At 70.9% G+C, this 56,301-nt stretch carries 54 protein-coding genes (1 of these 54 only partly in view); 21 read left to right on the top strand and 33 right to left on the bottom strand.

All coding sequences use genetic code 11. The features are described from left to right. Together KGA66_RS01020 and KGA66_RS01015 are read left to right on the top strand one after the other, a co-directional pair. Positions 1-601, top strand: partial view of an aldo/keto reductase gene (locus tag KGA66_RS01020; RefSeq protein WP_211463443.1) — the 3' portion only. 374 nt of this gene lie to the left of the window's left edge; 601 of the gene's 975 nt are visible here — the last part of the coding sequence; its start codon lies beyond the left edge, outside the window; it ends in the stop codon at positions 599-601. A gap of 6 nt (positions 602-607) precedes the next feature. Next, complete coding sequence (locus KGA66_RS01015; RefSeq protein ID WP_211463440.1) at positions 608-2,566, top strand: helix-hairpin-helix domain-containing protein; 1,959 nt, start codon at positions 608-610, stop codon at positions 2,564-2,566. Positions 2,567-2,595: 29 nt separating this feature from the next. On the opposite strand, the gene KGA66_RS01010 is transcribed toward KGA66_RS01015, so the two are convergent. Next, the gene (locus tag KGA66_RS01010; RefSeq protein ID WP_211463438.1) at positions 2,596-3,330 is read right to left on the bottom strand and encodes an EF-hand domain-containing protein; all 735 of its coding nucleotides are present in this window, start codon (positions 3,328-3,330) and stop codon (positions 2,596-2,598) included. Between the two features lie 114 nt (positions 3,331-3,444). Next, positions 3,445-4,179, bottom strand: coding sequence for a hypothetical protein (locus tag KGA66_RS01005; protein ID WP_211463436.1), 735 nt, complete (start codon positions 4,177-4,179; stop codon positions 3,445-3,447). Positions 4,180-4,389: 210 nt separating this feature from the next. Between KGA66_RS01005 and KGA66_RS01000 the strand changes: the two genes are divergently transcribed. Then, complete coding sequence (locus KGA66_RS01000) at positions 4,390-4,767, top strand: DUF3817 domain-containing protein (RefSeq protein ID WP_211463434.1); 378 nt, start codon at positions 4,390-4,392, stop codon at positions 4,765-4,767. On the opposite strand, the gene KGA66_RS00995 is transcribed toward KGA66_RS01000, so the two are convergent. After that, entirely contained in the window at positions 4,737-5,681 is a 945-nt protein-coding gene (locus KGA66_RS00995; RefSeq protein WP_211463432.1) for an SURF1 family protein, read from the bottom strand. The genes KGA66_RS01000 and KGA66_RS00995 overlap by 31 nt on opposite strands. A gap of 182 nt (positions 5,682-5,863) precedes the next feature. Between KGA66_RS00995 and KGA66_RS00990 the strand changes: the two genes are divergently transcribed. Further along, positions 5,864-6,676: an ABC transporter permease gene (locus tag KGA66_RS00990; RefSeq protein ID WP_246506806.1), complete on the top strand. Its 813-nt coding sequence runs from the start codon at positions 5,864-5,866 to the stop codon at positions 6,674-6,676. Between the two features lie 93 nt (positions 6,677-6,769). Here the strand turns inward: KGA66_RS00990 and KGA66_RS00985 are convergent, their stop codons facing one another. The 3 genes from KGA66_RS00985 to KGA66_RS00975 all read right to left on the bottom strand — a co-directional run bounded on the left by KGA66_RS00985 (position 6,770) and on the right by KGA66_RS00975 (position 10,104). Next, on the bottom strand, positions 6,770-8,110 hold the full coding sequence (locus KGA66_RS00985) for an alpha-amylase family protein (protein ID WP_211463428.1): 1,341 nt from the start codon (positions 8,108-8,110) through the stop codon (positions 6,770-6,772). 163 nt (positions 8,111-8,273) lie between these two features. Further along, positions 8,274-9,107 (bottom strand): ABC transporter permease, encoded by an 834-nt coding sequence (locus KGA66_RS00980; RefSeq protein WP_211463427.1) that lies wholly within the window; start codon positions 9,105-9,107, stop codon positions 8,274-8,276. Positions 9,108-9,120: 13 nt separating this feature from the next. Next, a complete protein-coding gene (locus tag KGA66_RS00975; RefSeq protein WP_211463426.1) occupies positions 9,121-10,104 on the bottom strand; it encodes an ABC transporter ATP-binding protein in 984 nt (327 codons plus the stop codon). A gap of 194 nt (positions 10,105-10,298) precedes the next feature. Between KGA66_RS00975 and KGA66_RS00970 the strand changes: the two genes are divergently transcribed. Then, positions 10,299-11,231, top strand: coding sequence for an aldo/keto reductase (locus KGA66_RS00970; RefSeq protein ID WP_211463425.1), 933 nt, complete (start codon positions 10,299-10,301; stop codon positions 11,229-11,231). 94 nt (positions 11,232-11,325) lie between these two features. Here the strand turns inward: KGA66_RS00970 and mscL are convergent, their stop codons facing one another. Further along, a complete protein-coding gene (gene mscL / locus KGA66_RS00965; RefSeq protein ID WP_211463424.1) occupies positions 11,326-11,754 on the bottom strand; it encodes a large conductance mechanosensitive channel protein MscL in 429 nt (142 codons plus the stop codon). A 132-nt stretch (positions 11,755-11,886) separates the two neighbouring features. Between mscL and KGA66_RS00960 the strand changes: the two genes are divergently transcribed. Then, positions 11,887-12,912 (top strand): SURF1 family cytochrome oxidase biogenesis protein, encoded by a 1,026-nt coding sequence (locus tag KGA66_RS00960; RefSeq protein WP_211463423.1) that lies wholly within the window; start codon positions 11,887-11,889, stop codon positions 12,910-12,912. 1,055 nt (positions 12,913-13,967) lie between these two features. Continuing rightward, positions 13,968-14,582, top strand: a complete 615-nt coding sequence (locus KGA66_RS32410; RefSeq protein ID WP_211463422.1) for a transposase — start codon at positions 13,968-13,970, stop codon at positions 14,580-14,582. 41 nt (positions 14,583-14,623) lie between these two features. Here the strand turns inward: KGA66_RS32410 and KGA66_RS00950 are convergent, their stop codons facing one another. The 5 genes from KGA66_RS00950 to KGA66_RS00930 form a co-directional block, all read right to left on the bottom strand. After that, positions 14,624-16,552, bottom strand: a complete 1,929-nt coding sequence (locus KGA66_RS00950) for an ABC transporter ATP-binding protein (RefSeq protein WP_438822012.1) — start codon at positions 16,550-16,552, stop codon at positions 14,624-14,626. Positions 16,553-16,670: 118 nt separating this feature from the next. Continuing rightward, positions 16,671-17,894, bottom strand: a complete 1,224-nt coding sequence (locus KGA66_RS00945) for an ROK family transcriptional regulator (RefSeq protein WP_211463420.1) — start codon at positions 17,892-17,894, stop codon at positions 16,671-16,673. A 99-nt stretch (positions 17,895-17,993) separates the two neighbouring features. Continuing rightward, positions 17,994-18,878 (bottom strand): enoyl-CoA hydratase/isomerase family protein, encoded by an 885-nt coding sequence (locus KGA66_RS00940; RefSeq protein WP_211463418.1) that lies wholly within the window; start codon positions 18,876-18,878, stop codon positions 17,994-17,996. A 356-nt stretch (positions 18,879-19,234) separates the two neighbouring features. Beyond that, on the bottom strand, positions 19,235-19,453 hold the full coding sequence (locus KGA66_RS00935) for a helix-turn-helix domain-containing protein (RefSeq protein ID WP_211463416.1): 219 nt from the start codon (positions 19,451-19,453) through the stop codon (positions 19,235-19,237). Positions 19,454-19,787: 334 nt separating this feature from the next. After that, complete coding sequence (locus KGA66_RS00930) at positions 19,788-21,386, bottom strand: ABC-F family ATP-binding cassette domain-containing protein (protein WP_211463414.1); 1,599 nt, start codon at positions 21,384-21,386, stop codon at positions 19,788-19,790. A 121-nt stretch (positions 21,387-21,507) separates the two neighbouring features. On the opposite strand from KGA66_RS00930, the gene KGA66_RS00925 reads away from it, so the two are divergent. The 5 genes from KGA66_RS00925 (at position 21,508) to KGA66_RS00905 (ending at position 26,815) form a co-directional block, all read left to right on the top strand. Continuing rightward, positions 21,508-22,485 carry a terpene synthase family protein gene (locus KGA66_RS00925; RefSeq protein ID WP_211463412.1) on the top strand — a complete coding sequence of 326 codons (978 nt, stop codon included), beginning with the start codon at positions 21,508-21,510 and terminating at the stop codon, positions 22,483-22,485. A gap of 367 nt (positions 22,486-22,852) precedes the next feature. After that, the gene (locus KGA66_RS00920) at positions 22,853-24,550 is read left to right on the top strand and encodes a SpoIIE family protein phosphatase (RefSeq protein WP_211463410.1); all 1,698 of its coding nucleotides are present in this window, start codon (positions 22,853-22,855) and stop codon (positions 24,548-24,550) included. A gap of 215 nt (positions 24,551-24,765) precedes the next feature. Beyond that, on the top strand, positions 24,766-25,671 hold the full coding sequence (locus tag KGA66_RS00915; protein ID WP_211463408.1) for an MBL fold metallo-hydrolase: 906 nt from the start codon (positions 24,766-24,768) through the stop codon (positions 25,669-25,671). 9 nt (positions 25,672-25,680) lie between these two features. Continuing rightward, the gene (locus KGA66_RS00910) at positions 25,681-26,442 is read left to right on the top strand and encodes an MOSC domain-containing protein (RefSeq protein WP_211463406.1); all 762 of its coding nucleotides are present in this window, start codon (positions 25,681-25,683) and stop codon (positions 26,440-26,442) included. Between the two features lie 91 nt (positions 26,443-26,533). Then, on the top strand, positions 26,534-26,815 hold the full coding sequence (locus KGA66_RS00905; protein WP_211463405.1) for a hypothetical protein: 282 nt from the start codon (positions 26,534-26,536) through the stop codon (positions 26,813-26,815). Between the two features lie 30 nt (positions 26,816-26,845). Here KGA66_RS00905 and KGA66_RS00900 read toward each other — a convergent pair whose 3' ends face one another. The 3 genes from KGA66_RS00900 to KGA66_RS30735 are packed head-to-tail and all read right to left on the bottom strand — an operon-like array spanning position 26,846 to position 29,525. After that, on the bottom strand, positions 26,846-28,021 hold the full coding sequence (locus KGA66_RS00900) for a serine hydrolase domain-containing protein (protein WP_211463404.1): 1,176 nt from the start codon (positions 28,019-28,021) through the stop codon (positions 26,846-26,848). Between the two features lie 40 nt (positions 28,022-28,061). After that, positions 28,062-28,904: a diaminopimelate epimerase gene (gene dapF / locus KGA66_RS00895; protein WP_211463403.1), complete on the bottom strand. Its 843-nt coding sequence runs from the start codon at positions 28,902-28,904 to the stop codon at positions 28,062-28,064. Between the two features lie 9 nt (positions 28,905-28,913). After that, positions 28,914-29,525 carry a TetR/AcrR family transcriptional regulator gene (locus tag KGA66_RS30735; protein WP_211463402.1) on the bottom strand — a complete coding sequence of 204 codons (612 nt, stop codon included), beginning with the start codon at positions 29,523-29,525 and terminating at the stop codon, positions 28,914-28,916. Positions 29,526-29,684: 159 nt separating this feature from the next. Between KGA66_RS30735 and KGA66_RS00885 the strand changes: the two genes are divergently transcribed. Next, positions 29,685-30,431, top strand: a complete 747-nt coding sequence (locus KGA66_RS00885; protein WP_211463401.1) for an SDR family oxidoreductase — start codon at positions 29,685-29,687, stop codon at positions 30,429-30,431. Positions 30,432-30,629: 198 nt separating this feature from the next. Here KGA66_RS00885 and KGA66_RS00880 read toward each other — a convergent pair whose 3' ends face one another. The 8 genes from KGA66_RS00880 to KGA66_RS00845 are packed head-to-tail and all read right to left on the bottom strand — an operon-like array spanning position 30,630 to position 37,350. After that, the gene (locus KGA66_RS00880) at positions 30,630-30,947 is read right to left on the bottom strand and encodes a metal-sulfur cluster assembly factor (protein ID WP_211463400.1); all 318 of its coding nucleotides are present in this window, start codon (positions 30,945-30,947) and stop codon (positions 30,630-30,632) included. Then, positions 30,940-31,416 (bottom strand): Fe-S cluster assembly sulfur transfer protein SufU, encoded by a 477-nt coding sequence (gene sufU / locus KGA66_RS00875; protein WP_211463398.1) that lies wholly within the window; start codon positions 31,414-31,416, stop codon positions 30,940-30,942. Before sufU ends, KGA66_RS00880 begins: the two co-directional genes overlap by 8 nt. 5 nt (positions 31,417-31,421) lie before the next feature. Continuing rightward, the gene (locus KGA66_RS00870) at positions 31,422-32,708 is read right to left on the bottom strand and encodes a cysteine desulfurase (protein WP_211463396.1); all 1,287 of its coding nucleotides are present in this window, start codon (positions 32,706-32,708) and stop codon (positions 31,422-31,424) included. After that, positions 32,705-33,475: a Fe-S cluster assembly ATPase SufC gene (gene sufC / locus KGA66_RS00865; RefSeq protein WP_211463394.1), complete on the bottom strand. Its 771-nt coding sequence runs from the start codon at positions 33,473-33,475 to the stop codon at positions 32,705-32,707. The genes KGA66_RS00870 and sufC overlap by 4 nt, the downstream gene beginning before the upstream one ends. A 5-nt stretch (positions 33,476-33,480) precedes the next feature. Then, positions 33,481-33,816 (bottom strand): non-heme iron oxygenase ferredoxin subunit, encoded by a 336-nt coding sequence (locus KGA66_RS00860; protein WP_211463392.1) that lies wholly within the window; start codon positions 33,814-33,816, stop codon positions 33,481-33,483. Next, the gene (sufD, locus tag KGA66_RS00855; protein ID WP_211463390.1) at positions 33,813-35,108 is read right to left on the bottom strand and encodes a Fe-S cluster assembly protein SufD; all 1,296 of its coding nucleotides are present in this window, start codon (positions 35,106-35,108) and stop codon (positions 33,813-33,815) included. Before sufD ends, KGA66_RS00860 begins: the two co-directional genes overlap by 4 nt. Positions 35,109-35,161: 53 nt before the next feature. Continuing rightward, complete coding sequence (gene sufB, locus KGA66_RS00850) at positions 35,162-36,571, bottom strand: Fe-S cluster assembly protein SufB (RefSeq protein ID WP_211463388.1); 1,410 nt, start codon at positions 36,569-36,571, stop codon at positions 35,162-35,164. Next, entirely contained in the window at positions 36,568-37,350 is a 783-nt protein-coding gene (locus KGA66_RS00845; RefSeq protein ID WP_211463576.1) for a helix-turn-helix transcriptional regulator, read from the bottom strand. The genes sufB and KGA66_RS00845 overlap by 4 nt, the downstream gene beginning before the upstream one ends. 217 nt (positions 37,351-37,567) lie before the next feature. Between KGA66_RS00845 and KGA66_RS00840 the strand changes: the two genes are divergently transcribed. The 3 genes from KGA66_RS00840 (at position 37,568) to KGA66_RS00830 (ending at position 40,418) form a co-directional block, all read left to right on the top strand. Then, positions 37,568-38,515 carry an ABC transporter ATP-binding protein gene (locus KGA66_RS00840; protein ID WP_211463386.1) on the top strand — a complete coding sequence of 316 codons (948 nt, stop codon included), beginning with the start codon at positions 37,568-37,570 and terminating at the stop codon, positions 38,513-38,515. Positions 38,516-38,646: 131 nt separating this feature from the next. Continuing rightward, positions 38,647-39,363, top strand: coding sequence for an ABC transporter permease (locus KGA66_RS00835; protein ID WP_211463574.1), 717 nt, complete (start codon positions 38,647-38,649; stop codon positions 39,361-39,363). Between the two features lie 5 nt (positions 39,364-39,368). Then, positions 39,369-40,418: a COX15/CtaA family protein gene (locus KGA66_RS00830; protein ID WP_211463384.1), complete on the top strand. Its 1,050-nt coding sequence runs from the start codon at positions 39,369-39,371 to the stop codon at positions 40,416-40,418. Positions 40,419-40,484: 66 nt separating this feature from the next. On the opposite strand, the gene KGA66_RS00825 is transcribed toward KGA66_RS00830, so the two are convergent. From KGA66_RS00825 to KGA66_RS00815, 3 genes are all read right to left on the bottom strand, one after another. Further along, positions 40,485-40,892, bottom strand: a complete 408-nt coding sequence (locus tag KGA66_RS00825) for a DUF3224 domain-containing protein (RefSeq protein ID WP_211463382.1) — start codon at positions 40,890-40,892, stop codon at positions 40,485-40,487. A gap of 51 nt (positions 40,893-40,943) precedes the next feature. Continuing rightward, positions 40,944-42,155 (bottom strand): mannose-6-phosphate isomerase, class I, encoded by a 1,212-nt coding sequence (manA, locus tag KGA66_RS00820; protein ID WP_211463380.1) that lies wholly within the window; start codon positions 42,153-42,155, stop codon positions 40,944-40,946. 83 nt (positions 42,156-42,238) lie between these two features. Beyond that, positions 42,239-43,288, bottom strand: a complete 1,050-nt coding sequence (locus KGA66_RS00815; protein ID WP_211463378.1) for a heme o synthase — start codon at positions 43,286-43,288, stop codon at positions 42,239-42,241. Positions 43,289-43,606: 318 nt separating this feature from the next. Between KGA66_RS00815 and tkt the strand changes: the two genes are divergently transcribed. The 5 genes from tkt (at position 43,607) to pgl (ending at position 50,363) form a co-directional block, all read left to right on the top strand. Continuing rightward, positions 43,607-45,706: a transketolase gene (gene tkt, locus KGA66_RS00810; RefSeq protein ID WP_312886661.1), complete on the top strand. Its 2,100-nt coding sequence runs from the start codon at positions 43,607-43,609 to the stop codon at positions 45,704-45,706. Between the two features lie 22 nt (positions 45,707-45,728). Then, positions 45,729-46,892 carry a transaldolase gene (gene tal / locus KGA66_RS00805; RefSeq protein ID WP_211463374.1) on the top strand — a complete coding sequence of 388 codons (1,164 nt, stop codon included), beginning with the start codon at positions 45,729-45,731 and terminating at the stop codon, positions 46,890-46,892. A gap of 86 nt (positions 46,893-46,978) precedes the next feature. Further along, positions 46,979-48,526, top strand: a complete 1,548-nt coding sequence (zwf, locus tag KGA66_RS00800; protein WP_211463572.1) for a glucose-6-phosphate dehydrogenase — start codon at positions 46,979-46,981, stop codon at positions 48,524-48,526. Continuing rightward, entirely contained in the window at positions 48,523-49,566 is a 1,044-nt protein-coding gene (gene opcA / locus KGA66_RS00795; protein ID WP_211463372.1) for a glucose-6-phosphate dehydrogenase assembly protein OpcA, read from the top strand. The genes zwf and opcA overlap by 4 nt, the downstream gene beginning before the upstream one ends. A gap of 5 nt (positions 49,567-49,571) precedes the next feature. After that, complete coding sequence (pgl, locus tag KGA66_RS00790) at positions 49,572-50,363, top strand: 6-phosphogluconolactonase (RefSeq protein WP_211463571.1); 792 nt, start codon at positions 49,572-49,574, stop codon at positions 50,361-50,363. 153 nt (positions 50,364-50,516) lie between these two features. Here pgl and KGA66_RS00785 read toward each other — a convergent pair whose 3' ends face one another. The 7 genes from KGA66_RS00785 to whiA all read right to left on the bottom strand — a co-directional run. Continuing rightward, positions 50,517-51,656, bottom strand: coding sequence for a DUF2332 domain-containing protein (locus KGA66_RS00785; protein WP_211463370.1), 1,140 nt, complete (start codon positions 51,654-51,656; stop codon positions 50,517-50,519). A 65-nt stretch (positions 51,657-51,721) separates the two neighbouring features. Further along, complete coding sequence (locus KGA66_RS29585; RefSeq protein WP_312886660.1) at positions 51,722-52,057, bottom strand: RNA polymerase-binding protein RbpA; 336 nt, start codon at positions 52,055-52,057, stop codon at positions 51,722-51,724. A 252-nt stretch (positions 52,058-52,309) separates the two neighbouring features. Beyond that, entirely contained in the window at positions 52,310-52,540 is a 231-nt protein-coding gene (secG, locus tag KGA66_RS00775) for a preprotein translocase subunit SecG (RefSeq protein WP_211463366.1), read from the bottom strand. A 137-nt stretch (positions 52,541-52,677) separates the two neighbouring features. After that, positions 52,678-53,445, bottom strand: a complete 768-nt coding sequence (gene tpiA, locus KGA66_RS00770) for a triose-phosphate isomerase (RefSeq protein ID WP_211463570.1) — start codon at positions 53,443-53,445, stop codon at positions 52,678-52,680. A gap of 27 nt (positions 53,446-53,472) precedes the next feature. Then, positions 53,473-54,666: a phosphoglycerate kinase gene (locus KGA66_RS00765; RefSeq protein WP_211463364.1), complete on the bottom strand. Its 1,194-nt coding sequence runs from the start codon at positions 54,664-54,666 to the stop codon at positions 53,473-53,475. Between the two features lie 126 nt (positions 54,667-54,792). After that, on the bottom strand, positions 54,793-55,818 hold the full coding sequence (gap, locus tag KGA66_RS00760) for a type I glyceraldehyde-3-phosphate dehydrogenase (RefSeq protein WP_211463362.1): 1,026 nt from the start codon (positions 55,816-55,818) through the stop codon (positions 54,793-54,795). A 246-nt stretch (positions 55,819-56,064) separates the two neighbouring features. Beyond that, positions 56,065-56,301, bottom strand: a 237-nt coding sequence (gene whiA / locus KGA66_RS00755) for a DNA-binding protein WhiA (RefSeq protein WP_211463360.1), incomplete at its 5' end; no start/stop codon positions are given.

Here is a 56,301-nt window from a genome sequence, read left to right as displayed (position 1 = left end):
GATCGAGGAGACCCTCTCGGCTCTCGACGCCGCGGTCGCGTCGGGCAAGGCGAGGTATGTCGGAGTGTCCAACTACTCTGGTTGGCAGTTGGCGGCTGCGGCCTCGTGGCAGCGGGCCGTTCCCGGACGGGCGCAGGTCGCCTCGGCGCAGATGGAGTATTCGCTGCTGCAGCGCGGTGTGGAGCGGGAGGTCGCACCGGCGGCGCTGGCTCTGGGGATCGGCCTGCTGCCCTGGTCGCCGCTCGGGCGGGGCGTGCTGACCGGCAAGTACCGCACCGGGATCCCCTCGGATTCCCGCGGCGCCTCGGACCGCTACGGCGGGTTCGTCGAGCCGTACCTTGAGGGACCGGCCCGCCGGATCGCGGACGCGGTCGCCACGGCCTCGGACGGGCTCGGGGTCGCGCCGGTCGAGGTGGCGCTGGCCTGGGTGCGCGACCGGCCGGGGGTCACGGCGCCGATCGTCGGTGCGCGCACCGCGGCGCAATTGCGCGGCGCGCTCGCGGCTGAGGAACTGCTGCTGCCTCAGACGATCCGCGAGGCGTTGGACGACGTCTCGGCGCCACAGCTCGGTTATCCGGACCACGGTTGGAACAGAGGGTAGGACGCGATGCATGAGGGGGACCGACCGGCCGCCGCGGCGGGAGATTCCGCGGAGGGCTCGTTCGAGGTGACGCCGCCTGACGCAGGCAGCGAACCGATCGGCGGGCGGCCCGGTCGCGGCGAAGCCTCGCCGGCCTCCCGGGGGACCGAACCGGTCCGTCCGCCCGGCGACGCGGCCGCGAACGCTGAAACGACCTCGGGCACGGATCCCGAGCGGCTCGCGGCATGGCTGTCCGCCGCCGGAGCGCCGCCGGCGATGACCGCGCGGATCGAACAGACCCTCGGCGGGGGCGCCGCCGACCGGCTCGCCGCCGACCCCTGGTGTGTTCTGGAAGTGCCCGGGATCGCGCCCAAGGCCGCGGATGCCCTGGCCAGGGTGATCGTCGAGGGTGCCCAACCGGGCGATCCGCGGCGTACCCGAGCCCTGATCTCCTGGCTGCTGCGCCGTGCGGCCGCGCTGGGCGGGCACACGGTGCAGGGCGCCGACACGATCGCCGCGGCGCTGCGCACGCTCGGCGTGGCGGACGCGACCGGGGCGATCGCCGACGCCATCGAGCACGGCGCCGCGCTGGCGTTCGCCCAGCCGCTGACGCTGTCCGAGGATGCCGAAGAGGCCGAGATCGAGGACTTCGAGCGCGCGGACGCCGAGGACGACGACGATCCGGCGGCGATGCTGACCAGCGACCGCACGCTGCTGGCCGTCGAACGCTGGGCGTTCGCCGAGCAGTGCGCCGCGGAGGCGGCGCAGCGGCTGGCAGCCACTCCCGATCCGGTCGAGCCGAAGCAGGGCTCCGCCACGACCGACGCACTGGCCGCGGCGGTGGCCGAGCACGGTTTGACGATGGTGACCGGCGCGGAAGGGCAGCGGCTCGCGGATCTCGCGCAGTGCTTCCCCGGCACGCTGCTCATCAGCCCCTGGGCCGCGGGACTGCGGACGCTCGCCGGGATCGGCGCGGACGCGGTGGACGCGCGGGTCCTGGTCGAGGATCCGGAACGCATCGGCGCGGCCGACGTGCTGGTGGTGGCGGACGCTCAACTGCTCGGGCTGGACCTGGGCACGGCCCTGTTCGAGGCGGCACGCGACGGGGCGCACGTAGTGCTCGCCGGCGACCCGGCGACCCTTCAGGCGGCCGGCCCCGGACTGTTCTTCCGTGACCTGCTGGAAACCGAGGACCCCGGGTTCGGCGGCCGGCTACCGCGCGTGGAACTCAAACGACGCCCGACCGGTCCGCTCAGTGCGCTCGCGGACGCGGTACGCCACGGCGGACTGCCACCACAGGAACTGCTGCAGGGACCGGATGCCAGTTCCAAGGAGGTGGTGATCGTGCCGGTACGCGACTCCGGCGAGGCCGTGCACCGCGCGGTCCAGGTGGCGGTGGACTCCATCCCGCGCGCCTTCGAACTGTCCGGGAGTCAGGTGCAGGTCGTAGCGGTGGACGCGGACGGCCGAGCGGGCGCGGCGGCGCTGAACGCGGCGCTCAAGGAGCGTCTGAATCCGGGGCCGGGCCTCTGCGGCGGGTTCGACGCGGGAGACCGGGTCGTCGTGGTAGCGCCGCTACGGGAACACGGTCTGCTCGGCGGTGAGACCGGCACGGTGAATGACGGGGACACGGATGGCCTGACGATCACTTGGGATGCGCCGCACGAGCAGCGTCAGCCCTCCGGCGAGGGCTCGGCGGCGCCCGCGGCGTCGCCCGCCATCCCGGCCACGCAGGTGCGCGCCCTGCGCCACGGCTGGGCGCTGACCGTGGCCGAGGCCCAGGGCGGACGGTGGCCGGCGGTGGTCGCCGTCTTCGACGCCGAGGCGGCGCCGAAGCTGACCCGTGCGCTGGCGCTGGGCGCCATCACCCTGGCGACGCGGCACCTGACCGTGGTGCACGGTGCGGGCCGCGCGCTGGCGGACGCGGTGGAAAAGGTCCCGGATCATCCCCGGCGCACACGGCTCAAGCACGCGCTGCGGGATTGAGGCACGACGGATCGGCGTCCCGCGCCGGGTCAGGAGCGAACGCGGGCTTCCATGACGCCTGGCCAATCGTCGCGCGCCGGGCGCCCGGCAGGCGTCGCTGCCGTCCCCTGCAGCGTCTCACCGTCTGACGACGGGCCGAGGTACACGGGGCGACCCAGAAACCAGTTGCCCGGGGCGTCCGGGTCACGGCTGGTCCAGAACTCGACGATCGCGCTGCTGAACTGCTCACGGGACAGGTAGCCGTCACCGTCGGTGTCCAGGTGGTCGAAGGCTTCGGCGAGCGCGGTCCGGGGAACCTCGGGGAAGTGGCCGTGTTGGAAGGCCCAGTACTCCTCCCGGTTCACCCGCTCGTCGCGGTCCGCGTCGGCCAGCGCGAAGAAAGTTTCGGCGAGGGCGCCGAGGGTGGCCGCGCGGTGGGTGGGTGTCGAGTTGGCGAGTGTCAGGAGGGAATGGAGGAACTCCGCGCGATTCAGCCCGCGCGAGCCCGGGGGAACGTGCGGCAGGTGCACGACCCGCCAGAGGTTCAGGTACGCCTCGATCATCCGCGCTTCGTCTTCGGAACCCAGCGCGTAACCGATCGCGGCGGCCGCACGCCGGCCCATCGCCACGTGCGAGGGGCCGTCGAGCACCCCGTTACTGCGCGCTGTGAGCTGTTCGAAGCCGTACTCGATCTTCGCGGTGAGCATGTCCGCCGGCACGAGGGAGACCTCCTCGGGGATCGGCGGCCTTCTCCGGTCGCCACCGCCATTCTGCCACGTAGTCACCGAGAATTTGCACAATGTGACGATCAGACTTGAGGTGATCGTAATCACGCGATAACACCCTGCGCCCGGGACGGGCCGAAACCGGCTCCGCACGCACCCGGGACCAGCCCTGGCCTAGCGGATGATGCGGGTCCCGCGGCCCGGTGCCGCGCCCCCGTCGCCTTCGTCCTGGATCCCGTCGGCGTCTTCGTCGAGCAGCCCGATCTCGTCCTCGGCCTCCTCGTCCGGCGCCTCTTCGTCCAGTTCGTCCTCGTCGACGAGGTCGACCCGGTACAGCAGCCGCTGCACGTCGACTTCCGAGAACGGGTCATCGTCCCAACCGCCCGCGACCTCGGGTTCTGTTGCGACGACCCAGGTGGTGGCCTCGACCGCCTCCAGGCCGAGCTCGTCGGCGCGGTAGGAGATCTCATCCGCGTCGAACGCGTCGAACAGTTCGGCGATCGCGGCGCGGTTGTCGCCGGCCAGCGGGGTGAAGTCCTCCGCGACACCGGCCGCCGCGGCGGCCAGCGCCTCCGGGTCGGAGACCAGGAAGTCCCGCCGGATGTACACCGAAAACGCCTCGACCTGCTCCGGGCCGGTGTAGACGGCATCCGACTCGGGGGGCACCACGTCGAAGGGAGTGACCTCGTCGTGCACGGTGTACAGGAGCTCGTCGTACTCCTCGGCCGCCGCGGCCAAGGCGTCGAATGCCTCAAGTACCGCCGGGTCCAGCTCGTCACTCCTCGCTTCGACTGCGGCCAGGTGCCTGTCGATCGCGCTCTTGAGCGCCTCGGCGGCCGCGCGGACCTGGACGGGCGTCGGCTGGGTGCCGTTCAGCGAGGGTGGTGCGGACGGCGTCGTCTCGGACATGGAGACGACGTTATCGGAGTAGGGGGCCCCTTGGCACGCGCGTTCCGTCCAGGGCCGCGGCGTTGCTCCGAATGTGGCCGGAATCCGTAGCCGTTCACGGCCCTGCCGGACGCCGCCGTCCGGTCCCCCGGGTCGGCGCGCTCCGGTCCGGTTGATTACGCTGCTTCCAGACGTCCGCTCAGCCCTCCCAGTCCCCGTGAGGTCCCGATGATGGCAGCCGCCCCGCCCGCGAAGCGCTCGCCGCTCGTCAACGCCTACGTGGCTTTCGCGTGGGCCACCGGCGTGATGATGGTGGTCCTGGTGTTCGTCGGGATGCCGCTGAAGTACTGGGCGCACGCAGGCGAGGTCGACAAGGTGGTCGGCATGGTCCACGGGATGGGTCTGTACCCGATCTACGTCATCCTGTGCATCGCGACCGCGTTCGTGTACCGGCTGTCGATCCCGCACATGGCGCTGATGGCGCTCGCCGGGCTGATCCCGGGTCTCTCGCCGTACGTGGCGGTCCGGACGCTCAAGCACATCGACGCGCGGCAGACCGCCCGGATACCGGCCCAGGGTCAGCCGGCGGACTCACCGGTTTCGCGCTGAGCCGCGGCGGCGCGGCTATCCAAGGCAGCGGGCTCCGGCATCTCCATATCGCGCCCCGGCTGCCCGTCGTCGCCGCGCACGCTCGCGCCGTCACGGTGATCGGCCCTCGCCTCGGCCAGTGCCGCCGAGGCACGCAGTTCACGGCGCCAATGCAGCAGGTACCAGCCCACGGTCACGACGGCGAACACGCACCACTGGAAGGCATAGCCGACGTTCAACAGGTCCCAAGTGGTGCCGTGCGGCGGGAGCGGCGCGGGGACCGGCGTCAGTGCGCCGGACAGCGACGCGGCGTCGGTGGCGGAGAGGTAACCGTTGGGCAGGTGGTAAGGCCACAGGTTGACCAGTTGCGCCGCGGAGATCACGCCGACCTCGTGCGGGCCGGCCGCGGGTCTCGGCGCCAGAGTCTGCACGATGCCGTTCTGGTTGACGGACCCGGTTGCGGACTCCGACCCGGCGACCCAGCCGGTGACGGCGACCCGGCCGGGCGGCGGGGCCGGTATGGCGGGTTCGGCGGCGCCGTCGGCCGGCAGCCAGCCGCGGTTGACCGCGATCGCTTGTCCGGGCGCGGTGACCAGCGGGGTGATCAGGTAGTAGCCGGCGTGGCCGCCGAGCGTACGTCCCGGGACCAGCAGCTGCCGGGTGGCGTCGTACGTCCCGGTCGCGGTGACCGCCTGCCCGATCTTCGTGCCGTCCACACCGTCCGCGGTGATCAGCGAGGATGCGGGCACCGGGCTGCGCCAGGCGGCCAGTTGGTGCGCAGTCAGCGGGGCGATCCTGTGGCCGACGTGCCACTGCCAGCGGCCGAGCAGCAGGAACGCCACGACGAGCGCGGCGATGCCGACGTGCGCGGCGATCCAGCGTGGCGAGCGCAGGTCGTCGCGGGTCAGGTGCGGGGCCGCCGCCGAGTCGGACACGCATGCCAGTATCCGTCGCGAAGGCCGCGGCGCGCGCACCAGGGTACACACCGCCGCTGCGTGCCCTCGTCCCGGCAGCCCACCGGCCGACCCGCTGTAGGCGCTGCCGTCTCGGTTATTCGTTCGGACGGGCGGCCGGCTCTGTCCTAGAGTGTGCTCTGCGCAGCTGACGGGGAGAGATGATGAGCCTCACGTATGCACCGCGTTCGATGCCGGTCTCCCTTGGCTTCGGCTCAAAGCGCTCGCTTCACATGATCGAGCGCAACATGCTGGCCTACCGTCGCGCGTGGCTGATCCTGGTCTCCGGTGTCTTCGAGCCGGTCTTCTACCTGCTGTCCATCGGCGTCGGGTTGGGCAAGCTGATCCCGCACGTGACCGGTCCGGGCGGGCGGCCGTTGACCTATGTCGAATTCGTGGCGCCCGCGTTGTTGGCCACCGCGGCGATGCAGGGCGCTGTGTTCGACTCGACCTTCAACATCTTCTTCAAGATCAAGTACGCGAAGGTGTACGACGCGATCCTCTCCACACCGTTGGGCGTCGGCGACATCGCGCTCGGCGAAGTCTGCTGGGCGCTGCTGCGCGGCTCGCTGTACGCGGCGGCGTTCCTGGCGGTGACGGCCGGATTCGGTGCCGCCCGGTCCGCGTGGACGCCGCTGGCGTTGCCCGCTGCGGTGCTGATCGGCTACGCCTTCGCCGGTCTCGGCATGGGCTGTACGACGTTCTTCAGGTCTTGGCAGGACTTCGACTGGATCAACCTGGCGATGATGCCGATGTTCCTGTTCTCCACGACCTTCTTCCCGCTCGGGGTCTATCCGCGCTGGGTACAGCTGTTCGTCGAGTGCACACCCCTCTATCAGGGCATCGAGATCGTCAGAGGGCTGACGCTGGGGGCGGTGGGTCCGGCGCTGCTCTGGCGCGCGGTCTACCTGGCGTTGCTCGGCACCGCCGGCCTCGCGGTGGCCACCCGCCGTCTGGGCCGGCTGCTGCTGTCGTGACGGCGTCCGAGATCACAGCGGCTCGTAAACACAGCAGCTCATGATCACAGCGGCTCATGGACACAGCGGCTCATGGACACAGCGGCTCATGGGCTACGGGCGCAGGTCGAGGATCGCCCAGCCGTGCGCCTCGACGAGCCCGTTCCAGCCGGATCCGCGGCTGGCGAGAATCCTCCTGGCGCCCGCCGGCCCGACCGGGAAGACCTGCTCGCGGTCGGCGAGATTGAGCAGTACCGCGAGGGCCGCGTCGCCGTCCGGGTCCCGCACCTCGTAGGCGAAGGCGAGCTTCTCCAGGCGTAGGACCCTGGTGCGGGCGCGCACCAGCCACGGATGGCGGCGGCGCAGGCCGATCAGGTCCTGGTGCAGCCGGAAGACCGGCCGGCCGTGTGGTGCCAGCCCGGCCGGTCCCTGCGGCGGGAAGGCCGGGCGGATCTCGGCGTCGCCGTCCGCGCGCTCGTATTTGACGCCGCGGAAAGCCTGCTCGTCGCCCGCGTAGATGCTCGGGATGCCCGCCACGGTCAGCAGGATCGCGAGCGCGTGCGGCAGGCAGCGTTCGTCCTCGAGGCGGCTGGCCAGCCGCGTCACGTCGTGGTTGCCGACGAAGGTGAGCGGGAGCTGGGCGTCCGTGTAGCCGTTGTGCCGGTCGAGGGCCCATGCGAGCTCGAAGAAATTACCGTCGTTGAGGCTGCTCCAGATGGCCTTCCACAGCTCATACTGAGTCACCGAGTCCAGTGCGCCCTCCCGCACGGCCGCCGTGTAGTCGCCGTGGATGTACTCCCCGACGAACCAGGCGTTCTGGTGCCCTTCGCCGCGCACTCGGCCGATGGTCTCGTGCCAGAAGTCGTGTGGGACGGCGTAGGCCGCGTCCAGGCGCCACCCGTCGGCCCCGCGCTCCAGCCAGTGCCGCATCACACCACTGACGTACTCCCGCACCTCGGGCTCGGCGTGGTTGAGGGCGACCAGGTGGCGATGTCCCTCGAAGCAGGCATAGGCGAACCCGTCGCCATCGGTCCCGGGCTCGTCGAAGTCGGTCCGGAACCAGGACGCGTACCGCGAGGCGCGTCCGTGTTCGAGGACGTCGCGGAAGGCGGGAAAGCCGCGTCCGACATGGTTGAAGACCCCGTCGAGGAGCAACCGCACGCCCCGTGCCCGGCAACGCTCGACCAGGCGCGCGAAGTCCTCGTCGGTGCCGAGCTTGGGATCGATGCGGTAGTGATCCGTGGTGTCGTATCCGTGTGACTCGCTGGCGAAGATCGGCCCCAGGGCCAGGCCATTGCACCCGAGCTCCACCAGGTAGTCGAGCCATGGCTCGAGGCCGTCCAGCCTGTGTTCGACCGTGGCGTCACCCACGGCCGTCGGTGCCGCCGGTATGGCGCCGAGGAAGGTGAGCGGGTGCAACTGCCACCAGACCGCATACTCGGACCAGGTGCTCACCGGCACCTCACCTCCCAGGCTGACGCCTCGTTCTGAAAGGGCGTCAGGTCGACGGTATCGGCAGGACGGACAGCGTCAGGGCCGGCCCGCGAAACAGTGTTCTCATTCGCTGGATGCCCTCCGGCGGTTCGCAGCCGCGAGCCCGGAAGTGCGCCTTCTCCTTTCAGCGGTAGAGCCGCCGACGGTAGGTGATCCGGGCGGCCAGGTAGCCGCCGACGGCGAAGGCGAGCAGGTAGGCGACGTGCACCAGCGACCCGGCCCAGGCCGCGGTGCCGAGGGTGAGCGAGCGGCACAGTTCGACGCCGTGCCACAGCGGGGTGGCGTACGCGATCGGGTGCGCCCAGCCCGGCAGCTGCCGCCACGGGAAGAACGTCCCGGAGAACAGGAACAGCGGGGTCATCACGAAGCGGAACAGGGTGTTGAGCTTCTGCTCGTCCTCAAGGGTGACGACGTAGGCCATGATCGGCATCAGGAAGGCGGCGGCGGTCAGCACGGAGGCGGGCCAGGCCAGCAGGCCGACGCCCGCGTGCACGGTGCCGAAGCCGCTCATGAACGCGAAGAATATCCCCGTCACGCCCGCGCACCACAGCAGGGACAGCGCGGCGTGCCCGGCGACCACGTCCTGCGGTCGCTGCGGAGTATTGATCGCGGCCCGGTAGTTGCCGAACCACTTGACGCTGCCGAGCACCGGATAGGTGCCCAGGCCGAAAGCATTCTGCATCGCGGTGGCCGCCAGCACGCCGGGCGCGACGAAGTCGAGGTAACGCACACCGCCGGGCAGCCCGTTGCCGTGGTCCACGAGCGTGCCCAGACCGACCCCCATCGCGGTCAGGTAGAGCGCGGGCCCGCAGATCGCGGACAGCAACCCGCTGCGCCACGTGCGGCGCGTGAAGGTGATCCAGTAGCGGAACTGCCGGTAGCCGAGCCGGGCCGCTCCGGGTCGCCCGGCCGGGTGCGCGGCGGAGCCGATCGGCGCCGGCGTCTCCATCGTGGACATGTCGATCACCGCCTCAGTCCACCAGGGTGCGGCCGGTGAGGGTGAGGAACACGTCCTCCAGGGTCGAGCGGCGCACCAGGGCGGTGAGCGGTTCGAGCCCGCGGGCCCGTACGGCCTGCAGGGCGCCGTCGCCGTCGTCCGCGTACATGAGCACGCGGTCCGGCAGCACCTCCACCTTCTGCGCGATCCCGGCGGCCTTCTGGGCGGACTGATCCTGCTCGTCGAGCGGGAAACGCAGCTCCAGGACCTCGCGGGTGCAGTAGCGGGCGATCAGCTCGTGCGGGGCGCCCTCGGCTGCGATGCGGCCCTTGTCCATGACGACCAGCCGGTCGCACAACTGCTCGGCCTCGTCCATGTAGTGCGTGGTCAGGATGAGCGTGGTGCCCCGCTGCTTGAGCCGGTAGAGCCGGTCCCACACCACGTGCCGGGCCTGCGGATCAAGGCCGGTCGTCGGCTCGTCGAGGATGAGGATCTCCGGCTCGTTGATCAGCGAGCGGGCGATGGTCAGCCGCCGCTTCATGCCGCCGGAGAGCGGTTCGACCTTGTCGCGGGCCCGGTCGGCGAGCTGCACGAACTCCAGCAGCCGCTCGGTGCGCTCCCTGATCACGGCGCGCGGGAGGCCGAAGTAGCGGCCGTAGACGTGCAGGTTGTCGCGTACCTGCATCTCCGTGTCGAGGGTGTCCTCCTGAGGCACGACGCCGAGCCTGGCCCGGATCGCGGGGCCGTCGGCGGCCGGATCCATGCCGAAGACCCGCAGGCTGCCGCCCGTGCTCGGGGACACGCAGCCGATCATCCGCATCGTGGTGCTCTTGCCCGCGCCGTTGGGCCCGAGGAAGCCGAAGACCTCGCCGCGGCGCACCTCGAAGTCGATTCCGGCCACCGCGGTGAACGGCTCGGCGCCCTTCTTCGCGAAGTGTTTGCTCAGGCCCCGGGCCTCGATCAGGATCTCGCCCCGGGCGGAGGCAGGCGCCGTGGAAGGCTGGTTTCGTCCGGACACCCTCACGACGCTACTGCTCCCCGCCCACAAGATTCGAATGGTTTAGAGCGCATGGTCAGGGGTGCGGTGCCGAACGGGCACTTACTTGAACGAGCACTCACCGGACGCGCGCTCACGCGCAGCGCTCCGGGCGGCCTCCAAGCGAGAGCCTCGCTCGAGAGGGCGAGCGGCTGCCGGGGCGCTAGGTTCGATCCATGGCGAAACTTGGCAACACCGATCTGGACGTCTACGGGCTCTGCCTCGGCGGTAACGTGTTCGGCTGGAGCGCGGACGAGACCGCCTCATTCGCGATCCTGGACGCGTACGCGGCGGCGGGCGGCAACTTCATCGACACCGCGGACGTGTATTCGCTGTGGGCACCGGGGAACACCGGTGGGGAGTCGGAGCGGATCATCGGCCGCTGGCTCGCATCGCGCGGCAACCGCGATGCGATGGTGATCGCGACGAAGGTGAGCAAACTGCCGAGCCGGGCAGGACTGTCCGCGGCGAACATCCGCGCCGCGGCCGAGGACTCGTTGCGGCGCCTGGGGATCGACTGCATCGACCTTTACTACGCACACTCCGACGACCCGGGCACGCCGATCGAGGAGACGCTCGGCGCGTTCGACGCCTTGGTGCGCGAAGGGAAGGTGCGTTACATCGCGGCCTCGAACTTCACCGCGTCGCGCCTCGCGCAGTCGCTGGCGTTTTCGGACCGCGCGGGCCTGGCGCGGTACTCGGCGCTGCAGAATCACTACAACCTGCTGGAGCGCACCGAGTACGAGCGCGACCTGGCGCCGTTGCTGGACCGCGAAGGCGTGCCGGGCGTTGCGTTCTACGGCCTGGCACGCGGTTTCCTGGCCGGCAGGTACCGGCCCGGCGTCGAGGTGGACTCGGTGCGCTCGGGCGGCGTGGCCGGGTACCGCAACGAGCGCGGCTACCGGGTGTTGGCGGCGCTCGATCAGGTGGCGGAGGCGCACGAGACGACGGTGGCCGCGGTCGCGCTGGCGTGGCTCGCGGCACAACCGACGGTCGCCGCGCCAATCGCTTCCGCGCGTACGGTGCAGCAGTTGGCCGAGCTGCTGCCGTTCACCGAGTTGGAACTCACGCCCGTGGAACTGTCCGCCCTGAACGCCGCCTCCGCCTGAATGTGCCTCGGAGCCCATGACGGAAGTTTGATACGTCCGGCACCCATGACTGAGCGCCGGACGTGAGGCTGCCCTGCAGGTCTACTTGCGTTAGCTAGTCGCGCCCGAGGTCGGCACCGACGCCGCTGACCGGGCCGTGCCCGTCGCGCAGAGCGTCGCGGATCTGCGCGAGCAGTTCGAGCTCGGACTCGGCGGGCGGGGGAACGTCCGCGACGCCCTGGCGGCGCTTGCGTCGCTTCTCCAGGTGGTTGAGCGGCATCACGATGAAGAAGTAGACGCCGGTCGCGATCAGCAGGAACTGGATGACCGCGGTGATGAAGGAGCCGTACAGAATCCGCGACTTGTGCACCGTGAACACCAGGTCGCCGTAGTTCGGCTTGCCGAAGATCGCGGTGATCAGCGGCATGATGATGTCGGACACCAGCGCGTTGACGATCGCCCCGAAGGCCGCGCCCATGACCACCGCGACCGCCAGTTCGACGACGTTGCCGCGCATGATGAAATCCTTGAAGCCTTTGATCACTGCGGGTTCCCTTCGGCATTCGGCGCCGGTCGCGCCGTCGTAGGTGTACAACAACCAGAGAAACGACCGCTTGCGCAAGGGGCAACCGGGGGCGGTGCACAAGCCGGACGGCCGGCGTTGTACCGTCGTTCGGTGCGCTCGTACCGCTTTGTCTTCTCGCCGAAGTGGCTGGCCTTCCACGCGCTGACCTGGCTCGTGCTGATCCCGGCCTTCATCGGTCTCGGCCAGTGGCAGCGCAACCTGTGGCGGGACCACGCGCGCTCACAGGGCGCGGTGCTCGCCGCGCTGGCCGCGCGGCCGGTACCGCTTGACTCGAAAGACCCAGCCGGCCACACGGTCGCGCGCAGCCAGCAGTGGACGATGGTCTCGGCCACCGGCCGCTACGACACGGCGCACCAGTTCATGGCCCGCAACAGGTCGCAGGACCAGCAGCCGGGCTGGTTCGTCGTCACCCCGCTGCTCCTTCCGGACGGCACCGCGGTGCTGGTCAACCAGGGCTGGGTGCGGGAGTCGAACACCGGGAACGCGAGCGCGGCGCCCTCGTTCCCGCCGGTGCCCTCCGGCACGGTGACCGTGTCCGGATCGCTCCAGCCGGACGAGACGACGGCGGACACCCGGATCAAGGACGACACGGCGCAGCTGGCGGCGAACGAGATCGCGCTGATCACCCGCGGCGACCTGGCCGCTCGGGTGCCCTATCGGCTGCGGGACGGCTCGATCCGCCTGACTTCGAGCCTGCCGGCGAACACGGCCCCGTCCGCCGCCGAGCCGGTGCCGAATCCCACTTACGAAAACGCCATGTACATCGCCTACATGGTCCAGTGGTGGGTTTTCGCGGCCGTGATGCCGGTGACCTGGTTCCTGCTGATCAGGCGCGAGGCCGGGGACCGGCGGCTCGCGGCGCGGCAGGCCGCGGCGGACGGCGGCGAACCCGCGCGCGACGGCGAGCGGCTGCCCGCCGACACAACCGACACAGCCGAGCCAGCCGATCGGGCCGATCGGGCCGACGACAGGGCCGAGCCCGCCGGGCCGCCGTCAGCCGGCGCCCGGCAGCCCGTCGTCGCCGGGGCGCTCGCCGACGCACAACCGGTCGAGCAGGGCGGCGAAGCGGTCGCTGGGGAAAAGGTGCAGGGTCTCCCCCACGCTGTCGGAGGGTAGTCGGCTCAACGTTCCGTCCTGCCACCAGTACAGCTGGTCGGAGATCGGCCCCGGGCACGTCTCGAACTGCCGTGCGGCGAAGCGCAGCAGTGTGCCCGCCGCGGCGACCACAGCCGAGGACTCGATGGGGTGCACGGTGATCAGGTGCCGGTGCGGCACCACCACGAGCGCGCCGTTGGCCTCGACGTAGCCCGGCAGGGCGGTCAGGTGCTCGGCGAGCCAGAGCACGTGCGTCGCCGCGTAGTGGCTCGGGCTGAACAGCGCGACCAGTTCGGTTCCGTCGATCGTGAACCGCTCGGCCTCCAGCCTGGTCTCGCGCCGCACGTTGGCCCGCGCCGTGGCGAACACGACGTGCTCGGCCACCCCCCAGCCGAGCGCCTCGCCCGCGGACACCAGTTCGCCGCCGGGAGCGGTGCCGGCGCCGGCCACGGGAGAGCCGCCGGGATCGACCGGATCGCCGCTTCGTCGGCTTGCGGCCGCGTCGGCCGACGCCTGCGTGACGACCGCTTCGAGCAGGCCGTCGGCGACGGTTCGCTGGAGCGCGCCGCAGAGGGCGGCGTCCGGGGTGTCGGCGGGCAGGATGCGGGCCCGCAGCGGTTCCCGCGCCCGCAGCCAGGACGAACCCTCCGGCGCGGACGTGTGCGACGCCGCCGCCGGTGCGCCGCATCGCAGATCGCCGACATACTGTTCGATCAGCTCCGGCCAGTCCGCCTTGGCGCGCTCGAGCATCCGCTCGCGCAGCGGGGCGAGATCGACCACCGTGCCCGGCCAGGGCAGGTCCGTGCGGCCCACCTCCAGCCGGTCGCGCGCCACCACCCGCCAGCGCAGGCCGCGGCCGCGCAGTTCCACTTCGAGCAGGCCGAGCAGTGCCGTGGCGATCTCGTCGCCGAGCGGCCACAGCGAGTCCGGCGGCGAACCCGGGTCGGCCTCTGATGCTTCGTCAGATGCGGGCACGGGACGCAGTGTAACCATCACTGTGCGCGGTCCCGGGGGCCCGCCGCCGCGCGGTGGCCGGGAAACCGTGACCCCGGCTCGGATCGCCCGTTGTACCGGTTGTGTCAGAGCCGTCCGCCGTTTCCGGCCCCGCCTCCGCCCGCGCCGCCGTCGCGCCCGTCCCCCCGCAGGCACGACCGCGCGCCGCGCGCGGACCGGCCGGGCTCAGTCCGCTCAGCCCGAGCGCCATCGGCGCGCCGCTGCTCGGTTCCGGCCTGCCGGGAGTGCCACGGCCGCGCAGGGTCGCCGGCCCACGCACCGACCCCGTCATCACCGACGCGATGTGGGAGCAGATCGAGCCGCTCATTCCGCTGCGGGCGCGCCGCCGGCGCTACCCCGGCCGCAAGCCGCTGGACGACCGCGCGGTACTCACCGGGATCCTGGTGGTGCTGGCCCGCGGCATCGGGTTCGAGCGGCTGCCCAAGGAACTGGGTTTGGGTTCGGGCATGACCTGCTGGCGCAGGCTGCGCGACTGGCAGCAGGCGGGTGCCTGGGCGCCCATCGCCGAGGTGCTGGCGCGCGGCCTGCCGGACGGCGACCGCATCGACTTCGACCGGGTCGCGGCCGGCGCCGCCGACCCGCAGACCACCGCCCCGGTCACCAGACGGCCGGTCACGGCGAAAGCCAAGCACCCCTCCCCCGTCGCCGCCGAGTTCGGCATGACGTTGCTGCGGTAAGGGCCGCCGTTCGCTTCCGGCTGCCCTCCGGCCTTCCTCGGTCACGTCATGGGTTGCGCGGCCGATTCCCGGCGCACCAGTGGCTCCGGTGGGACGAGCGACTCCTGATGCGCGAACTGGGTGCGGTAGAGATCGGCGTAGAGCCCGTCGGCGGCGAGCAGTTGCGCGTGGGTGCCGTGTTCCACGATGCCGCCGCCGTCGACGACGAGAATCTGGTCGGCGTCGCGGACGGTGGACAGGCGGTGGGCGATGACCAGCGACGTGCGGCCGCGCAGCGCTCCGGCGAGAGCCTGCTGCACCGCGGCCTCGGATTCCGAGTCCAGGTGCGCGGTCGCCTCGTCTAGGACGACGACGTCGGGGGCTTTGAGCAACAGCCGGGCGATGGCGACGCGCTGCTTCTCGCCGCCGGAGAGCCGGTAGCCGCGATCGCCGACGACGGTCGCCAGGCCGTCGGGCAGCGCGGCGACCAGGTCCCAGATCTGCGCGTCCTTGAGCGCCCGCACCAGATCGGCCTCGGCGGCATCGGGCCGGGCGTACAGCAGGTTGTTGCGGATCGTGTCGTGGAACATGTGCGCGTCCTGAGTCACCACGCCGATGCGCTCACGCAGGGAGCGCAACTGCACGTCGCGCACGTCGATACCGCCGACGCGGACCGCTCCCCCGGTCACGTCGTAGAGGCGCGCGGCGAGCGCGGTGATGGTGGTCTTGCCCGCGCCGGACGGACCGACCAGCGCCGTCATCGTGCCCGGTTCGGCGCGGAAGGAGAGGTCGCCCAGCACCTGCGCGGACGGCGCCTGGTCGAGCACCGCCACGGACTCGAGCGAGGCCAGGGAGACCTCGGACGCCGTGGGATAGCGGAACGCGACGCGGTCGAACTCGATCACCGGCGGGCCGGGCGGAACCGGTCGGGCGCCGGGCCGCTCGGTGACCATCGGCGGCAGGTCGAGCAGTTCGAACACGCGGTCGAAGGAGACCAGCGCCGTCATCACGTCGACGCGCACGTTCGCCAGGGCGGTCAGCGGCCCGTAGAGCCGGCCGAGCAGCCCGACGAGCGCGAGCATCGTGCCCAGCGTCAGGTGCCCGCTGACCGCCATGTGCCCGCCGACCAGGTACACCATGGCGGTGGCCAGCGCGGCGACCAGGGTCAGGGCGGTCATGAACCCGCTGCTGGAGACCGCGACCCGCACGCCGATGCCGCGCACCCGGTCGACCTTCGCGGCGTACAGCGAATCGTCCTCCTCGGGTCGGCCGAACAGCTTGGCCAGCAGCGCCCCGGACACGTTGAACCGCTCGGTCATCATCGTGGACATGTCGGCGTTGAGCTGCATCTGCTCGCGGGTCATCTGCTGGAGCCGGCGGCCCATCCACTTCGCGGGCAGCACGAACACCGGCAGCAGCACCAGCGCGAACAGGGTGATCTGCCAGGACAGGTAGAACATGGTGACGCCGGTGAGCAGCAGCGAGACGGCGTTGGACACGACGCTGGAGAGTGTGGAGGTGAAGGCCCGCTGCGCGCCGAGCACGTCGCTGTTGAGCCGGGAGACCAGGGCCCCGGTCTGGGTGCGGGTGAAGAAGGCGATGGGCATGCGCTGTACGTGCGCGAAGACCTTCGTGCGCAGCAGCGCGATCAGGCCCTCGCCGATCCGCGCGGAAAGGTAGCGCGAGAAGAGCCCGACGACGGCGTCGAGCAGTGCGATGCCCGCGACGACCAGCGCCAGGGTGGTGACCAGCCCGGCGTCGTGCTTGAGGATGCCGTTGTCCACGATGCGCTGGGAGAGCAGCGGCGGCAGCACGCCGAGGACCGCGTCGGCGACGGTGAGCACCAGGAAACCGGTGATGATGCGGGCGAACGGGCGGGCGAGGGCGGCGATGCGGCGCAGCGTGCCGGGTTTGAGCTTCTGGATCGACGAGCCGTCCCGCATGTATGAGCCCATGGTCTGCCAACCCATGCCGCCCGAACCCATGCCCATGCCACGCACAGCCGCCACCCGTCTTCCGCCGAACCGCGTCCGGCTCGTCCTCGCCCGCATTGAACGTATTACGGATCGGCCGGATTCCGCTGCTCCGTACGCTCGCCGTGCGGTGCGGTCATGCCGGGCCGCCGCCGATCCGCGACGCCAGCACGCGGTCCAGCGCCACCGCGGTGCCTCGCGCGATCGCCCCGGTCAGCGCCCCGGCCTCGCCGAGCGCGCTGACCTCGACCCGCGGCGGGTAAGGCACCCTCTTGCCCAGTTCGCCGCGCACCGGCTCCAGCAGCAGATCCGCGTTCAGGCCGATGCCGCCGGCCAGCACCGCCAGTTCGACGTCCGCGACGGCGCAGATAGGCGCGAGGTAGACCGCGATCCGGCGGGCCTCCTCCGCGACCAGCAGCCCGGCCAGCCGGTCGCCGGCGCGGGCCGCCGCGAAGATCTGCTCCGGGGTCACCGGCGGGCGCAGCGCGGTGTCCGCGTCGCGGAACTCGGCCCAGTCCGCGGCCAGGCGCACCAGCGCGGGACCGCAGGGGTCGAAGGGGTTGGCGTCGACGCCGCCTTCGAAGGCGAAGTCGATCTCGCCGGCGGTTCCGTTGCGCCCGCGGTGCAGCCGGCCGCCGAGCACCAGCGCCGCGCCGGTACCGGTGCCCACCGAGAGCACCGCGAAGTCCCGCGCCTTCGCGCCGACGCCCTTCCACTGCTCGCCCAGCGCGGCCAGGTGGATGTCGTTCTCCAACAGCACCTCGGCGCGGCCGGGGCCGCGCGGCCCGGCGTGATCGAAGGCGTCGGCGAGCGCGTCGGCCAGGGCGAAGCCGTCCAGCCCCGCTATCGTCGTTCCCTGATATACTTTGCCGGTGGCCCGCTCGACGACACCGGGCACTGCGACCACCGCCACCTGCACGGTTCCCGGCGGCACGGCCGCCCGTTCCAGCAGCCGCCGGCGCATCGCCGCGGCCTGTGCGACCACCTCGGCGATCCCGCCGGGGCCGATGTCGGCCTGCTCGCGGGCGCGCTCCTCGCCGTCGAGGGCGGCGAGCACGCCGCGCAGGTAGCGTCCGCCGATGTCCAGGCCGACGACGAAACCGGCCTCCGGCACCGGTTCGAAGAACAGCGCGCCGTAGGTCGGGCCTCCGCCGCCGCGCACCGTCTCGCGCACCAGGCCGCCGTCCAGCAGCGCGGCGAGCGCGGCGGAGACCGTGGGTTTGGAGATGCCCACCCGGCGGGAGATCTCAGCGCGGGAGATCGGGTGGTGCGATCGGATGGTCTCGAACACGGTCCGCTCGTTGAGGGCCTTGAGCATGGGCGCCGTGGCAGCCTGGGAGCGGGGCGGTTCGCCGGTCATGGCGACGCATATTACGGGACTGAATGGTGCGTATGTCGGCTGCCGCGGCGCGCGGGGTCAACGTTGCGGGGTCAACGTTGCGGGGTCAACGTTGCGGGGTCAACGTTGCGCCAGCGCGCGGATGCGGCGCACCTGGGCGGCGCGTTCGGCGGCGCGCTGCGCGTCGTAGTCGCGTTCGGTCGCGCTGCGGATCAGCGCCTTGGTCTCGATGAGCGCGTCGCGGTCGGCGGCGAGCAGTTCCCGCACGAGGATGTTCGCCTGCACGGCCAGTTCGGCTGCGGGCACCACGCGGTTGGCCAGGCCGATGCGCTCGGCCTCGGCCGCCTCGATCCAGCGGCCGGTCGCGCAGATCTCCAGCGCACGGCCGTAGCCGACCAGGTCGGTCAGCGGCTTGGTGCCGCCGAGGTCGGGCACCAGGCCCAGGCTGATCTCGCGCATCGCGAAGCGCGCGTCGTCGGCCACGATGCGCAGGTCGCAGGCCAGCGCCAGCTGGAATCCGGCGCCGATCGCGTGGCCCTGCACCGCGGCGACGCTGACCAGGTCGGGGCGACGCCACCAGGTGAACGCCTCCTGGAACGCCTCGATGGTCATCTCGGCGTCCGCGGGGTCGCTGGCCGCCAGGTCGATCAGTGTCTTGGTGCGGCTCCTGCCGCCGGGCGCGTCCTCGCCGACGAGCACCGAACGGTCCAGCCCGGCGCTGAACGACGGGCCTTCGGCGCGCAGCAGCACGGCGCGCACGGAGCCGGGCAGCGCGCGCCCCATCTGCGCCAGTTGCCACCACATCGTCGGCGTCATGGCGTTGCGCTTCTGCGGGCGGTCCAGCACGACCACGGCGACCTCGCCGTCGACGGTCAGGCGCAGCCCGGCCTTGGCCGCGGCGGCCTGCCGCTCGGCCGGCCAGAAGTCGTAGGCGGGTGGGGTCGCCGACGCAGGCTCGGCGGCGGGCGCGGCGTCGCCGGTGTGAAGGTCGGTGCCGGGTTCCATCTTTTCTGCCGCCCCCTGATGGTGAAGGTGTGGAGATGCGCACGACCTTATCGGAGCGCGCGCGCGGCGGACCACGCGGATGGGACAAGCCCCGGCCGCCGATGCCGCGACCGCCGATGCGGTAAGTGCATCGGCGGCCGGGGCGTCATGCGCCGAGACTGCTCGGCGGCCCGTCAAAGGGCGACTTGACCGGTTCCCGGGGGGCGGGATGCGGGGCCGATTTTCACGGCGGATCTCCGGCGCGGGACACTGGGCAGTGTTGGGGAAGGCCGCAAGGGGCGGATCCGGACAAAACCGCGACCGAATCGCTGCCTTGATACATTCCCAACACTGCCCAGGACCGATCGAGGCGACCTCTAAGCGGTCTTGGCCTTACCGCGGGTCGCGCCGCCGCGGCCGCGCAGGGTCACACCGGACTCGCTGAGCATGCGGTGCACGAATCCGTACGAGCGGCCCGTCTCCTGGGCCAGGGCGCGGATCGACTCGCCCGACTCGTACTTGCTCTTCAGATCGGTCGCGAGCTGCTCTCGCGCGGCGCCGGTCACACGGCTGCCCTTCTTGAGAGTCTCGGCCACACGTGCCTCCTATGAGGGGTGCGGGGGTTGCCCCGCAATATTCACTGCGTAATTCGGATGGTGGTTCGGCGGAAGACCACGCTTCCGCCCGTATCCGCAGGTGGGTGTGGACCCACCGTCCACTGCGGTGGTGCGCTCTGATCACCCATGATCACCCCTGACGCCCGAGTTGACCACCGATTCGGCGAACAAAGTCCCCGGTTATTCCCGGCCGAGCCGTGGGATTGGTCCGCTGTTCAGGGTGTTTGCGGTGCTTTGCACCAGGATCCGTTATCGGACTGTTACAGGCCGCTTCCGACGCCTTGTCGGCTCCACGGTGCGGCTCCGACGTCGCTCAGGCGAGTGCGACCAGGTCCCGGTAGCCCTCGCTCCACAGGTCCTCGACGCCGTCGGGCAACAGAATGAGCCGTTCGGGGGCCAGCGCCTCCACGGCGCCCTCGTCGTGGGTGACCAGCACCACCGCGCCCTCGTACGAAGCGAGCGCGGAAAGGATCTCCGCGCGGCTGGCCGGGTCCAGGTTGTTGGTCGGCTCGTCGAGCAGCAGCAGGTTCGCGCTGGACACGACGAGGGTGGCCAGCGCGAGCCGGGTCTTCTCTCCGCCGGAGAGCACGCCGACCGGCTTGTCCACATCGTCGCCGGAGAACAGGAAGGAGCCGAGCACCTTGCGCACCTCGACCAGATCGAGGTCGGGCGCGGCCGAGCGCATGTTCTCCAGCACCGTGCGCTCCGGGTCGAGCGTCTCGTGTTCCTGGGCGTAGTAGCCGAGCTTGAGGCCGTGGCCGGGCTCGATCCCGCCGGTGTCCGGCTGCTCCACCCCGGCCAGCAGCCGTAGCAGCGTGGTCTTGCCGGCGCCGTTGAGGCCCAGCACGACCACCTTGGAGCCGCGGTCCACGGCCAGGTCCACGTCGGTGAAGATCTCCAGCGAACCGTAGGACTTGGACAACCCGGTGGCGGTCAGCGGGGTCTTGCCGCACGGGGCGGGCTGCGGGAAACGCAGCTTGGCGACCTTGTCGGCCTGGCGGACCGACTCCAGGCCGCTGAGCATCCGTTCGGCGCGCCTGGCCATGTTCTGCGCGGCCACGGTCTTGGTGGCCTTGGCGCGCATCTTGTCCGCCTGGGTCAGCAGCGCCCCGGCCTTCTTCTCCGCGTTGGCCCGCTCGCGCTTGCGCCGCCGCTCGTCCGCCTCGCGCTGCGCCAGGTAGTTCTTCCAGTCCATGTTGTAGATGTCGATGGTGGTGCGGTTGGCGTCCAGGTGGAAGACCTTGTTCACGCAGTACTCGACGAGTTTGACGTCGTGCGAGATGACGACGAAGCCGCCCTTGTAGCTCTTCAGGTATTCGCGCAGCCACACGATCGAGTCGGCGTCGAGGTGATTGGTCGGCTCGTCGAGCAGCAGCACCTCGTGGCCGCCGAAGAGGATCCTGGCCAACTCCACCCGGCGGCGCTGGCCGCCGGAGAGGGTGCCCAGCGGCTGGACCAGAACCCGCTCGGGCAGGCCGAGGCTGGCGGCGATCGTGGCGGCCTCCGACTCGGCCGCGTAGCCGCCGGCGGCCAGGAACTCGGCCTCCGCGCTGGTGTAGCGGCGCATCGCCCGCTCATGCTCCGCCGTGTCCGCGGAGCCCATCTTCGCCTCGGACGCGCGCATGCGGCGCACCGCCTCGTCGAGGCCGCGCGCGGACAGGATCCGGTCGCGCGCCAGCACTTCGAGGTCGCCGGTACGCGCGTCCTGCGGCAGATAGCCGACCGGGCCCGAACGGGTGATCGTGCCCGCGGCGGGCAGCGTCTCGCCCGCCAGGGTCCTGGTCAGCGTGGTCTTGCCGGCGCCGTTGCGCCCGACCAGCCCGATGCGGTCGCCGGGGCCGACCCGGAACGAGACCGGCTCGAGCAGGACGCGGGAGCCGACGCGCAGTTCGACCTGGGAAGCGGAGATCACCGGGCCATATTACGCGAGCCGGGGCCGCTCCCCTGGCGCCCGGCCACAGTTGATGTAGCATCCTTATTCATGGTGTGTCCGCGCGGCGCGGCCGCGTCGGCCCGCGGCGCGAGGGGATGGGGTGAACACCGTGGACTGCCCGTCGCCGCATTCTGCCGTGCTACCGCCGCTGTACTGCCCCTACGAATCGGCGCTGCACGAGCAGGCCGAGGTCGTGGAGACATCCACGCTGGCCTGGGCCGACCGCTTCGGCCTGGCCGATGATCCGGCGGTGCGCCGCAGGCTCGGCGCCATGCGCGGCGCGTGGCTGTCGGGGCGGGTGACGCCGCGAGCCACCCTGCCGGGCCTGCTGGTGGGCACCGACTGGCAGACCTGGCTGTTCCTCTTCGACGACGCTTACTGCGATGAGTCGGACCGCGGCCGGCGCTGCGCCGACACGGTCAAGACGGCCACCCACGCGGCGCTGGTGCTCGACGGCGGCCGCGCGCCGGGACAGGAAGCGAACCCCTTCCTGACGGCCCTCGCGGACGTGCGGGACCGCTTGTCAGCGATGACGAGCCCGGAGCAGTTCGCCCGGTTCACGGCGCAGGTCGAGTCCTATCTGCTCGCGCAGACCTGGGAGGCGGCGCACCGGGAACAGGGCACGCTCGCGGGCTTCGCCGAGTACGTGACGATGCGCCGGCGCAGCGGCGGGGTACCCACCTGCCTCGCGTTGATCGAGGCCGTCAACGGGTTCGAACTTCCGGGCGCGGTCTGGAGTTCGCCGCGGTTGCGCGCGCTCAGCGACGCCGTCGTCGACATCGTCTGCTGGGCCAACGACATCCTGTCCTACCCGAAGGAGGCCAGCCGCTCGACGCAGGTGCTCAGCCTGCCGGCGGTGCTCTGCCACGAGCGCGGCCTGTCCATCGGCGAGGCGCTGGCGCTGGCCGCGCGGCTGCACGACGAGCGGGTCGAGGAGTATCAGCGGCTTGAGGAACCGCTGCTGCGGGACGGCGGCGAGGAGGTGCGCCGGTATCTGGCGGACCTGCGGCACTGGATCGCCGGGAACCTGGCCTGGTCCCTGGAGACCGGACGCTACGGACTGGGCGTCGTGGCCTGATCGCCCGTCGCGCGCGAGTGCGCCGCCGCGCCCGCGTGCGGGAGAAACGGCCGATAGCCGCAGGGAACTGAAACGCTGCTGCGCGAGCGCGGGCGCCGGAAAACACCGACATCGGTCGACAATGTCACCCCTTGTCGCGCTATCCTGACAATCAGTAACGGCACCGCGGGCGCGAAGGCTCATCAGGGGCGCACATGGACGGCGAAAAGCGACCACCCTATGCGTTTCTTGAGAAACACCACCCCGCACAGCGACCGTGCGGCTACCGTATGCACGACGGTGAGCGGCACACGCGTGCCTGATTGTCAGCAGTCAGGCTACGAAGGAGCGCGGGAGCGGGCGCGGCCACGATCGGCGGGAGGAACCGATGACACCGCCTCAACAACTCAACGCCACGGGGGAGCCGGAACACCGCGAGGGCGGCGACGAGGGCTGCGACGCCCAGCGCGCGCTGGCGGCCTGGGCGCACCCGGGCTTCGCGCCCAGCGGATTCAACGCCTCGACAGGCTTCTACAACTGGGAACTGGCCACCGGGGCGGTGGTGTGCGACGAGCAGACCTTCCGGCTGCACGGCCTGGCCCCGGACGCCGAGCCGCAGTTCGAGACCTTCCTCGGGCAGGTACCGCCGCAGGATCTGAACGAACTGCTCAGCGCACTCCAGCCGCTGCTGTCCGCGGCGGGCGACTACGTTCTCGAATACCGCGTGCTGTGGCCCGACGGCGCGGTGCACACGCTGGAGACCCGCGGCCGGGTGGTACCCGGGCCGGACGGACGGCCGGTGCGTTCGATGGGTGTGATCGCGGACATCACCGAGCGGCGGGCCGCCGAGGAAGCCGTGCGCACCGAGGCTCGGGCGGCCACCCGGATCCAGGCGGTCATCGCGGGGCTGGCCGCCGCGTACACCATGGAGGAGGTGCGCGCGGCGGTCGAGCACGCGCTGCCCGCGCTCGGCGCCGACTCCTTGATCATCGCGGACGCGGGCGCACGGGTCCAGGTGCTGTTGGCCTGCGGCGCGGCCGCAGGCACGCAGAGTGTGCTGCGGGCGTCCGACGGCGGTCCGCTGCGCGCGTGCGTCAACTACGGCTCGGCGCTGTTCTTCCCGACCTCGGCCGAACTGAGCGAGCGGTTCGCACAGGTCGGGTCGGCCATAAAGGACTGCGGGAACGAAGCGTGGGCGTTCCTTCCGCTCTCCGGCATCCCGCGGATGCGCGGGGTGTGCGTGGTCGGCTACCAGCGCGATACGCGCTTCGACGACGCGGAGCGCACGGTTCTGGCTGCGGCCGCCAGCACCATCGGCCAGGCCGTGTACCGCGCACTGGTGCACGACACCGAGCACACTTTCGCTCTCGCGTTGCAGGAGGGAATGCTTCCGCACACCCTGAAATTCGGACCCGGGGTGCGCGGCGCCTGGCGCTACGAGGCGGCGACGACCGGAATCCAGGTCGGCGGGGACTGGTACGACTCGGTGCCGCTCGACGACGGCTCGACCCTGCTGATCATCGGCGACGTCGAAGGCCACAACGTGCACGCGGCCGGCATGATGTACCGGCTGCGCACGACGGTGCGCACCTACGCGGCCGAGAAGCTCCCGTTGCACGAGATCCTGCGCCGCGCGCACGAGTTCGTGGTCGAGATCAACGACGAGGTCGAATACCCCATCTTCGCCACCTGCCTGGTCGTGCGGGTCGATCCGCGCTCGCGCACGCTCACTGCCGGCCGCGCCGGTCATATACCGCCGGTCATCGTGCCGCCGGGACCGCCCGCGTTCGTGCCACAGACCGACGTGGGCCCTCCGCTCGGCGTTCCGCAGGACGGGCGGTACCCGGTGCGATACCCGGCGTGGCAGATGGCATACGAGCCGGGAACCAGGCTGGTGCTGTGCACGGACGGCCTGTTGGAGAGCCTGGACAAGGATCTCGACGAGGGGCTCAAGCGGACCCTGGCCTGTCTGCGTGACCACGGCGCGGTGGAGCTTGAGGCGCTGGCTGATCGGCTGTTGAGCGCGAACCGGCCGCGCGGGCTCTGGAAGGACGACGTGGCCGTACTGCTCGCCGAACTCGACTGACACAGTGCACGTGGACGCACCGACGCACGGCCACCGCGCACCGAACGGGGACAAACGGGAAACTTCCACCGCGCCTCAGGCCGGCTGATCGGCATTCGCGCAGACAGGCACCGGGGTCCGGCGGCGCTGGCCGACTGCGCGCCGTTGTCGACGCGGCCTTCGCGGCCGGCCGATCGTCTCACCGCGCCGCCCCCGCGCGGTGAGACGATCGACCCATGACCGACCGGGACTGGGAGCAACTCGCCGACGGGGTCTTCCGCAAGCGGTTCGACCCCTGCGATGTAACGGTGACAGCGGTGATCGGCTCCGACGGCGTCGCCGTGGTGGATACGCGCTGCTCGCCCGAGGAGGGACGGGAGATCAGGGAGCAGTTGAGCGGGTTCACCCGCGCGCCGGTGCGGTGGGTGGTCAACACGCACGCGCACTACGACCACTGCTGGGGCAACGTCGAGTTCACCGAGGCCCGGCTGTCGCCGCCGGCGCGGATCTGGGCGCACGCCTCGGTTCCGGCGCGGCTGGACCCCGACGATCCGCAGCTGCGCGCGTTGGCCGCCCGGCTCGGCGGGCAGGGCCCGGACTGGGCGCGGCGGATGGCGCGGCTGGAACTGGCCGCCCCGACCGAGCTCGTGCGCGACGGCGCGAGGATCGAGCTCGGCGATCGGTCGCTCGACCTGCGCTTCCTGGGGCGCGGGCACACCGACGGGGACTTGTGGATCTTCGTCGGGCCGGCGGCCGGTTCCAGCGCTCCCGGTTCCAGCGCTCCCGACGGCGCCTCACCGTGCGCTGATGTGGTGCTCGCCGGAGACTTGGTGGAGCAGTCCGGTCCGCCGGTCTTCGGAGACGACAGTTTCCCGCTCGAATGGGCCGAGACGCTCGACCGGGCGCTGCCCATGATCGGGCGGGACGCGCTCGTGATCCCGGGACACGGCGCCGTCGTGGACGCCGCGTTCGTGCGCCGGCAGCGCGAGACGATCGGCGCGGTCGCGGCCGAGATCCGGCGGCTGTACGCCGCCGGGGTCGCGGTCGAGTCAGCCGTCGCGCAAGGCACGTGGGTCGTCGAGCCCGCGGACCTGCACTGCGCCATCGAGCGCGGATATGCCGCGCTGGACGCCGGGGCGTAAGCTTCCCGCGTGCAAAGCCGCGACCCGATCGACATCGCACAGATTTGGCGCTACCCGGTCAAGTCGCTGTGCGGAGAACTGCTCGACGCGGCCGCGGTGGACGCCCGCGGCCTGCGCGGCGACCGGCTCTGGGCGGTGCGAGACGCGGTGGACGGCAAGCTCGGCTCCGGAAAGAACTCCCGGCGGTTCCGGCGTTTTCCGGGCTTGAACCTGCTGAGCCTGTCCTCGCGTTACCGGGTCGAGCCTGCCGCCGAGCCGGACGGCGTGGAGCCACCGGTCGTCCTGGACGGCGACGGACGCGAGTACCCGGTCCGTGGCGGTGCGGCCGAGCAGTTCTTCCGGCAGCGGACAGGTATCCCGACACTGTCGGTCGCACGCGAGAGCGACGTCGAGCACTTCGACGAGGGGCCGGTCAGCCTGATCGGGACCGCGACGCTGCGTTGGGTCGAGGAGCAGTCGCCGGATGTCGCCTCGGACGCGCGCCGGTTCCGGCCGAATCTGGTGGTGAGCACGACACGACCGTTCGCCGAAGAGGAGTGGGTGGGGCGCGCGGTACGCATCGGTTCGGGCGATGACGCAGTCGAGTTGGCGTTCACGCACGTGTTGGAGCGGTGCGTCATGACGGCCATGGAGCAGGCTGATCTACCGCCCGCGCCCGGGATGCTCCACATGCTGGCGCGACGGGAAGACCGGCCCATGCGGCTCGCCGTGCTCGGGGCGGCGACACGCACCGGTGTCGTGCGCGTGGGCGATCCGGTGCGCGTCTGCTGAAGGCGAACGCCTTGCGGCGCGCGGGGGGAGCAAAGGCGGCGGTTGGGGCGTTATCCGTCACAGTCGACTGTTTCGCCCGGAGGTGCCGCAGATGGCCCGCAACCCATTCAGCCGCGACGACGGCCACCAGGACGACGAGGGCGGCGCCGCGGCTCTGGACGCCTACTCGAAGGCGGTGGTGAACGTAGCGGAGACGCTGCGGCCTTCGGTGCTCAGCGTGGTGGTGCGCTCGGGACGCGGTGAGGGCGCGGGCTCCGCGGTGGCGTTCACCCGGGACGGGTTCCTGGTCACCAGCGCTCACGGCGTGACGCTGATCCGCAACGGGGCGCTGGTGGACGTCGTGGCCTCGCTCAGTGAACTGACGGGCGTGTGACGGGCGTTCGGCAGGCGCTCTAACCGAGCTCTAACCGGCGCCGGCGGCGTACCTCCAGAACTCGCGCAACCTCTCCGGCGGGGTCGCGCTGGTCATCGAAGCCTGCGTCAGCAGGATCGCGACCGTGCCGGTCGCGGGTACGATGTGCGCCGACGTCCCCGAGCCGCCGATCCAACCGTAGCGGCCGGGCACGTTCCAGGGTTCCCTGGGCGTGACGTCGACCGAGCCGCCGAAGCCCCATCCCTGCCCCTCCAGGAACAGTTCGCTCGCGGCGCGCTGCCCGGCGGTCAGGTGGTCGCTGGTCATCAGCCGCACCGACTCGGCCGACAGCAATCTGCGACCGTTGTGCGCCGTGCCCTGATCCAGCAGCATCCGGCCGAAGGCGTGCCAGTCGTCGGCGGTCGAGACCAGTCCGCCCGCCCCGGACGGGAACACCGGCACCCTGCTCCACATACCGTCCGGAGGGTCCGCCGGGTGCAACGTGCCGGTTTCCGGATCCGTGCGGTAAAGGGTGGCGAACCGGTGGCGCTTGGCCTCGGGAACCGCGAACCCGGTGTCAACCATGCCCAGCGGTCCGAAGAACCGCTCGGCCAGGAAGTCGGGCAGCGGCATGCCGGTGCCGCGCGCTATCAGCACGGCCTGGAGGTCGGAGGCGACGTTGTACTGCCACCCTTCGCCCGGCTGCTGGAGCAGCGGGATGCGGGCGAGGGCGGCGAGCCACTCGTCGGGCGCGGCGTAGTTCTGCGGGATCATGCCATCGCGCATCACGTCGCGGAAGATCAGCTTCACCGCTGGGAGCGAGTAGTCCGCGGTAAGGCCGTAGCCGCAGCGGGAGGTCAGCAGGTCGTAGACCGTGATCGGCCGCTCGGCCGCGACCGTGTCGTCGATCGCGCTGCCCGGTGTGCGCACGACCCTCGGCTCGGCCAGTTCGGGCAGCCACCGCCGGATCGGATCGTCCAGTGCGATCAGGCCGTCGTCGACCAGCAACATGACGGCCGCCGCGACGACGGGCTTGGTGATCGAGGCGATGCGGAAGATCGTCTCTCGCGTCATCGGGGCGCTGTCTTCGAGGCCGCCGCCCTGTTCGAGGTGAAGCGACCCGACTGCCTCGACCTCGATCCGGCCGCCACGGTCGACGAGCGCCACGGCTCCCGGCACCCGGCCGCGCTCGACCTGGCGCTCCAACAGTTCCCGCAGACCGCCCATGCCGCACCGCCGTCCTCCCAAGCCGAGTGACCGCGTCAGCCTATCCGCGGGCCACGGCGAAGTCGCGTAACTCGCCGTCCGCGACGAGGACCGCCGGTCCGGTCATCTCGACGCACCCGTCTTCGCGTTCGACGATGCTCAGCCGGCCGCCCGGGACGTCCACGGTGTACGGCGTGCCGGGCCGTGACCCATCACGGCGCGCGGCCGCGATCATCGCCGCGCACGCACCGGTTCCACAGGAGCGGGTCTCGCCGACGCCGCGCTCGTACACGCGCATGGCGATGTGCTGCGGGCCGAGCGGCGCGACGAACTCGACGTTCACACCGCGGGGGTAAACCGCCACGGGCTCCCAGGTCGGCGCCGCGGTGAGCGGACCCGCCTGCGCCACGTCGTCGACGAAGACCACGGCGTGCGGGTTGCCCATGTCCACGTGCACGGACTGCGCTTCGAGACCGTTCCAGGCAATGCGCGCCGCGCCGTGTGGCCAGACGGGAACGCCCATGTCGACGGTGACGTCGCCGCCGTCCGCCGGAACGCGCACCGTCTTGATCCCGCCGCGCGTGGCCACGCCGAAGCTCCCGGGTTCGGCCAGACCCTGGTCAGCCAGGTAGCGGGCGAAGACGCGCACCCCGTTGCCGCACATCTCGGCGATCGAACCGTCACCGTTGTGGTAGTCCATGAACCAGGGCGCCAGCGAGGCGTCGCCCTCGTAGCCGGGCATCTTCGCGGTCGCCACGACCCGCAGCACGCCGTCCGCGCCGAGCCCCGCGCGCCGGTCGCACAGCGCGGCGACCCACGCGGGCTCCAGCGCCAGCGCGCCTTCCGGATCGGGCAGGATCACGAAGTCGTTCTGCGTGCCGTGCCCCTTGGTGTAGCGGATCATCTCACAATTCTACGGGCCCGCGGCCGAACCCGGCTCGGCCCGCACTCCCGGGTCCGCGAGCAGTTTGACGACCACATCGGCCAGTTCCTCGGCCAGGTGCTCATCGACCGGGGCGTGACCGGAGAGCGTGCGGTACCACATGGTGCCCCACACCAGGTCCACGGCCAGGTCGAGGTCGGTCTCGTGGCCCAGCTGGCCGTCGCGCTGCCCGCGGGCAAGGATCTCCCGCACGAGCGCCCGGCGGGGCGCGAGCAGACCCTGTTGCAGCACCTGCGCGAATTCAGGATCGTGCTGGGCCTCGGCCATCATGCCGCTGATCGCCGAGCCGGCCGCCGGGACCAGGCGGAACGAGGCGCGCAGCAGCGCGCGAAGATCGCGCACAGCATCCCCGGTGGGCGCGGGCCGGGCGGCCCGCTCGGCCAGTTCGCCTATCGCCTCCAGGACGAGCGCCCCTTTGGCGGGCCACCAACGGTAGATGGTCTGCCGGCCGACACCCGCCTCCTGCGCCACGCCCTTAATCGTCAATGCCTGATATCCATCGCGCATGGTCAGCCGCACGGTGGTGTCGAGGATCGCACGCCGCACGATCTCGCTGCGCGGCCTGCCGAGGGCGCCGGTCACGCGGTGCACTTTACAGGACACGACGCCTCGTAATAGCCTGAACGAGTTAAGAGACACGATGCCTCGAAAGTAACCTCGGGGGCCACGCCGGGCGCTGCGCGGCGCGCTGCAACGCGCGCCCGGCGGCGGTCTTCGAAGACCACGCGAACAGGACGTGCAATGCCCGCACAGCACACCGTGATCATCGGTGGCACGGCCGGAATCGGCCTGGCCACCGCGCAACAACTCGTCTCCGACGGGTACCGGGTGACCGTCGTCGGCCGCGACCCCGAGCGGCTCAAGCGCGCGCTGGGTGAGCTGACCGAGCACGCCCCCGACTCCCGCGCCGTACAGGGCCGCAGCGCGGACCAGGCCTCGCGCACCGACCTCGACGCGCTGTTCGCCTCGGTGGACGCCGTAGACCACCTCGTGGTCACCGCGCCGGGCACCGGCGCCGTCGGAGCGCTGGCCGAACTGGACCCGAGCACGCTGACGGCCGCCTTCGAGAGCAAGTTCACCGCCGCGGCGAACGCCGTGCAGGCCGCGCTGCCCACGCTGGCTAAGCACGGTTCGATCACGCTGGTCTCCGCCGCATCGGCGCAGTGCGCCATGCCCGGCACCGCGGGGCTCGCGGCGGTCAACGGCGCGGTGGAGACTCTGGTCCCGACGCTGGCGCTGGAACTCGCCCCGATCCGCGTGAACGCCGTGTCGCCCGGCGTCGTGGACACGGACTGGTGGAACCGGGTCGTCCCGGCCGAGCAACGCGCCGCGGTGCTCGACGGTTTCACCGGTTCGATCCCGGTCGGCCGGATCGCCCGGCCGCAGGAGATCGCGGACGTGATCGCGCTGCTGGTGCGCAACGGCTTCATGACCGGGACGGTCATCCCGGTCGACGGCGGCGCACGGCTCAAGCCGCAGGCGGCGTAGTCGCGCCTCAAGCAACCGGGTACAAGGAACGGCCGCCGACTGACACACGTCAGAAGGCGGCCGTTCGCTCGATCCGCGCTGAGGCCGAGGCGACCGCGGCCCCGGAGTCTGGTCCCGTACCCAGCGCGCGGCCGACGGCCCGGTTGTGTTCGGTCAGACGGCGTTCGGTCAGACGGCGGTCAGCCAGACGGCGTTCGGTCAGACGTTGAACCCGAGCGCCCGCAGTTGCTCGCGGCCGTCGTCGGTGATCTTGTCCGGGCCCCACGGCGGCATCCACACCCAGTTGACCCGGAAGTCGGCCACCAGCCCGTCGAGCGCGGAGCGGATCTGATCCTCGATCACGTCCTGCAGCGGGCAGGCCGCCGAGGTCAGCGTCATGTCGATGACCGCGACGTTCGAGTCGTCCACGGTCAGGCCGTAGACAAGGCCGAGATCCACGACGTTGATCCCGAGCTCCGGGTCCACCACGTCCTTCAGGTTCTCGGTGACGTCGTCGAGGGTGGCCACGTCAGCCATGCTTCTCGTCTCCTCCGGTGGACAGGGCTTGCGCGGTGGCGTCCTTGAGCGCCATCCACGACAGCAGGGCGCACTTGACGCGGGCCGGGAACTTGGAGACCCCGGCGAAGGCGACCGCGTCCTCCAGCACCTCCTCGTCGCCGGCCGACTCGCCCCTGGACTGCATCAGCTCCAGGAACGCCTCGTGGACCGCTAGCGCCTCGCCGACCTCCTTGCCGATCACCAGGTCGCTGAGCACCGAGGCGGAAGCCTGCGAGATCGAGCAGCCCTGCGACGCGTAGGACACGTCCTCGATGACTGCGTTCTCGCCGAGCGCCACGTCGGACAGGCGCACCCGCAGCGTCACCTCGTCGCCACAGGTCGGATTCACGTGGTGGACCTCGGCCTGGTACTGGTCGCGCAGCCCCTTGTGGTGCGGGTTGCGGTAGTGGTCCAGGATGATCTCCTGGTACATCGACTCAAGCTGCATCTGCGTCACGCTCCGAAGAAACGCTTGACGTGCTCCAGGCCTTCCACGAGCGCATCAACGTCCCCCTTGGTGGTGTATACGGAGAACGATGCGCGCGTGGTCGCCGGGACGCCGTACCGCAAGCACACCGGACGTGCGCAGTGCTGACCCACGCGCACCGCGATGCCCTGCTCGTCGAGCACCTGGCCCACGTCGTGCGGATGGATCGCGCCGAGAGCGGGCGATTCGAGCACGAACGAGATCGCCGCGCCGCGGTCCTCGGCGGTGTCCGGCCCGATGATCGTCAGACCTTCGACCTGCTTGAGCCGGTCGATCGCGTACTCGACCAGTTCGTGTTCGTACGCCGCGACGTTGTCCATGCCCAGCGCGGTGAGGTAGTCCACGGCCGCGCCCAGCCCGACCGCCTCGGCGATCGGCGGGGTTCCCGCCTCGTACTTGTGCGGGATCGGCGCGTAGGTGGTCGCCTCCATCGAGACGGTCTGCACCATCTCGCCACCGCCGAGGAACGGAGGCAGCTCCTCCAGCAGTTCCGCGCGGCCCCACAGCACCCCGATGCCGGTCGGGCCCAGCATCTTGTGCCCGGTGAACGCGACGAAGTCGGCGCCGAGCTCACGTACGTCCATCGGCATGTGCGGCACGGACTGCGAAGCGTCCACGACCACGAGCGCGCCGACCTCGTGGGCCCGGCGCACGATCGCGTCGATCGGGTTGAGCGTGCCGAGGATGTTGGAGACGTGCACCACCGCGACGACCCTGGTGCGCTCGTCGACGACCTCGTCGAGGTTCGACAGGTCGAGCCGGCCGCCGTCGGTCAGGCCGAGCCAGGCCAGCTCGGCGCCGGTGCGAGCGGCGGTCAGCTGCCAGGGCACCAGGTTGGAGTGATGCTCCATCTGCGTGGTCACGACCCGGTCGCCGCGGCCGATCCCGTTGCTCTCCCCCGCCCAGCCGAGCACGTTCGCGACCAGGTTCAGCGCCTCGGAGGAGTTCTTGGTGAAGATCACCTCGCGCGGGTCGGCGTTGATGAACCGCGCGACCTTGTCCCGCGCGCCCTCGTACAGCGCCGTGGCCTCCTCGGCGAGGGTGTGCACGCCGCGGTGCACGTTCGAGTGGTGCCGCTCGTAGTACTCGGTCATCGCGTCGATGACCTGCCGGGGCTTCTGCGACGAGGCCGCCGAGTCCAGGTAGACCAGCGCTTTGTCGTCCTGTACCCGCCGCTCCAGGATCGGGAAATCCTTGCGGACCAGCTCTGAGTCGAAGGCCGCGCGGCCTGCTTGACGCCGATCGGTGTTCATCGCGGCACGACCCCCGCAGCCTCCGTGTAGGTCTCGTAGCCCCCGGACTCCAGCTGCTCGGCCAGTTCCGCGCCGCCGGACTCGACGATGCGGCCGCCGGCGAATACGTGCACGAAGTCGGGCTGGATGTAGCGCAGGATGCGCGTGTAGTGGGTGATCAGCAGGGTGCCCACCTGGCCGGTCGCACGCACCCGGTTGATGCCCTCGGAGACGATGCGCAGCGCGTCCACGTCGAGCCCCGAGTCGGTCTCGTCGAGCAGCGCGATCTTCGGGCGCAGCAGTTCCAGCTGCAGGATCTCGTGGCGCTTCTTCTCGCCGCCGGAGAAGCCCTCGTTGACCGAGCGCTCGGAGAACGCCGGGTCGACCTGCAGCCGGGTCATGACCTCGTTGACCTCCTTGACCCAGGTGCGCAGTTTCGGCGCCTCGCCGCGGATCGCCGTCGCGGCGGTGCGCAGGAAGTTCGAGACCGACACGCCCGGCACCTCGACCGGGTACTGCATGGCCAGGAAGATCCCGGCGCGGGCGCGCTCGTCCACGGTCATGGACAGCACGTCCTCACCGTCGAGCAGCACCTGGCCGGAGGTGACCCGGTACTTGGGGTGCCCGGCGATCGAGTAGGCGAGGGTGGACTTGCCGGAGCCGTTCGGGCCCATGACCGCGTGGGTCTCGCCCTGCTTCACCGTCAGGTCGACACCACGCAGGATTTCCTTCGGGCCGCCTTCGGCTTCGACGGAGACATGCAGGTCGCGGATTTCGAGAGTGGCCATCTGTATCAAAGCTCCACATTGACGGCGACGTACACGTCATCGCCTTCGATCTTGACAGGGTAGACGGGTACCGGCTCCACGGCCGGCAGGCAGGTCGGTTTTCCAGTGCTCATCGAGAACGTCGAGCCGTGCAGCCAGCACTCGAGCTCACCGTCGACCACCTCGCCCTCGGACAGCGCGACGTTCGCGTGCGAACAGACGTCGTGGATGGCGTGCACCTGACCGGACGAGGTGCGCACCACCGCGACCGGGGTGCCGTCGACGTCCACGGCCTCCGGCTTGTCCGGCTCGAAGTCGGACAGGGCGCCGACCGGGTGCCACACGGGCGCGGGCCTGCTCATACGGCCGCCCCCGCAGCGCCTGCCGGCACGCCGGTGCGGGTGCGGGCCAGTTCCGCCTCGACCTGCTCCATCAGCCGCGCCTCCAGGTCGGGGATGCCGATCCGGCCGACCACGTCCGCGAAGAAGCCGCGCACCACGAGCCGGCGGGCGTCGTCCTCGGGGATACCGCGGGCCTGGAGGTAGAACAGCTGCTCGTCGTCGAAGCGGCCGGTGGCCGAGGCGTGCCCGGCGCCGATGATCTCGCCGGTCTCGATCTCCAGGTTCGGCACCGAGTCGGCGCGCGCGCCGTCGGTGAGCAGGAGGTTGCGGTTCAGCTCATAGGTGTCGGTGCCCTCGGCGGCGGCGCGGATCAGCACGTCGCCGATCCACACCGTGTGGGCGTCAGTACCCTGCAACGCGCCCTTGTAGGTCACGCGGGAGCGGCAGTTGGGCACCGAGTGGTCCACGAACAGCCGGTGCTCCAAGTGCTGGCCGTCATCGGCGAAGTACAGCCCGAGCAGCTCGGCGTCGCCGCCGGGCCCGGCGTACCTGATCCGCGGGACCAGCCGCACCAGGTCGCCGCCGAAGGTCACGTTCACGCACTTGAGCGTCGCGTCCCGGCCGAGCAGCGCATTCTGCTGGGCCAGGTGCACCGCGTCACGCTCCCAGTCCTGCACCGAGACGAAGGTGACCTTCGCGCCGTCGCCGATGAGCAGGTCCACGTTGGCCGAGCGGGCGCCGGTCCCGGTGTGGTTGAGGACGATGACGGCCTCGGCGAACGCTTTCACGTCGAAGACGAGGTGCACGAAGGCGGCGCCGCCCTCGGCGTGCACGTTGACCCGCAGCGGTGCGGCGAGCACGGCCTCCTTGGCCACGGTGATCACGGTGACCTCGTCGGCGGCCCGGTGGGCGTACGCCGCGGCGATGTCCATCGGGGCGCCCGCCGCGACGGCGCGCGGGTCCTGCCTGCCGACCTGTTCGGCGCCGGCGCCCTCGGGCAGCTCAAGCTCGATCTTGTCGCCGCCGCGCTGCGCGCCGACGGCCGCCGCCGTGCCGTCGTGCAGGCCGCGCAGCCGCGCGAGCGGGGTGAACCGCCAGTCCTCTTCGCGCCCCGTGACCGCCGGGAATGCGTCCGGATCGTGGGAGGTGAACCGCTCGCCGCGCGAGGCCAGCACCTCGGAGTGGGTCTTGCCGGTGCCGGGCCCGGCCAGCGGCACACCCGCGCCGGGGGCCGCCACCGTCACCGCCGCGGCCGTGGTCGCGCCCCGGTTCGTGCCGCCGCCGCTCGCGCCGGCACTGTTCGTCTCAGCCATGCGTCGTCTTTCGTCCTCGCCTCGAAGCCCTGCTGCCCGCGCCGCGCCGGCCGTCAGCCGACCGCGCCTTCCATCTGCATCTCGATCAGCCGGTTGAGTTCCAGCGCGTACTCCATCGGCAGTTCGCGGGCGATCGGCTCGACGAAGCCGCGCACGATCATCGCCATCGCCTCGTCCTCGGAAAGGCCGCGGCTCATCAGGTAGAACAGCTGGTCTTCGGACACCTTGGAGACGGTGGCCTCGTGGCCCATCTGCACGTCGTCCTCGCGCACGTCCACGTACGGGTACGTGTCGGAGCGGCTGATCGTGTCCACCAGCAGCGCGTCGCACTTCACATTGGACTTGGAGTGGTGCGCGCCCTCCTGGATCTGAACCAGGCCGCGGTACGAGGTGCGCCCGCCGCCGCGGGCCACCGACTTGGAGATGATCGTGGAAGAGGTGTGCGGCGCGGCGTGCACCATCTTCGAGCCGGCGTCCTGGTGCTGGCCCTCACCCGCGAACGCGATGGAGAGGGTCTCGCCCTTGGCGTGCTCGCCTAGCAGCCAGACCGCCGGGTACTTCATGGTGACCTTGGAGCCGAGGTTGCCGTCGATCCACTCCATGGTCGCGCCCTCGTGCGCCGCGGCGCGCTTGGTGACCAGGTTGTAGACGTTGTTCGACCAGTTCTGGATCGTCGTGTAACGCACCCGCGCGTTCTTCTTCACGACGATCTCGACGACCGCGGAGTGCAGCGAGTCGGAGGAGTAGATCGGTGCGGTACAGCCCTCGACGTAGTGCACGTACGAGTCCTCGTCCGCGATGATCAGGGTCCGCTCGAACTGACCCATGTTCTCAGTGTTGATCCGGAAGTAGGCCTGAAGCGGGATGTCCACGTGCACGCCCTTCGGCACGTAGATGAAGGACCCGCCGGACCACACCGCCGTGTTGAGCGAGGCGAACTTGTTGTCGCCGACCGGGATCACGGTGCCGAAGTACTCGCGGAACAGCTCCGGCTGCTCCTTGAGCGCGGTGTCGGTGTCCAGGAACAGCACGCCCTGCCGCTCCAGGTCCTCGCGGATCTGGTGGTAGACCACCTCCGACTCGTACTGCGCGGCGACGCCCGCGATCAGGCGGTTCTTCTCCGCCTCCGGGATGCCGAGCCTGTCGTAGGTGTTCTTGATGTCGGCGGGAAGCTCGTCCCAGGACGCGGCCTGCCGCTCGGTGGAGCGCACGAAGTACTTGATGTTGTCGAAGTCGATGCCCGAGAGGTCGGCGCCCCAGTTCGGCATGGGCTTGCGCTCGAACAGCCGCAGTCCCTTGAGCCGGTTCTTGAGCATCCACTCCGGCTCGTTCTTGAGCGCGGAGATCTCCCGGACGACCTCTTCGCTCAGGCCGCGTTTCGCGGTGGCCCCGGCGACATCCGGGTCGGCCCAGCCGAACTCGTACCTGCCCAGGCCCTCAAGCTCGGGATGCGTGGTCGTCATGCTGAGGCTCCTTCGGACTGTTCGTGCCGTGATACTCGCGGGGATGATGCTCGGGCGGGCGCCGGGTGCTCCGGCTGGCCGGCTGCGGCCGGCGCGGCCGGGATGAACGTGGTGCACACCCCGTCGCCGTGCGCGATGGTGGCCAGCCGCTGCACGTGCGTACCCAGCAGCTCGGCGAAGACCTGCGTCTCGGCTTCGCACAACTGCGGGAACTCCTCGGCCACGTGCTGGACCGGGCAGTGGTGTTGACAGACCTGCGCGCCCTCGACCGGATGCTTGCCGGGGGCCTGTTCAGCCGCCGTCGCGCGGGTCGAGGCCGCGTATCCGTCCGCGGTCAGCGCCTCGGCCAGCAGCCGGGGCCGCTCGGCAGCGGCGGCGCCGGCGAGCAGGAGGCGGTAGCGCTCGGCCAGGCCGGCGAAGCGACGGTGCGCGAAGGCGTCGATCGCCTTCTCGCCGCCGCTTTCGGCGATGAACCGAAGCGCGTCGATCGCCATGTCGTCGTACGTGTGGTGGAAGACCGCGCGCCCGGCGCCGGTCAGCGCGAACACCTTCGCGGGCCGGCCACGGCCGCGCTGGCCGTAGACTCGCTGCTCGCGGGCCTCCACCAGGCCCTCGGCCAGCAGCACGTCCAGATGCCGGCGCACTCCCGCCGGGGTCAGCGCCAGCCGCGCGGCCAGATCCGCGGCGGTGCTGGGTCCGTTGGCCAGGATCAGCCGGGCGACTCGGTTGCGGGTGCCGACCCGGTCCTCTACGGCGGCGTCGGGGGCGAGCGCAGGCAGGCCGGCCTCGGCGGACTGCTCCGCCTGCGGCCGTCGCCCGCGCACTTCCACGATTTCCACAACACCATTGTGGCCTTATTCCTTCCCCGGCCACAACTGAGGGTCGCCTAACTTTCCGTGCCGGCCGCGGCGGTGCCCCGCGGTCGGCTTCTACCGGCCGTCGAAACAAGTGGACCCACGTGAATTCCGGGGCGGAGACGGACCGTAGACTCGCACCATGCACGCAGCCCGGCGGTCGAGCGAGCGACCCTACGCGGTCGAAATCAGCGGGCTGGTCAAGCGATACGGACACAAGACCGCCGTACAGGGCCTCGACCTGCGGGTCGAGACCGGCTCCCTGACCGCGGTGCTCGGCCCCAACGGGGCGGGAAAGACCTCCACGATCGAGTGCTGCGAGGGTTATCGCAGGCCCGACGCGGGCACGGTGCGCGTCCTGGGGCTCGATCCGATCACCGAGGCCGCCGCGCTGCGTCCCCGCATCGGCGTGATGCTCCAGTCCGGCGGGATCTACCAGGCCATCCGCGCCACGGAGATGCTGCGGCACGTGGCTTCCATGTACGCCGATCCGCTGGACGTGGACGCGCTGATCGAACGCCTCGGCCTCGACTCCTGCGGCCGCACGCCCTTTCGCCGCCTCTCCGGCGGCCAGCAGCAGCGCCTCTCCCTCGCCCTGGCCGTCGTCGGCCGCCCCGAGCTGGTCTTCCTCGACGAACCCACCGCCGGGCTCGACGTGCAGGCCCGGCACGCCACCTGGGAGCTGATCGAGCAGTTGCGCGCGGACGGGGTGACTGTGGTGTTGACCACACACCTTCTCGACGAGGCGGAGCGGCTCGCCGACAAGGTCGCGATCATCGACTCCGGACGGGTCATCGCCTACGACTCCCCGCAACGGCTCGCCGACGGCACCCGGTCGCAGGACTCGATCCGCTTCGAGGCGCCCTCCGGCATGGACCTGACCGCCCTCTCCACCGCCGTCGCCCCGGGGTGCAAGGCCGTGGAGAGCGCGCCGGGCAGCTACCGGGTGGAGGGCGAAGTGACTCCGGACACGCTCGCCGCCACCACGGCGTGGTGCGCCGGCCTCGGGATCATGCCGCGCAACCTCGCGATCGAGCAGCGCAGCCTGGAAGACGTCTTCCTCGACCTGACCGGAAGGGAACTGCGGTGACCGCGTCCGCCGAGCCCGTGTCATCCCGTGTGCCCGCCGGCGCCGAGGCGGCCGACGGCGGCGGGAAGCGGGCAACGCTGCGCGAACCCGGCGCCTTCCGCCCCGACCCGCGGCCCGCCGCCCGATCCAGGATGATCCTCGCGCAGGCATCGCTGGAGACCAGGATGCTGCTGCGCAACGCCGAACAGGTGCTGCTCGCCATCGTCATTCCGGCGCTGATGCTGATCGCCTTCTCCGCCGAGCCCCTGGGCACCGTGACCGGTTCGAGCAGGATCGACTACTTCGCGCCCGGCGTTCTCGGGGCCGCGATCCTGTCGACCGCTTTCGCCAGCCAGGCGATCGCCACCGGTTTCGAGCGCCGTTACGGAGTGCTCAAGCGGCTCGGCGCGACCCCCCTGCCGCGCTGGGGCCTGATGGTGGGCAAATCGCTGTCCATCCTGGCGGTCGAGTGCCTGCAGGCCGCGCTGCTCGTGGTGATCGCGCTGGCGATGGGTTGGCATCCGCACGGCGACCCGTTCGCCGTGCTGCTGCTGATCGCGCTGGGCACCGCCGCGTTCAGCGGCCTGGCGCTGCTGCTGGCCGGTTCGCTGCGCGCGGAAGCGACCCTCGCGGTGGCCAACTTCGTGTTCCTCGTGCTGCTGGCGGTCGGCGGCGTGGTCGTGCCGCTGGACAAGTTCGGGCACGGCGCGCAGTCGGCGCTGCAGTTCCTGCCGATCGGCGCGCTGACCGACGGCCTGCGGGACGTGTTGCAGCACGGTTCGGCACTGCCGTGGGGACCGGTCGGCATCCTGGCTGTTTGGACCGTGGCAGCCATCGCGGCCGCCGCCAAGACCTTCAAGTGGGAGTAGCGGCCGTGACCGACACCGCAGCGACTGACACCACCGCGACCGGCACGACGGCGACCGACACCGCAGCGACAGACACCACCGCGACCGGCACGACGGCCCAGCCGCAGCGGACCGCCGCCGAGAGCGCCGCCCGCGTTCGCGGCCCGCGGGTGCTGCTGCGCCGTCCCTCGGCCCGCACGGTGCAGCTGGTCTGCCTCGCCGCGCTGATCGTGAATACGGGGATCGTGGTGACCGGCGGAGCGGTGCGGCTGACGAACTCCGGGCTCGGCTGCCCGACGTGGCCGGAATGCACGGCCGGTTCGCTGGTTCCGGTGCCGTCGCTGGGCTATCACGGCGTCATCGAGTTCTCCAACCGGCTGCTGACCTACGTCGTCACCGCCGCCGCGGGTCTCGCGCTCGTCGCGACGGCTCGGCAGCGCCCGCGCCGGCCTGTGCTGGTCAGGTACTCCTGGGCGCTCGTCCTCGGGGTGTTCGCGCAGGCGGTCATCGGCGGCATCTCGGTGCGCACCCAGTTGGCCCCGGGCTGGGTCGCGTTCCACTTCGCGTTCTCGATGGGGATGATCGCGATCGCCTGGCTGCTGTGGGTGCGCAGCCGGGAGGGCGACGGGCCCGCGCGGCCGCTGCTGCGCCGGGAGCTGATCTGGCTCGCGCGCACGCTGGTGACCGCGGCCGGCGCCGTCGTCGTGGTCGGCACCCTGGTCACCGGTGCCGGTCCGCACGCCGGCGCGCTCGACGCCGCGCGCCGGCTGCCGCTCAAGCCGGTCGAGATCACGCAGGCGCACGCCGACCTGGTGTTCATCGTGGTCGGATTGACCGTCGCCCTCTGGTTCGCGCTGAAGGCGATCGACGCGCCGGCGGCGAGCGTGCGCGCGACCCGTGACTTGTTCCTCGTGCTGGTCGCACAGGGCGCGATCGGCTACACGCAGTACTTCACCGCCCTGCCCTCGTGGCTCGTGCTGCTGCACATGACAGGCGCCTGCCTCACCTGGATCGCGGCCTGGCGGGTCCTGACCTCGATGCGCGTGCGGCCGCAAGCCGCGCCGGCCGCGGTTTAGCCCGAGTTGAAAGGACACGCGCGTTCCGCCTGGTAGGTGAAACGCTCTGATCCTTGAAACTGAGGCTCAGGCCAACTGGTACTCCAGCCAGAACCGGTGCGTCCCGTCGGTGTCGACGGACAGCCCGCCGGTACCGCTGATCCCGGTCAGCTCACCGGTACCGCTGGACGGGACGATCACGAAATACTCGCCGTCGCGGTCCGAGCCGAGCGTCGTCGCCGAGTGCGCGAAGTTGAACGTCCCCGCGTGCCCGCCGACAGAGCCTTCGAACGACTCCATGGCGACGTACGTGCCGACGCCCGCCTTCTGGTCGTACGCGGCGGTGAAGAGCGTGGCCGACCGGCCCTCGACCTCCCCGCGGAAGCGCTTCTCCATCGTGGCGATCCCGACCTCCACACCGGTCTTCACGGCCGGCTCGGGCACGACGGCGGTCGGGTTGAAGCTGACGACCTCGAACGTTGCGGTGGCTCTCATGGCGCGAGCCTACCGGCGGCCTGCGACAAACAGCGGTCCGACGTCCAGCCCTTATTCGCCCGGCGACGCGAGGAACACGAGAGCGTCCCCGGTGAGCGTGACCGGCGGATCGGCGGCAGGCACGAAACACGACCGGCCGCGTCCCAGCTCCAGCTTCCGCCCTCCGCTCATCGCCGTCGCCGCGCCGTCGACACACAGCAGGATGCGCGGCAGCCCGGTTCCGGGAACCGCGAGCGGCGAGGCGGACGCCTCGCCGGAGGCGACGGTCAGGCGGTGCAGGCGGAATTCGGGAACCGGGGTGTCGAAGACCTCGACTCCGGCGGCGAGCTGACGCGCGGTCAGAATCGGGACCCGGACCTCGGGATCGAGCACCCGCATCAGCTCCGGGATGTCTATGTGCTTGGGAGTGAGGCCCGCGCGGATGACGTTGTCCGAGTTGGCCATCAGCTCGATACCCGTGCCGCGGATGTACGCGTGCAGGCCGCCGGCGCCCATGAACAGCGCCTGGCCCGGCTGCACGACGGCGTGATTCATCAGCAGCGAGCACACCAGGCCGATGTCGCCGGGATGGTCCTGCGCCATCCGCCCGACCGCGCCATAGGCGGCCTGGAACGCGGACGGCTGCCGCGCCGCGGCCGCGGCCGCCGAGACCACGTCACCGACCAGTCCCGCACGCCGCGTTTCCGGCCAGGCGAGCAGCGCCGCGAGCACACGGGCCACGGTCGCCGGCTTCGGCTGCTCGCGCAGCTCGCCGCAGGCCGCTTCCAAGGCGCCGACGCCGAGACGGGAGAGCACGTCGGCGGCCTGCGGCGCGGGCCGCAGCCCGGCCAGCACCTCGAACGGGGTCAGCGCGCACAGCACCTCGGGCTTGGGCCAGTCGTCCACGTACACCCGCTCGCGTGCGCCGCGCGGCACGCCCCGCGCCCGCTCGGCCGCGAAACCGGCCTCGGCCTGCGCCCGGTCCGGATGAAGCTGGATCGACAGGGCCTTGCGCGCCGCCAGGACCTTGAGCAGGAACGGCAGCCGCCCGCCGAAGCGGCGCGCCGTCGCCTCGCCCAACTCCGCCTGGGGGGCGGCGGCCACCACGCGGTCGAGACCGACCTGCCGGCCGTCGCGGGCCAGCCGGGACGGGCCGCTCGGGTGCGCGCCCATCCACAGCTCCGCCTGCGGCGTTCCGTCGGGATCCTCGATGCCGAGCAGGCGCGGGATCGCGGTGGGCGAACCCCAGGCGTACGGCTGGACGGTGTTGCTCAGCAGATCCACGGCCGTGCTCGTCTTCCGTCGCGTTCCTCGCCGGCGGCGGCCGGCGCCTTAGCCGCCGCGAGCGCTGCTCAACGGTGCAGCGGCTAGTGGTGGACCAGTGGGTCGATCGCGGCGCAGACGAACAATAGCGCGAGGTAGCTGTTGGAGAAGTGGAACATGCGCATCGGGCGCAAAGCGGCTCCGACGACACCCCTGCGCGCCGCCCAGTGCAGCCGGTGCGCCTCCACCAGGAAGACCGCGCCGAGCGCGGCGGCGCCCGCAGCGTAAATCGCACCGGTGTGCGCGACCGGCCACAGCACGAGCGAGCAGACCACGGTGGCCCAGGTGTAGAGCAGCATCTGCCAGGCCACGTGGCGCTCCGTGGCGACCACCGGCAGCATCGGCACCTTCGCGGCGGCGTAATCCTCGCGGTAGCGCAGCGCCAGCGCCCAGAAATGCGGCGGCGTCCACAGGAACACCACGAGGAACAGCACCACCGGCGGCCAGGCCAGGTGGTTGGTGACGGCGGTCCAGCCGATCAGCGTCGGGAAACAGCCGGCCGCACCGCCCCACACGATGTTCTGCGAGGTACGCCGCTTGAGGATCATCGAGTAGACGACCACGTAGAACACGTTCGCGGCGAGCGCGAGCGCGCTGGAAAGCCAGTTGACCAGGAACCCGAACCACAGGGTGGACAACACCCCGAGCGCCAGGCCGAAGACCACCGTCTGCCCGGCCGTGACCCGGTGGCGCGGCAGCGGTCGGCGGCGGGTACGTCGCATCTCGGCGTCGATGTCCCGGTCCACCCAGCAGTTCAGCGCATTGGCACTGCCGGCCGACAGGTAACCGCCGACCGTGACCGCGAGCACCAGCCACAGGGACGGCACCCCGTGCGCTGCCAGGAACATCACCGGAATCGTGGTGACGATCAGCAGCTCGATGATCCGAGGCTTGGTCAGCGCGACGTAGGCGCCGAGCGTGTCGCGCCAGGTACCGCGGCTCGCGGCCGCGACGTCGTGATCGCCGGCTGAGGAAGCGTCGGTCGCGGCGCCTCCGGTTGCGACGGGCCCGCGGTCGGCGACAGCGTCGGTAACCGCCGGGGGTGCGGCTACGGGCGCCGCGGTCAACACCGGGTGGGACTCGACGGCTGTCACAGGCTGGCCTCAATTACTACTTACCGAGTGCAACTGATTCGACAAAACTCTAGACCCCCGACACACGTCGCCGTGCGCCGGGGGCGTCTCCAAGCGTGCGGAAACGCCGGGCGCGCCGCCACACGGCCGCGTTGGGCGCCGCAGCAGCGAGTCAGCAGGCCGCGTAGGGGTAGGGTGACCCGTGAGATAACAGAATCAATGCATCGCCGCGCGGGGCCAGGCTGTATCCGCACTCCACGCACAGCCCTGGTTGGCAGCGTCGCCGTCCGCCCCGACGCGCTGACGCTTTCACCACCAGGAAAGGACGCGCGCGTTACTGTGAGCACGCCCACACCCTTCGAGTGGACCGCGGTGGACCGGCGAACCGTGGACACGGTCCGGGTTCTTGCGATGGACGCCGTGCAGAAGGTCGGCAACGGCCACCCCGGCACCGCGATGTCGCTGGCCCCGGCGGCCACGCTGCTTTTCCAGAAGCACCTGCGGCACGACCCGTCCGACCCGGCGTGGGTGGGGCGCGACCGCTTCGTGCTCTCCCCCGGCCACTCCAGCCTGACGCTGTACATCCAGCTGTACCTGTCCGGCTACGGGCTCACCCTCGACGACCTGAAATCCTTCCGCACCTGGGGATCCCGCACGCCGGGCCACCCCGAGCACGGGCACACGGCCGGTGTGGAGACCACCACCGGACCGCTCGGCCAGGGCCTGGCCAACGCGATCGGCATGGCGATGGCCGCCCGCTACGAGCGGGGCCTGTTCGACCCCGACGCCGCACCCGGCGCCTCGCCCTTCGACCACCGGATCTACGCGTTCGCCTCCGACGGCGACCTGGAGGAAGGCGTCACCGGCGAGGCTTCGTCCATCGCGGGCACGCAGAAGCTCGGCAACCTGGTCGTCATCTACGACGACAACCACATCTCCATCGAGGGCGACACCAAGGTCGCCTTCACCGAAGACGTCCTCAAGCGCTACGAGGCGTACGGCTGGCACACGCAATCCGTCGAGTTCACCACGCCGGACGGATACGTCGAGGACGTCGAGGCGCTGCACCGGGCGATCGTGGCGGCCGAGAACGAGACGCAGCGCCCCTCGATCATCCGGCTGCGCACGATCATCGCCTGGCCGGCGCCGAAGCTGCAGAACACCGGAAAGGCGCACGGGTCCGCGCTCGGCGAGCCCGAAGTGGCCGCCACCAAGCAGATCCTCGGCTTCGACCCGCAGCAGCACTTCGAAGTCTCCGACGAGGTCCTCGCGCACGCCCGCGAGGTCGCCGAGCGCGGCAAGGCTGCACACGAGGCGTGGAGCGCCCGCTACGAAGCCTGGCGCGCGGCCAACGCGCAGCGCGCCGCCGAGTTCGACCGCATCGCCCGGCGCGAGCTTCCGGCCGGCTGGGACGCGAAGCTGCCGCAGTTCCCGCCCGGCAAGGACCTGGCCACCCGCAAGGCGTCCGAGGCCGTCATCCAGGCGATCGCCGAGCAGCTGCCGGAGTTCTGGGGCGGTTCCGCGGACCTGGCCGAGTCCAACAACACCACCGTCAAGGGCGGCCTGTCGTTCCTGCCGTACTACGAGCAGGACAACGAGTTCGGCGGCTCCTCGCCGTACGGGCGGATCCTGCACTTCGGCATCCGCGAGCATGCGATGGGCTCGATCCTCAACGGCATCGCCCTGCACGGCAACACTCGCGTGTTCGGCGGCACCTTCCTGGTGTTCTCCGACTACATGCGCCCGGCCGTGCGGCTGGCCTCGCTCATGCACCTGCCGGTCACCTACGTGTGGACCCACGACTCGATCGGCCTCGGCGAGGACGGTCCGACGCACCAGCCGATCGAGCATTACGCAGCGCTGCGCGCGATCCCCGGCTTCAGCTTCGTGCGCCCGGCGGACGCCAACGAGACCGCGGCCGCGTGGAAGGCGACCCTGGAGCAGGACGGCCCGGTCGGCCTGGCGCTGACGCGGCAGAACGTGCCGGTGTTCGACCGTGAGGTCCTCGGCTCGGCGCTCTCCGTCCACGAAGGCGTCAAGCGCGGCGGGTACGTGCTGGCCGAGGCGTCCGGCGGCACTCCGCGGGCGATCCTCATCGCCACCGGTTCCGAAGTGCAGCTGGCCGTGGCCGCGCGGGAGCGGCTTGAGGAGTCCGGCGTACCGACCCGCGTCGTGTCGATGCCGTGCGTCGAATGGTTCGAAGCGCAGGATGTGGGATACCAGGATTCGGTGCTGCCGAAGTCGGTCAAGGCGCGTGTCGCGGTGGAAGTCGGCGTCGCTCAGCCGTGGTATCGGTACGTCGGGGACGCCGGCCGCGTCATCTCGCTGGAGCACTACGGCGCCTCGGCGGACTTCGCAACGCTGCTGCGCGAATTCGGCTTCACCGCCGAGGCCGTGGAGGCGGCCGCCCGGGAATCGCTCGCCGCAGTTGCCGATTGAGTCTTAGGGGAGATGAGAAGACATGAGTGAACGTCTTGAGAAGCTGTCCGGCGCGGGCGTCGCGATCTGGCTGGACGATCTGAGCCGGGAGCGCATCGAGTCCGGCAACCTGGCCGCGCTGCTGCGCGACAAGCACGTGGTGGGCGTCACCACCAACCCGACGATCTTCCAGAAGGCGATCAGCGGCTCCGCGGTGTACAACGCGCAGGTCCGCGAGCTGGCCGTGCGTGAGGTCACCGTCGAGGAGGCCGTGCGCATGATCACGACCCGCGACGTGCGCGACGCCGCCGACATCCTGCGCCCCGCCTTCGACGCCTCCGAAGGCCAGGACGGCCGGGTGTCGATCGAGGTGGACCCGCGGCTGGCGCACAAGAGCGCGCCCACCGTCGCCGAGGCCAAGCAGCTTTGGTGGCTGGTGGACCGGGACAACGTGTTCATCAAGATCCCGGCGACCCTGGAGGGCCTGCCCGCGATCACCGCGACACTGGCGCACGGAATCAGCGTCAACGTGACGCTGATCTTCTCGCTGGAGCGGTACAAGGCCGTCATGGAAGCGTTCCTCGACGGTATGGAGCAGGCCTACGCCAACGGGCACGACCTGTCCAAGATCGCCTCGGTCGCCTCGTTCTTCGTATCGCGCGTGGACACCGAGGTGGACAAGCGCCTCAAGAAGCTGGGATCCTCGCAGGCCACCGCGCTGCTCGGCAAGGCCGCCGTCGCCAACGCCCGCCTCGCCTACGAGGCGTACGAGGAGGTGTTCGGCTCCGCCGGCCAAGGGTACAGCGGTTCCGAGCGCTGGAAGGCGCTGGCCGCCAAGGGTGCCAAGCCGCAGCGCCCCCTGTGGGCCTCGACCGGCGTGAAGGACCCCGCGTACAAGGACACGATGTACGTCGACGACCTGGTCGTCTCCGGCACCGTCAACACCATGCCTGAGGCCACGCTCGACGCCGAGGCCGACCACGGCGCGCCGAACGGCGACGCCGTGCACGGCACCTACGAGTCGGCGCGCAAGGTGATCGGCGACCTCGAAGCGCTCGGCATCTCGTACGACGACGTCGTGCAGGTGCTGGAGGACGAGGGCGTGGAGAAGTTCGAGGTCTCCTGGAGCGAACTGCTCGACGCCGTGCGCACCGAACTGGAGAAGGAAGCGGCAGCCGCCATCGAGAAGGGGGAGAAGGCCGCGTGAGCGCGCAGCCCCCCAGCAGCGCGACCGTGGGCGCCGCCGCGGACGCGGCCCGCGGCGGCTTCGGCGACTCGGTCGCCCGCCGGCTGATGAGCGCGCAGGAGCACGCCGGCACCGACTGGTCCAATCCGCTGCGGGACGCCCAGGACCGGCGCCTGCCGCGCATCGCAGGGCCCTGTGGCCTGGTGATCTTCGGGGTGACCGGCGACCTGTCCCGCAAGAAGCTGATGCCCGCGATCTACGATCTGGCCAACCGGGGGCTGCTGCCCCCGGGCTTCGCCCTGGTCGGATTCGCCCGCCGGGACTGGGAGAACCAGGACTTCGCGCAGGTGGTCTACGACGCGGTCAAGGAGCACGCGCGCACGCCCTTCCGCGACGAGGTGTGGAAGCAGCTGGCCGAGGGCTTCCGTTTCGTGCCCGGCGAGTTCGGCGACCAGGCCGCGTTCGAGAAGCTCAGGGAGACCATCGACGAGCTGGACCGGTTGCGCGGCACCAACGGCAACCACGCCTTCTACCTGTCGGTCCCGCCGAAGTTCTTCCCCGGCGTGGTGCGCCAGCTCAAGGAGTCCGGCCTGGCCGAGGGCGGGGAGAACACCTGGCGCCGGGTGATCATCGAGAAGCCGTTCGGGCACGACCTGGCCAGCGCCAAGGAGCTCAACAAGGTCGTCAACGACGTCTTCGCGCCCCGTTCGGTCTTCCGCATCGACCACTACCTCGGCAAGGAGACGGTGCAGAACATCCTGGCGCTGCGCTTCGCCAACGAGATGTACGAGCCGATCTGGAACCGCAACTACGTCGACCACGTGCAGATCACCATGGCCGAGGACATCGGCATCGGGGGGCGCGCGGGCTACTACGACGGCATCGGCGCGGCCCGCGACGTGATCCAGAACCACCTTCTCCAGTTGATGGCGCTGACCGCGATGGAGGAGCCCACCTCCTTCGACGCGGACGCCATCTTCACCGAGAAGGTCAAGGTGCTCTCCGCGGTGCAGTTGCCCGAGGACCTGGGCGCGCACACGGTGCGCGGCCAGTACGCCAAGGGCTGGCAGGGCGGCGAGAAGGTGATCGGGTTCCTCGACGAGGACGGCATCGCCAAGGACTCCATCACCGACACCTACGCGGCGATCAAGCTGGAGATCGACACCCGCCGCTGGGCCGGGGTGCCGTTCTACCTGCGCACCGGCAAGCGGCTCGGACGGCGCGTCACCGAGATCGCGGTGGTCTTCCAGCGCGCCCCGCACCTGCCGTTCACCGCCACCATGACCGAGGAACTGGGTCAGAACGCGCTGGTCATCCGGGTGCAGCCGGACGAGGGCGTGACGGTGCGCTTCGGCTCGAAGGTCCCTGGCACCTCGATGGAGGTGCGCGACGTGTCGATGGACTTCCAGTACGGCGAGGCGTTCACCGAGTCCTCCCCCGAGGCGTACGAGCGGCTCATCCTGGACGTGCTGCTCGGCGACCCGCCGCTGTTCCCGCGGCTGGAGGAGGTCGAGCTGGGCTGGCAGATCCTCGACCCGATCGAGGAGTACTGGGCCTCGCACGGCAAACCCGCGCAGTACGAGGCCGGCACCTGGGGCCCGGCGGAGGCGGACGAGATGCTGGACCGCGACGGACGCTGCTGGAGAAGGCCATGATCATCGACCTGACCGACACCAGCGCCAGCAAGATCGGCGCGACCCTGGTGCAGGCGCGCCGCCGGGCCGGTTCGCCCACCACCGGCGCGGTGCTCACCCTCATCGTCTCCACGGAGGAGCGGCACCACTACGACGCGATGAAGGCCGCCAGCCAGGCGGCGCGCGAGCACCCGGCGCGCATCATCGTCGCGGTGGCCCGCCCCGAGGTGGCCCGCACCCGGCTCGACGCCGAGGTCCGCGTCGGGGATGACACGGGCCCGGGCGAGGTCATCGTGCTGCGGCTCTACGGCGAGCTGTCCGCTCATGCCGACGCGGTCGTGATGCCGCTGCTGCTGCCGGACGTGCCGGTGGTGACCTGGTGGCCCGACGAGGGCCCGGAAACGCCCAAGGACGACCCGCTGGGCCGGTTCGCGCAGCGGCGCATCACCGACGCGGCCGAGTACCACAAGCCGATGGACAAACTGCGTGTGCGCGCCGCCGGGTACAGTCCCGGCGACACGGACCTGTCCTGGACCCGGCTGACCCCGTGGCGCTCCATGCTCGCGGCCGCGCTCGACCAGTTCCCGCGCAAGATCACCGGCGCCGCCGTCTCCGGCGAGGAGGGCAACCCCTCGGCCCGGGTGCTGGCGATCTGGCTGCGCCAGCGGCTGGGCGTGCCGGTGAGCCGGACCGCGGACGAAGGTCCCGGAATCACCGGCGTCGAGCTGATGACGCCGGACGGGCCGATCGCGCTGACCCGACCCGACGGCGAACTGGCCACGCTCTCGGTGCCGGGCCAGCCGGACCGCCCGGTCGCGCTCAAGCGGCGGGAGACCGCCGAGCTGATCGCCGAGGAACTTCGCCGCCTCGACCCGGACGACGTGTACGCCAAGCTGCTCAAGGACATCGACGTGCCGTTCACCGAGCCGCTGAAGGTCGGCGGCCCGACGGTGCAGAAGACCCGGGAGGCCGCTGCGCCGGGCGAACCGAGCCCGGCCGCGGCGGTTGCGAAGGGCAAGCGGGGCGCATCCGTGGACGGTACGGGCAAGGGGGCGTCTTGACTGCCGTGGGCGGGCGTGCCGGGGCGACCCGCGAGCTCATCGTCCACCGCGACGCGCCGCTCCTGGCTCAGGCCGTGGCGGCGCGGCTGGTGACGAAACTGGTGGACGTGCTGGCCGCGAAGGACCACGCGCACCTCGCGCTGACCGGCGGCTCGGTCGGCATCGGCTCGCTGGCCGCGGTCGCGGAACTGCCCGCGCGGGTGGCCGTCGACTGGAAACGGGTCCACCTGTGGTGGAGCGACGAGCGCTTCCTGCCCGAGGGCGACCCGGAACGCAACGTCACCCAGGCGCGCAGGGCTTTGCTCGACAAGCTGGAACTCGACGCCGCGTTCGTGCACGCGATGCCCGCGTCCGACGGTCCCGACGGCGACGACCTGGAGGCGGCGGCGCAGCGGTACGCGGCGGATCTGGCGCGTTTCGCCGGGCCGGACAGCGACGTGCCGGACTTCGACGTGGAGCTGTTCGGCATGGGGCCCGACGGCCATGTCGCGTCGCTGTTCCCCGAGCATCCGGGCGTCTACGAGGAAGAGCCGTCGGTCATCGCGGTGCACAACTCCCCCAAGCCGCCGCCGAACCGGCTCTCGTTCACCTTCCGCACGATCCAGAGCGCCCGCGAGGTGTGGGTCGTGGCGGCCGGGGGCGAGAAGGCTGCGGCAGCGCACATGGCGCTTTCCGGCGGCGGCCGGGTGCAGGTGCCCGCGGCCGGGGCCCTGGGCCATGTCAGGACGCTGTGGCTCCTGGACCGTGCCTGCGCCGCTGACCTGCCGCCGGGGCTGAACCGGCCCGCCTCGCCGTGACGGCCGGCGGCCGGTGAAGTCCTGGGACCATCTCAAGGCAGGCCGGCAGGAGGATATGCGTCGCGCCCCCGGTCAGTTCGGGCGCGCGACGCTTTAGAGCGCGCGCGGGCCCGTCCTCCGGGCCGGCCGGAGGGTGCTCCCGCGCGGGAGGGCTCAACCGACCGGCGCCGGCGCCCAGTGCAGATTCACCCCGTGCAAACCCGCGGAGCCGAGGCGGAAGAGTTGCTCCCGGCCGCCGAGGAACACCGCGGCCCCGAGCACTTCGTATGGCCGGCGATCACCCGCGGGCGGGTCGTCGGGCCGATCCGTGAACAGGCCGAGACCGCTCGCATATCCCTCCTTGACGATGCAGACCAGGTCGCGGCGCGCGCCGAGGCGCCGGACCAGCGCGACCAGGGCGGTGCGCCCCTCGGGCGTCCAATGCGCCAGCGAATTGGAGACGAAGACGCACGGAATCGCGTTGGCCGCGACGCCCTCGACCGCATCCGGCAGAATGCGCAACGCGTCGCCTTTGCGCAGCCGCACCGGCCGGCGCGCCGCGTGGTCCAGCGCCGCGCGCAGGCGCGCCCGCCGTTCGGCGTGCTCCGGCCATACGAGCGCTTCCAGCCACGCGCGCGCCTGTGGGTCGGCCGGATCCAGCGGATTGAGGTCGAGGCCGACCCGCGAGGCGACGCGCAGTTCCTTGCCCACGAACGGTCCGAGGGCCTTCGCGGCCTGCTCGGGTGGCCCGTCGACCGCGCAGCGCAGCACCGGAACCCCCTCCGCGCTGGCCTCCCCCGCGGCGAACTCACGTCCGTCCTCGAAGGTGTACGCATACGCGTACCGGTCGACGTGCAGCAGCAGTCCCGCGCTGGTGCCGACCTCGATCAGGCCCAGCGGACGGCGTGTGCACGCCTGTGCCCAGCCGAAGGCCGGAAACAGCTGCGCCGCGCGCAGCGCCTCGTTGGTCTGTGTCTCCCGGGTGGCCAGCGCCTGCTCGATCGGCTCGCGGTGTTCCAGCACGAACCGGGTGAACACCGCGGCAAGTTCGTCGTCCGGGGCGCGTGAACCGCCCAGAGACGGGTAGTAGGCCGCCAGATCGTCCTGCGGCTCGTCGAACAGGGCCCGTTGCACGGCCGCGAACAGCAGGTTGGGGATGCGCTGCCGCTGCGCGGCAGCGGCCAGGACCTGCCCGATCGGGCCGCTCTCCTGCAACTGCCGGGACACCAGCGCGGTCAGCGCGGCGTACAGCGGCGATGATTTGGATGCCTCGCGGTCCAGGAACATCTGGAAGTTGCTCAGGACGTCGTTCACGACTGGATCTTACCGACGGCGGGATCTCACCGGCGGCGCCGGCGAAGGCCGGGTGCGTCCCGGGCTCAGGCCTCGCCGCGCAGCTTCGCCAGCGCCTCGGCCAGGATCGCCTCGCCGTCCTCGTCAGAGCGGCGCTCGCGCACGTACGCCAGGTGCGTCTTGTACGGCTCGGTGCGCGGCGGTGCGGGCGGGTTCTCCGGGTCCGGACCGGCGGGGAAGCCGCAGCGGGGGCAATCCCAGGTGTCCGGGATCTGTGCCTCGGACGCGAAGCTGGGCTTGGTCTCATGGCCGTTGCAGCAGTAGAAGCTTATCCAGATCCGTGGGGCCGTCTCCCCGCGTTCGGCTTCCCCCATCGGTCCGGCGCCGACCCGACTTCCGCGAATCGCGTTGCCACTAGCCACTGTTCGTCTCCCTGACAGGATCGATCCTCGCCCCCGTACGGTGCGCGATGCACCAGTGTACGAGTGAAAGCGGAGACGTGTACGGGGGTCGTCCCGGTTCCAGCCGAACGGGACCTGCATATCTCCGACAATATTACGCGCCGTCACCCAATCTGGAGAACGCAAGCCCCCAGGCTGAGCGGATGACGGCGCGTCAGTCGGTGCGCGGCGCGGCCGGCGGCCGCGTGGCGGCCCGCCGCGGCGCGGCGACGATCACGGCTTGTAGATGATCCCCAGACCGACGATCGCGGCGAGCCAGAGCACCGCCAGGACGATGGTGATCCGGTCGAGGTTCTTCTCCACCACCGACGAACCGCCGTGCTGCGAGGTGAAGCCGCCGCCGAACATGTCGGACAGGCCGCCGCCCTTGCCCTTGTGCAGCAGGACGAAGACGATCAGCAGCAGGCTGGTGACGGCGAGAACGATCTCCAGTGCGACGACCACGTGCGGTTCTTCTCTCTACTACATCAGCTGAGCAGGCTATGTTGCGGGGGCGCGGGGGCCGGGCCTGAGCTTACCCGTCCCCCGTCCCCGCAGACCAGTGGTGAACGCTGCGCTCCCGTCGGCGCGGACCGCGCGGTTCAGGAGTTGACGGCCTGGTCCCGGTAGCGCACGATCCGCACGAAGTCCTCGGCGTCCAGCGAGGCCCCGCCGATCAGGGCGCCGTCGATGTCCGCCTCGGCCATGATCCCCGCGGCGTTCGAGCCCTTCACCGAGCCGCCGTAGAGGATGCGGACCTTGGCGGCGGTCTGCTCGCCGAAACTTTCCGCGAGCCGGACCCGGATCGCGCCGATGACCTCCTGCGCGTCGGCCGGGGTGGCCACCTCGCCGGTGCCGATCGCCCACACCGGCTCGTAGGCGATCACGCTCTGCTCGACCTGCGCCGCGGTCAGGCCCGCGAGCGAACCGTCGAGCTGCGCGAGCGTGTAGGCGACGTGCCCGCCGGCCTTGCGCACGTCCAGGCCCTCGCCGACGCACACGATCGGGCTGACGCCGCTGCCGAGCGCGGCCTTCGCCTTGGCCGCGACCAGCTCGTCGCTCTCCGCGTGGTGCTGGCGCCGCTCGGAATGGCCGACGACGACGTAGGAGCAGCCGAGCTTGGCGAGCATCGCGGCCGAGACCTCACCGGTGTACGCCCCGGCGGCGTGCCGGGAGACGTCCTGCGCGCCGTACTTGATCTTCAGCTTGTCGCCGTCGACCAGGGTCTGCACGGAGCGCAGATCGGTGAACGGGGTGAGCACCGCGACCTCGACCGCGGCGTAGTCCTTGTCGGTGAGCGAGAAGGCGAGCTTCTGGACGTGCGCGATGGCCTCGAAGTGATTGAGGTTCATCTTCCAGTTGCCGGCCATCAGCGCGGTGCGCGAGTCTGCCACGGGTCAGCCTTCCAGGACGGTGATGCCGGGCAGCGCTTTGCCCTCAAGGTATTCCAGCGACGCGCCGCCGCCGGTCGAGATGTGGCCGAAGGCCGCCTCGTCGAAGCCGAGGGTGCGCACCGCCGCGGCCGAGTCGCCGCCGCCGACCACGGTGAAGGCGCCCGAGTCGATCAGGGCCTGCGCGAGCGCGCGGGTGCCGCCGGCGTACGGCTCCATCTCGAACACACCCATCGGGCCGTTCCAGAACACGGTCTTGGTGCCGGCGAGCTTCGCGGCGAACAACTTGCCGGACTCCGGGCCGATGTCCAGGCCCATCCGGTCGGCCGGGATGGCGTCCGCGGCGACGACCTCGTGCTCGGCGTCGGCGGCGAACGCGCTCGCGGCGACGATGTCCACCGGCAGCACGATCTCCACGCCGCTGTCCTTGGCCCGCTCCAGGTAGCCGGCCACGGTCTCCAGCTGGTCCTCTTCCAGCAGGGACTTGCCGACCTCGTGGCCCTGGGCCTTGAGGAAGGTGAAGACCATGCCGCCGCCGATCAGGATCCGGTCGGCCTTGTCCAGCAGGTTGTCGATGACCCCGAGCTTGTCGGAGACCTTCGAGCCGCCGAGCACCACCGCGTACGGCCGCTCGACGTCCTCGGTCAGCCGCTTGAGGACGTCCAGCTCCTTGGTGATCAGGTAGCCGGCCGCGTTGGGCAGGTCCTCGGCGACGTCGTAGACCGAGGCGTGCCGGCGGTGCACCGCGCCGAAGCCGTCGGAGACGAACAGGTCGGCCAGCTGCGCGAGCTGGTCGGCGAACCTGCCGCGCGCGACGGAGTCCTTGCTGGTCTCGGCCGGGTTGAACCGCACGTTCTCCAGCAGCGCGATCTCGCCGTCCTTCAGCGCGGCGACGGTGGCGGCGGCCGACTCGCCGACGGTGTCGGCGGCGAAGGCGACCGGCTTGCCGAGCAGTTCGCCGAGCCGCACCGCGACCGGGGCGAGCGAGTACTTCCTGTCACCTTCGGGGTCGCCCTTGGGCCGGCCCAGGTGCGCGGTCACGATGACCTTCGCGCCTCGCTCGAGCAGGGCCTTGAGCGTGGGCACCGACGCGCGGATCCGGCCGTCGTCGGTGATTCGCGTGCCGTCCAACGGCACGTTGAGGTCGGCGCGGACGAGCACCCGCTTGCCGGAGACCTCCAGGTCGTCAATCGTCTTCATCGCTACTCCTGAGTGGGGACGCATGCCAGGACCCGCACGACTCATTTTGTCGTGCGGGTCCGGAAAGTGGCCCGGCCGGGGCGCACACCGCGAAGGGGTACAACGGCCCTGGCCGGGAAGGCTCGGCTAGAGCTGCGCGCCGACGTAGTTGACCAGGTCGACGATGCGGTTCGAGTAGCCCCACTCGTTGTCGTACCAGCCGACGACCTTGACCTGGGTGCCCTGGACCAGCGTCAGCTTCGAGTCGAAGATGCAGGACGAGGGGTCGGTGACGATGTCGGAGGAGACGATCTCGTCCTCGGTGTAGCGCAGGTAGCCCTTGAGCGAGCCCTCCTCGGAGGCCTTCTTGAACGCGGCGTTGACCTCCTCCTTCGTGGTCTCCCTGGACAGCTCCACGGTCAGGTCGGTGACCGAGCCGACCGGGACCGGCACGCGGAAGGCGAAGCCGTTCAGCTTGCCCTTGACCTCGGGGATGACCACCGGCAGCGCCTTGGCGGCGCCGGAGGAGGTCGGGATGATCGACGAGCCGGCGGCGCGGGCGCGGCGCAGATCGATGGTGCCCTTGCGGGTCAGCGCGATCTGGTCGAGCAGCTGCTGCTCGGTGGTCATCGCGTGGATGGTGGTCATCAGGCCGTGCTCGATGCCGAACTCGTCCAGCAGCACCTTGACCAGCGGGGCCAGGCAGTTGGTGGTGCAGGAGGCGTTCGAGATGACGTGATGCCGGGCCGGGTCGTACTTGTCGTCATTGATGCCCATGACCACGGTGAAGTCGTCGCCGGTGGCCGGGGCGGAGATGATGACCTTCTGGGCGCCGGCGTCGATGTGCTTGCGGGCGTCCTCGGCCTTGGTGAACAGGCCGGTCGACTCGACGACGACGTCGGCGCCGAGCTCCTTCCAGGGCAGCGCGGCGGGGTCGCGCTCCGAGACCACCTTGGTCGCCTTGCCATTGACGACCAGGGCGTCGTCCGTGGCCTCGACGGTGCCCGGGAAGCGGCCGAGGATGGTGTCGTACTTGAGGAAGTGGGCCAGGATCTCGGGCTTGGCCAGATCGTTGATGCCGACGATCTCGATGTCGGCGCCCGAGGCCACCACGGCCCGGAAGAAACTGCGCCCGATGCGGCCGAAGCCATTGATACCAACGCGGGTCGTCACGAACCGGTCTCCTCGCTCATGCACGCCGCTGCGCGGATCCGCACGCTGCCGTGCCCGGCGTGTCGGTGATATCCGTCTTAGATACGACCCCAACTTATCGCGGCAAAGGATGACTAAGCCAACCGGCCCGGATGTTGGTATTACCTATCGGTAACAAGATCCTAAACAACAAATTCGAACGCGATCGTGCGCCCGCCGGCAGGTTGGACATTCGGTCGTGGGCCCGTTAATAAGAGTCGTGAGCGGTCAGTCCGCGCCGACGCCCGCATCCACGAACAGCTCCGGGGTCAGGCTCGCCTCGGTGCCCGGGACGCCCAGTTCCACGGCGCGGCGGTCGGCCAGAGCCAGCAGTCTGCGGATACGTCCGGCCACCGCGTCCTTCGTCAGCGGCGGCTCGGCCAGGGCGCCCAGTTCCTCGAGCGAGGCCTGCCGGTGTGCCAGGCGCAGCCGCCCGGCGAGGGCGAGGTGCTCGGGGGCCTCGGC

The organism is Actinocrinis puniceicyclus (genome assembly GCF_018283645.1).
In the GTDB taxonomy this organism is placed as follows: Bacteria; Actinomycetota; Actinomycetes; order Streptomycetales; family Catenulisporaceae; genus Actinocrinis; species Actinocrinis puniceicyclus.
The sequence above is the reverse complement of the archived record's forward strand: the minus strand, read 5'-3'. Positions and strand labels throughout refer to the sequence as shown.

Bases quoted from the DNA above. Each gene is read 5' to 3' on its own strand.
- KGA66_RS01015 (WP_211463440.1), top strand. From the start codon at position 608: ATGCATGAGGGGGACCGACCGGCCGCCGCGGCGGGAGATTCCGCGGAG.
- KGA66_RS01005 (WP_211463436.1), bottom strand. From the start codon at position 4,179: ATGTCCGAGACGACGCCGTCCGCACCACCCTCGCTGAACGGCACCCAG.
- KGA66_RS01000 (WP_211463434.1), top strand. From the start codon at position 4,390: ATGGCAGCCGCCCCGCCCGCGAAGCGCTCGCCGCTCGTCAACGCCTAC.
- KGA66_RS00990 (WP_246506806.1), top strand. From the start codon at position 5,864: ATGAGCCTCACGTATGCACCGCGTTCGATGCCGGTCTCCCTTGGCTTC.
- KGA66_RS00980 (WP_211463427.1), bottom strand. From the start codon at position 9,107: ATGTCCACGATGGAGACGCCGGCGCCGATCGGCTCCGCCGCGCACCCG.
- KGA66_RS00970 (WP_211463425.1), top strand. From the start codon at position 10,299: ATGGCGAAACTTGGCAACACCGATCTGGACGTCTACGGGCTCTGCCTC.
- KGA66_RS00950 (WP_438822012.1), bottom strand. From the start codon at position 16,552: ATGGGCATGGGTTCGGGCGGCATGGGTTGGCAGACCATGGGCTCATAC.
- KGA66_RS00945 (WP_211463420.1), bottom strand. From the start codon at position 17,894: ATGACCGGCGAACCGCCCCGCTCCCAGGCTGCCACGGCGCCCATGCTC.
- KGA66_RS00940 (WP_211463418.1), bottom strand. From the start codon at position 18,878: ATGGAACCCGGCACCGACCTTCACACCGGCGACGCCGCGCCCGCCGCC.
- KGA66_RS00920 (WP_211463410.1), top strand. From the start codon at position 22,853: ATGACACCGCCTCAACAACTCAACGCCACGGGGGAGCCGGAACACCGC.
- KGA66_RS00915 (WP_211463408.1), top strand. From the start codon at position 24,766: ATGACCGACCGGGACTGGGAGCAACTCGCCGACGGGGTCTTCCGCAAG.
- KGA66_RS00905 (WP_211463405.1), top strand. From the start codon at position 26,534: ATGGCCCGCAACCCATTCAGCCGCGACGACGGCCACCAGGACGACGAG.
- KGA66_RS00900 (WP_211463404.1), bottom strand. From the start codon at position 28,021: ATGGGCGGTCTGCGGGAACTGTTGGAGCGCCAGGTCGAGCGCGGCCGG.
- dapF (WP_211463403.1), bottom strand. From the start codon at position 28,904: ATGATCCGCTACACCAAGGGGCACGGCACGCAGAACGACTTCGTGATC.
- KGA66_RS00885 (WP_211463401.1), top strand. From the start codon at position 29,685: ATGCCCGCACAGCACACCGTGATCATCGGTGGCACGGCCGGAATCGGC.
- KGA66_RS00880 (WP_211463400.1), bottom strand. From the start codon at position 30,947: ATGGCTGACGTGGCCACCCTCGACGACGTCACCGAGAACCTGAAGGAC.
- sufU (WP_211463398.1), bottom strand. From the start codon at position 31,416: ATGCAGCTTGAGTCGATGTACCAGGAGATCATCCTGGACCACTACCGC.
- KGA66_RS00870 (WP_211463396.1), bottom strand. From the start codon at position 32,708: ATGAACACCGATCGGCGTCAAGCAGGCCGCGCGGCCTTCGACTCAGAG.
- sufC (WP_211463394.1), bottom strand. From the start codon at position 33,475: ATGGCCACTCTCGAAATCCGCGACCTGCATGTCTCCGTCGAAGCCGAA.
- KGA66_RS00860 (WP_211463392.1), bottom strand. From the start codon at position 33,816: ATGAGCAGGCCCGCGCCCGTGTGGCACCCGGTCGGCGCCCTGTCCGAC.
- sufD (WP_211463390.1), bottom strand. From the start codon at position 35,108: ATGGCTGAGACGAACAGTGCCGGCGCGAGCGGCGGCGGCACGAACCGG.
- sufB (WP_211463388.1), bottom strand. From the start codon at position 36,571: ATGACGACCACGCATCCCGAGCTTGAGGGCCTGGGCAGGTACGAGTTC.
- KGA66_RS00840 (WP_211463386.1), top strand. From the start codon at position 37,568: ATGCACGCAGCCCGGCGGTCGAGCGAGCGACCCTACGCGGTCGAAATC.
- KGA66_RS00835 (WP_211463574.1), top strand. From the start codon at position 38,647: ATGATCCTCGCGCAGGCATCGCTGGAGACCAGGATGCTGCTGCGCAAC.
- KGA66_RS00825 (WP_211463382.1), bottom strand. From the start codon at position 40,892: ATGAGAGCCACCGCAACGTTCGAGGTCGTCAGCTTCAACCCGACCGCC.
- tal (WP_211463374.1), top strand. From the start codon at position 45,729: ATGAGTGAACGTCTTGAGAAGCTGTCCGGCGCGGGCGTCGCGATCTGG.
- zwf (WP_211463572.1), top strand. From the start codon at position 46,979: ATGAGCGCGCAGGAGCACGCCGGCACCGACTGGTCCAATCCGCTGCGG.
- opcA (WP_211463372.1), top strand. From the start codon at position 48,523: ATGATCATCGACCTGACCGACACCAGCGCCAGCAAGATCGGCGCGACC.
- tpiA (WP_211463570.1), bottom strand. From the start codon at position 53,445: ATGGCCGGCAACTGGAAGATGAACCTCAATCACTTCGAGGCCATCGCG.
- KGA66_RS00765 (WP_211463364.1), bottom strand. From the start codon at position 54,666: ATGAAGACGATTGACGACCTGGAGGTCTCCGGCAAGCGGGTGCTCGTC.